Source organism: Leifsonia sp. Root4, assembly GCF_001425085.1.
GTDB lineage: Bacteria > Actinomycetota > Actinomycetes > Actinomycetales > Microbacteriaceae > Microterricola.
The window spans coordinates 169,579-224,888 of the sequence record NZ_LMDN01000005.1; the positions used below are offsets into that span (position 1 = coordinate 169,579).

Annotated in this window: 58 protein-coding genes (2 of these 58 only partly in view); 46 read left to right on the forward strand and 12 right to left on the reverse strand. The window is 68.4% G+C overall.

From position 1 onward, the window contains the following. The 3 genes in view from phnE (ASC66_RS16570) to ASC66_RS16580 are tightly spaced (each overlapping or abutting the next) and all read left to right on the forward strand, a layout consistent with a single transcriptional unit that may run on beyond the window. Positions 1-521: the 3' portion of a phosphonate ABC transporter, permease protein PhnE gene (phnE, locus tag ASC66_RS16570; RefSeq protein WP_055842206.1), read on the forward strand. It extends 304 nt beyond the left edge of the window; the window shows 521 of its 825 coding nt (coding positions 305-825); its start codon lies off the left edge, out of view; it ends in the stop codon at positions 519-521. Further along, a complete protein-coding gene (phnE, locus tag ASC66_RS16575) occupies positions 518-1,330 on the forward strand; it encodes a phosphonate ABC transporter, permease protein PhnE (protein WP_055842210.1) in 813 nt (270 codons plus the stop codon). The genes phnE (ASC66_RS16570) and phnE (ASC66_RS16575) overlap by 4 nt, the downstream gene beginning before the upstream one ends. Next, a complete protein-coding gene (locus ASC66_RS16580; protein ID WP_055842212.1) occupies positions 1,311-2,171 on the forward strand; it encodes a MurR/RpiR family transcriptional regulator in 861 nt (286 codons plus the stop codon). Before phnE (ASC66_RS16575) ends, ASC66_RS16580 begins: the two co-directional genes overlap by 20 nt. A 96-nt stretch (positions 2,172-2,267) precedes the next feature. On the opposite strand, the gene ASC66_RS16585 is transcribed toward ASC66_RS16580, so the two are convergent. Together ASC66_RS16585 and ASC66_RS16590 are read right to left on the reverse strand one after the other, a co-directional pair. Next, positions 2,268-2,915: a hypothetical protein gene (locus ASC66_RS16585; RefSeq protein ID WP_055842216.1), complete on the reverse strand. Its 648-nt coding sequence runs from the start codon at positions 2,913-2,915 to the stop codon at positions 2,268-2,270. Next, entirely contained in the window at positions 2,912-3,415 is a 504-nt protein-coding gene (locus tag ASC66_RS16590; RefSeq protein ID WP_082492446.1) for a MarR family winged helix-turn-helix transcriptional regulator, read from the reverse strand. Before ASC66_RS16590 ends, ASC66_RS16585 begins: the two co-directional genes overlap by 4 nt. 175 nt (positions 3,416-3,590) lie before the next feature. Between ASC66_RS16590 and ASC66_RS16595 the strand changes: the two genes are divergently transcribed. After that, positions 3,591-4,709, forward strand: coding sequence for an aldo/keto reductase (locus tag ASC66_RS16595; RefSeq protein WP_235496982.1), 1,119 nt, complete (start codon positions 3,591-3,593; stop codon positions 4,707-4,709). Positions 4,710-4,713: 4 nt separating this feature from the next. Here the strand turns inward: ASC66_RS16595 and ASC66_RS16600 are convergent, their stop codons facing one another. Beyond that, the gene (locus tag ASC66_RS16600) at positions 4,714-5,319 is read right to left on the reverse strand and encodes a TetR/AcrR family transcriptional regulator (protein WP_055842220.1); all 606 of its coding nucleotides are present in this window, start codon (positions 5,317-5,319) and stop codon (positions 4,714-4,716) included. Between the two features lie 423 nt (positions 5,320-5,742). Between ASC66_RS16600 and ASC66_RS16605 the strand changes: the two genes are divergently transcribed. Both ASC66_RS16605 and ASC66_RS16610 read left to right on the forward strand, forming a co-directional pair. After that, entirely contained in the window at positions 5,743-7,260 is a 1,518-nt protein-coding gene (locus ASC66_RS16605; protein WP_082492447.1) for a M16 family metallopeptidase, read from the forward strand. Positions 7,261-7,310: 50 nt separating this feature from the next. After that, entirely contained in the window at positions 7,311-7,913 is a 603-nt protein-coding gene (locus ASC66_RS16610) for a histidine phosphatase family protein (RefSeq protein WP_055842223.1), read from the forward strand. Between the two features lie 193 nt (positions 7,914-8,106). Here ASC66_RS16610 and ASC66_RS16615 read toward each other — a convergent pair whose 3' ends face one another. Beyond that, complete coding sequence (locus ASC66_RS16615; protein WP_055842226.1) at positions 8,107-8,601, reverse strand: GNAT family N-acetyltransferase; 495 nt, start codon at positions 8,599-8,601, stop codon at positions 8,107-8,109. Positions 8,602-8,681: 80 nt separating this feature from the next. Here ASC66_RS16615 and dapB point away from each other — a divergent pair, with 80 nt between their 5' ends. After that, the gene (dapB, locus tag ASC66_RS16620) at positions 8,682-9,524 is read left to right on the forward strand and encodes a 4-hydroxy-tetrahydrodipicolinate reductase (RefSeq protein WP_055842227.1); all 843 of its coding nucleotides are present in this window, start codon (positions 8,682-8,684) and stop codon (positions 9,522-9,524) included. Further along, on the forward strand, positions 9,521-9,964 hold the full coding sequence (locus ASC66_RS16625; protein ID WP_502691635.1) for a hypothetical protein: 444 nt from the start codon (positions 9,521-9,523) through the stop codon (positions 9,962-9,964). The genes dapB and ASC66_RS16625 overlap by 4 nt, the downstream gene beginning before the upstream one ends. Positions 9,965-10,104: 140 nt before the next feature. Here the strand turns inward: ASC66_RS16625 and ASC66_RS16630 are convergent, their stop codons facing one another. From ASC66_RS16630 to ASC66_RS16645, 4 genes are read right to left on the reverse strand one after another with little or no spacing between them, the layout of a single operon-like run. After that, complete coding sequence (locus ASC66_RS16630; RefSeq protein ID WP_235496983.1) at positions 10,105-11,049, reverse strand: TIGR01777 family oxidoreductase; 945 nt, start codon at positions 11,047-11,049, stop codon at positions 10,105-10,107. Then, on the reverse strand, positions 11,050-11,475 hold the full coding sequence (locus ASC66_RS16635) for an OsmC family protein (RefSeq protein ID WP_055842234.1): 426 nt from the start codon (positions 11,473-11,475) through the stop codon (positions 11,050-11,052). Between the two features lie 23 nt (positions 11,476-11,498). Beyond that, positions 11,499-12,008, reverse strand: coding sequence for a DUF4395 domain-containing protein (locus tag ASC66_RS16640; protein ID WP_082492448.1), 510 nt, complete (start codon positions 12,006-12,008; stop codon positions 11,499-11,501). After that, the gene (locus tag ASC66_RS16645) at positions 11,989-12,462 is read right to left on the reverse strand and encodes a TlpA family protein disulfide reductase (protein WP_055842237.1); all 474 of its coding nucleotides are present in this window, start codon (positions 12,460-12,462) and stop codon (positions 11,989-11,991) included. The genes ASC66_RS16640 and ASC66_RS16645 overlap by 20 nt, the downstream gene beginning before the upstream one ends. Positions 12,463-12,579: 117 nt before the next feature. On the opposite strand from ASC66_RS16645, the gene ASC66_RS16650 reads away from it, so the two are divergent. The 18 genes from ASC66_RS16650 (at position 12,580) to dapF (ending at position 33,382) form a co-directional block, all read left to right on the forward strand. Next, positions 12,580-13,389, forward strand: a complete 810-nt coding sequence (locus tag ASC66_RS16650; protein WP_200944847.1) for a thymidylate synthase — start codon at positions 12,580-12,582, stop codon at positions 13,387-13,389. Then, complete coding sequence (locus tag ASC66_RS16655; protein ID WP_082492449.1) at positions 13,386-13,979, forward strand: dihydrofolate reductase; 594 nt, start codon at positions 13,386-13,388, stop codon at positions 13,977-13,979. The genes ASC66_RS16650 and ASC66_RS16655 overlap by 4 nt, the downstream gene beginning before the upstream one ends. A gap of 48 nt (positions 13,980-14,027) precedes the next feature. Next, positions 14,028-15,005: a 4-hydroxy-tetrahydrodipicolinate synthase gene (gene dapA / locus ASC66_RS16660; RefSeq protein ID WP_055842239.1), complete on the forward strand. Its 978-nt coding sequence runs from the start codon at positions 14,028-14,030 to the stop codon at positions 15,003-15,005. 70 nt (positions 15,006-15,075) lie between these two features. After that, positions 15,076-16,752, forward strand: coding sequence for a ribonuclease J (locus tag ASC66_RS16665; RefSeq protein ID WP_055842242.1), 1,677 nt, complete (start codon positions 15,076-15,078; stop codon positions 16,750-16,752). Positions 16,753-16,918: 166 nt separating this feature from the next. Continuing rightward, on the forward strand, positions 16,919-17,962 hold the full coding sequence (locus ASC66_RS16670; protein ID WP_055842245.1) for an efflux RND transporter periplasmic adaptor subunit: 1,044 nt from the start codon (positions 16,919-16,921) through the stop codon (positions 17,960-17,962). Then, positions 17,947-18,798: an ABC transporter ATP-binding protein gene (locus ASC66_RS16675; protein WP_082492450.1), complete on the forward strand. Its 852-nt coding sequence runs from the start codon at positions 17,947-17,949 to the stop codon at positions 18,796-18,798. Before ASC66_RS16670 ends, ASC66_RS16675 begins: the two co-directional genes overlap by 16 nt. Beyond that, positions 18,795-20,012, forward strand: a complete 1,218-nt coding sequence (locus tag ASC66_RS16680; protein WP_055842248.1) for an ABC transporter permease — start codon at positions 18,795-18,797, stop codon at positions 20,010-20,012. Before ASC66_RS16675 ends, ASC66_RS16680 begins: the two co-directional genes overlap by 4 nt. Before the next feature lie 93 nt (positions 20,013-20,105). Further along, positions 20,106-22,262, forward strand: coding sequence for a bifunctional lysylphosphatidylglycerol flippase/synthetase MprF (locus ASC66_RS16685; protein WP_235496984.1), 2,157 nt, complete (start codon positions 20,106-20,108; stop codon positions 22,260-22,262). Positions 22,263-22,420: 158 nt separating this feature from the next. Then, positions 22,421-25,363 (forward strand): FtsK/SpoIIIE family DNA translocase, encoded by a 2,943-nt coding sequence (locus ASC66_RS16690; RefSeq protein ID WP_055842251.1) that lies wholly within the window; start codon positions 22,421-22,423, stop codon positions 25,361-25,363. Positions 25,364-25,371: 8 nt separating this feature from the next. After that, entirely contained in the window at positions 25,372-25,968 is a 597-nt protein-coding gene (gene pgsA / locus ASC66_RS16695; protein ID WP_200944848.1) for a CDP-diacylglycerol--glycerol-3-phosphate 3-phosphatidyltransferase, read from the forward strand. After that, complete coding sequence (locus tag ASC66_RS16700) at positions 25,961-26,530, forward strand: CinA family protein (protein WP_082492452.1); 570 nt, start codon at positions 25,961-25,963, stop codon at positions 26,528-26,530. The genes pgsA and ASC66_RS16700 overlap by 8 nt, the downstream gene beginning before the upstream one ends. Before the next feature lie 157 nt (positions 26,531-26,687). After that, positions 26,688-26,996, forward strand: a complete 309-nt coding sequence (locus tag ASC66_RS16705; RefSeq protein ID WP_055842458.1) for a helix-turn-helix domain-containing protein — start codon at positions 26,688-26,690, stop codon at positions 26,994-26,996. A gap of 132 nt (positions 26,997-27,128) precedes the next feature. Next, positions 27,129-27,359 carry a DUF3046 domain-containing protein gene (locus ASC66_RS16710; RefSeq protein ID WP_055842254.1) on the forward strand — a complete coding sequence of 77 codons (231 nt, stop codon included), beginning with the start codon at positions 27,129-27,131 and terminating at the stop codon, positions 27,357-27,359. A gap of 326 nt (positions 27,360-27,685) precedes the next feature. Then, a complete protein-coding gene (recA, locus tag ASC66_RS16715) occupies positions 27,686-28,801 on the forward strand; it encodes a recombinase RecA (RefSeq protein ID WP_082492453.1) in 1,116 nt (371 codons plus the stop codon). A 14-nt stretch (positions 28,802-28,815) separates the two neighbouring features. Beyond that, on the forward strand, positions 28,816-29,841 hold the full coding sequence (locus ASC66_RS17930; protein WP_082492454.1) for a regulatory protein RecX: 1,026 nt from the start codon (positions 28,816-28,818) through the stop codon (positions 29,839-29,841). Positions 29,842-29,859: 18 nt separating this feature from the next. After that, entirely contained in the window at positions 29,860-31,494 is a 1,635-nt protein-coding gene (gene miaB, locus ASC66_RS16725; RefSeq protein WP_082492455.1) for a tRNA (N6-isopentenyl adenosine(37)-C2)-methylthiotransferase MiaB, read from the forward strand. After that, entirely contained in the window at positions 31,494-32,468 is a 975-nt protein-coding gene (miaA, locus tag ASC66_RS16730) for a tRNA (adenosine(37)-N6)-dimethylallyltransferase MiaA (RefSeq protein ID WP_200944852.1), read from the forward strand. Before miaB ends, miaA begins: the two co-directional genes overlap by 1 nt. Positions 32,469-32,500: 32 nt before the next feature. Then, positions 32,501-33,382, forward strand: coding sequence for a diaminopimelate epimerase (gene dapF / locus ASC66_RS16735; RefSeq protein WP_055842259.1), 882 nt, complete (start codon positions 32,501-32,503; stop codon positions 33,380-33,382). Positions 33,383-33,424: 42 nt separating this feature from the next. Here the strand turns inward: dapF and ASC66_RS16740 are convergent, their stop codons facing one another. Continuing rightward, positions 33,425-33,721 (reverse strand): DUF503 domain-containing protein, encoded by a 297-nt coding sequence (locus ASC66_RS16740; RefSeq protein WP_055842262.1) that lies wholly within the window; start codon positions 33,719-33,721, stop codon positions 33,425-33,427. A 78-nt stretch (positions 33,722-33,799) separates the two neighbouring features. On the opposite strand from ASC66_RS16740, the gene ASC66_RS16745 reads away from it, so the two are divergent. Continuing rightward, positions 33,800-35,239: a lipase maturation factor family protein gene (locus ASC66_RS16745; protein ID WP_055842266.1), complete on the forward strand. Its 1,440-nt coding sequence runs from the start codon at positions 33,800-33,802 to the stop codon at positions 35,237-35,239. A gap of 21 nt (positions 35,240-35,260) precedes the next feature. On the opposite strand, the gene ASC66_RS16750 is transcribed toward ASC66_RS16745, so the two are convergent. Continuing rightward, positions 35,261-35,872, reverse strand: a complete 612-nt coding sequence (locus ASC66_RS16750; RefSeq protein ID WP_055842268.1) for a class I SAM-dependent methyltransferase — start codon at positions 35,870-35,872, stop codon at positions 35,261-35,263. A 43-nt stretch (positions 35,873-35,915) separates the two neighbouring features. Between ASC66_RS16750 and hflX the strand changes: the two genes are divergently transcribed. The 3 genes from hflX (at position 35,916) to metE (ending at position 41,164) form a co-directional block, all read left to right on the forward strand. Beyond that, on the forward strand, positions 35,916-37,472 hold the full coding sequence (hflX, locus tag ASC66_RS16755) for a GTPase HflX (protein ID WP_055842270.1): 1,557 nt from the start codon (positions 35,916-35,918) through the stop codon (positions 37,470-37,472). A gap of 205 nt (positions 37,473-37,677) precedes the next feature. Beyond that, positions 37,678-38,661: a methylenetetrahydrofolate reductase gene (locus ASC66_RS16760; RefSeq protein ID WP_055842271.1), complete on the forward strand. Its 984-nt coding sequence runs from the start codon at positions 37,678-37,680 to the stop codon at positions 38,659-38,661. A gap of 151 nt (positions 38,662-38,812) precedes the next feature. Further along, the gene (gene metE, locus ASC66_RS16765; RefSeq protein ID WP_055842276.1) at positions 38,813-41,164 is read left to right on the forward strand and encodes a 5-methyltetrahydropteroyltriglutamate--homocysteine S-methyltransferase; all 2,352 of its coding nucleotides are present in this window, start codon (positions 38,813-38,815) and stop codon (positions 41,162-41,164) included. 140 nt (positions 41,165-41,304) lie between these two features. Here the strand turns inward: metE and lexA are convergent, their stop codons facing one another. Continuing rightward, positions 41,305-42,039, reverse strand: coding sequence for a transcriptional repressor LexA (gene lexA / locus ASC66_RS16770; RefSeq protein ID WP_082492456.1), 735 nt, complete (start codon positions 42,037-42,039; stop codon positions 41,305-41,307). A 313-nt stretch (positions 42,040-42,352) separates the two neighbouring features. On the opposite strand from lexA, the gene ASC66_RS16775 reads away from it, so the two are divergent. The 7 genes from ASC66_RS16775 (at position 42,353) to ASC66_RS16805 (ending at position 48,467) form a co-directional block, all read left to right on the forward strand. Further along, positions 42,353-42,730: a hypothetical protein gene (locus tag ASC66_RS16775; RefSeq protein ID WP_055842284.1), complete on the forward strand. Its 378-nt coding sequence runs from the start codon at positions 42,353-42,355 to the stop codon at positions 42,728-42,730. Positions 42,731-42,817: 87 nt separating this feature from the next. Then, complete coding sequence (locus ASC66_RS16780) at positions 42,818-43,930, forward strand: histidinol-phosphate transaminase (protein ID WP_055842286.1); 1,113 nt, start codon at positions 42,818-42,820, stop codon at positions 43,928-43,930. A gap of 58 nt (positions 43,931-43,988) precedes the next feature. After that, positions 43,989-44,600, forward strand: a complete 612-nt coding sequence (gene hisB / locus ASC66_RS16785; protein WP_055842290.1) for an imidazoleglycerol-phosphate dehydratase HisB — start codon at positions 43,989-43,991, stop codon at positions 44,598-44,600. Then, positions 44,597-45,238, forward strand: a complete 642-nt coding sequence (gene hisH, locus ASC66_RS16790) for an imidazole glycerol phosphate synthase subunit HisH (protein ID WP_055842292.1) — start codon at positions 44,597-44,599, stop codon at positions 45,236-45,238. The genes hisB and hisH overlap by 4 nt, the downstream gene beginning before the upstream one ends. 142 nt (positions 45,239-45,380) lie before the next feature. Beyond that, complete coding sequence (gene priA / locus ASC66_RS16795) at positions 45,381-46,127, forward strand: bifunctional 1-(5-phosphoribosyl)-5-((5-phosphoribosylamino)methylideneamino)imidazole-4-carboxamide isomerase/phosphoribosylanthranilate isomerase PriA (RefSeq protein ID WP_055842295.1); 747 nt, start codon at positions 45,381-45,383, stop codon at positions 46,125-46,127. Further along, positions 46,111-46,929, forward strand: a complete 819-nt coding sequence (locus ASC66_RS16800; protein ID WP_055842298.1) for an SseB family protein — start codon at positions 46,111-46,113, stop codon at positions 46,927-46,929. The genes priA and ASC66_RS16800 overlap by 17 nt, the downstream gene beginning before the upstream one ends. Before the next feature lie 113 nt (positions 46,930-47,042). After that, on the forward strand, positions 47,043-48,467 hold the full coding sequence (locus ASC66_RS16805) for a pyridoxal phosphate-dependent decarboxylase family protein (protein ID WP_082492457.1): 1,425 nt from the start codon (positions 47,043-47,045) through the stop codon (positions 48,465-48,467). A gap of 6 nt (positions 48,468-48,473) precedes the next feature. Here the strand turns inward: ASC66_RS16805 and ASC66_RS16810 are convergent, their stop codons facing one another. Then, positions 48,474-48,854, reverse strand: a complete 381-nt coding sequence (locus tag ASC66_RS16810) for a DUF1844 domain-containing protein (protein ID WP_055842300.1) — start codon at positions 48,852-48,854, stop codon at positions 48,474-48,476. A gap of 264 nt (positions 48,855-49,118) precedes the next feature. On the opposite strand from ASC66_RS16810, the gene infC reads away from it, so the two are divergent. The 9 genes from infC to pheS all read left to right on the forward strand — a co-directional run. Continuing rightward, positions 49,119-49,715 carry a translation initiation factor IF-3 gene (gene infC, locus ASC66_RS16815; RefSeq protein ID WP_082492458.1) on the forward strand — a complete coding sequence of 199 codons (597 nt, stop codon included), beginning with the start codon at positions 49,119-49,121 and terminating at the stop codon, positions 49,713-49,715. Further along, entirely contained in the window at positions 49,708-49,902 is a 195-nt protein-coding gene (rpmI, locus tag ASC66_RS16820) for a 50S ribosomal protein L35 (RefSeq protein WP_047406521.1), read from the forward strand. The genes infC and rpmI overlap by 8 nt, the downstream gene beginning before the upstream one ends. Before the next feature lie 44 nt (positions 49,903-49,946). Then, a complete protein-coding gene (rplT, locus tag ASC66_RS16825) occupies positions 49,947-50,339 on the forward strand; it encodes a 50S ribosomal protein L20 (protein ID WP_055842301.1) in 393 nt (130 codons plus the stop codon). A gap of 106 nt (positions 50,340-50,445) precedes the next feature. Further along, positions 50,446-51,258 carry a TrmH family RNA methyltransferase gene (locus ASC66_RS16830; protein ID WP_055842304.1) on the forward strand — a complete coding sequence of 271 codons (813 nt, stop codon included), beginning with the start codon at positions 50,446-50,448 and terminating at the stop codon, positions 51,256-51,258. A 107-nt stretch (positions 51,259-51,365) separates the two neighbouring features. Then, complete coding sequence (locus ASC66_RS16835; protein WP_055842306.1) at positions 51,366-52,166, forward strand: amino acid ABC transporter ATP-binding protein; 801 nt, start codon at positions 51,366-51,368, stop codon at positions 52,164-52,166. Between the two features lie 66 nt (positions 52,167-52,232). Further along, positions 52,233-53,099 (forward strand): glutamate ABC transporter substrate-binding protein, encoded by an 867-nt coding sequence (locus ASC66_RS16840; RefSeq protein ID WP_082492459.1) that lies wholly within the window; start codon positions 52,233-52,235, stop codon positions 53,097-53,099. 91 nt (positions 53,100-53,190) lie between these two features. Further along, complete coding sequence (locus tag ASC66_RS16845) at positions 53,191-53,838, forward strand: amino acid ABC transporter permease (protein WP_055842313.1); 648 nt, start codon at positions 53,191-53,193, stop codon at positions 53,836-53,838. Then, positions 53,835-54,773: an amino acid ABC transporter permease gene (locus tag ASC66_RS16850; RefSeq protein ID WP_055842317.1), complete on the forward strand. Its 939-nt coding sequence runs from the start codon at positions 53,835-53,837 to the stop codon at positions 54,771-54,773. Before ASC66_RS16845 ends, ASC66_RS16850 begins: the two co-directional genes overlap by 4 nt. A gap of 72 nt (positions 54,774-54,845) precedes the next feature. Further along, positions 54,846-55,310, forward strand: partial view of a phenylalanine--tRNA ligase subunit alpha gene (gene pheS, locus ASC66_RS16855; RefSeq protein WP_055842320.1) — the 5' end (the start) only. It continues 591 nt past the right edge of the window; 465 of the gene's 1,056 nt are visible here — the first part of the coding sequence; its start codon is at positions 54,846-54,848; the stop codon falls past the right edge of the window.

The window sequence follows — 55,310 nt, forward strand, 5'->3', positions numbered from 1 at the left end:
TTCCGCTGAGCTTCCTGGCGGCGAGGCTGACGAACCCGAACATGGCCGGCCGCACGGCCGTGCGCTTCATGCTCAACGTGGTTCGCGCTGTTCCCGAGCTGCTCTACGCCGCCATCCTCGTGGCCATGGTCGGGGTCGGGGCACTCCCCGGCATCCTCGCCCTCGTGCTGTTCAACGTCGGCATCGTCGTGAAGATGGTGTCGGAGTCGATCGAGTCCAATGACCCGGGTGCGCTCGAGGCCGGACGCGCGGCGGGTGCGAGTCAGTTCCAGATCAACAGGGCCATCGCACTGCCGGACACCTGGCCGGCCTTCGTGAACCAGACCCTCTACGTGCTCGAGCTCAACGTGCGGGCATCGACAGTGCTCGGCCTCGTCGGGGCCGGCGGCCTCGGCCTGCTCATCGACGCCGTGCGCACCTTCTACCGATACGACCAACTGTCGTTGATCATTCTGGAGATTCTCATCGTCGTCGTCGTCATTGACACCGTCAGCTCCGCCGTGCGGAAGAGGCTGGTATGAGCCTCACCATCCCGCTGAAACCGCGGCAGCCCTGGCTGCACGTCATGTGGGTCTCCGTCACCGCCATCGTCGTGCTCGCATTCTGGTCGATCGACATCAACTGGTCGCGTCTCGTCGACGTGCCTGCAGAGATCATCCGTTACCTCTGGCTGATGTTCTCTGACCCCAACTGGGAGAAGCTGCCTGAGGCACTCTGGCAGACCTGGCGGTCCGTTCAGATGGCCTGGCTCGGCACCGTGCTCGGCATCCTCATCGCGACCCCGCTCAGTTTCCTCGCTGCACGCGGCTACGGCGCACCACCGGTGCGCGGAGTACTGCGCATCGGCTTCGCGCTGATTCGGGCGGTGCCGGAGATCATCATCGCCATCGTCATCCTCTCCGTCACAGGTCTCACGCCACTGACCGGGGCGCTTGCTCTGGCCGTGAACGGCGTGGGAACCCTCGGAAAGTGGGGCTACGAATCCGTGGAGGGGATCGACCAGGGCCCCATCGAGGCCGTTCGTGCCGCCGGCGGTGGAACCATGCACGCATTGCGCTGGGGTGTGTGGCCCCAGTCGGCCCCCGCGTTCTTCTCGTTCTGGCTGTACCGCTTCGAGATCAACGTGCGCTCCAGCGCCGTGCTCGGCCTCATCGGCGTCGGGGGCATCGGGGATATGCTCACCTCGTACACCCAGTATCGCGAGTGGTCCACCGTCGGCATGCTTCTGATCGTCGTCGTGGTCGTGACCATGAGCATCGACGCCGCATCGGCGGCCATCCGGCGCCGCATCACAGAAGGGGCCCCCGTTCGTGACTTGGACCGGCAGTGAGCTCGCCCATCCGACGACCCGCATCGCGACCGTCATCCCGTCGCTGCAACCCAGTGAGCGCCGCGTCGCCGAGCTGATCCTCGCCGAGGCGGAAAGCGTCGTCGAGCTCACCGCGCAGGAGCTAGCCGATCGGGCGGGGGTCGCACGCTCCACCGTTGTGCGCACCGGGCAGAGCCTCGGTTACCGCGGCTACCCGCAGCTGCGGGTGGCGCTCACCCGTGAGCTCGCCCAAGCGGCCGGCCGCGATCACGACTACGGCAGCAGCGCGCTGGGTCGGATCCGTGCCGACATTGACGCGCTGGCCGACTCACTGCCCCAGATCTCGGCGATGCTGAGCGCGGACGCCGTCGATCGCGCGGTCACGCTGATCGTCGACTCCGCTCGGCTCCTCGCGGTCGCCAACGGCCTTTCCGCGCCGCTGGCGACCGACCTCTCGCTGCGGTTGACGGCCATCGGCCGACCGACCGAGTATGTCGGCGACGCCATCGGCCAACAGATCGCGGCGCGGCAGCTGGGGGAGCGGGATGCCTGCATCATTATCAGTGGCAGCGGGGCCAACGAGTCGAGCCTCAAGGCCGCGCGTGCCGTGCGAGCCTCTGGGGCCACCCTCGTCGTTGTCACCTCTTTCGCCTCCTCGCCGCTCGTCTCGCTCGCCGACGTGTCCTTGGTGATCGCGCCGGCACGCGCGACGTTCCGTGGCGAACTCGAGCACACCTCCCGCATCCCGCACGTCGTGCTACTCGAGTCGCTCGTCGAGGTGGCAGCGAGCCGGCTCGGTGACGCGGTGGTGGCGACGCGGGCCAGGGTGCTCGACATCCTCAGCGACAACCTCAGCGACTGAGCGCGGACCGGGTACCGCGCCGACTGAGCGCGGACCGGGTACCGCGCCCCGCACGAGTGTCGGGCTCGCCGAGGGCGTTCCGGGTGCACGCGGCGTTCAGAGATGCCGGCGGGCCTCGGCGAGGAAGGCCCGGGGGTCATCGGCCCAGAAACGCGTTTCGATCACCGTGACGTACCCCGTCGGCATCCGCACGACGAGCGGACGTTCGAAGCGCACGGCGAGATTCGTCTCGTCCTGCATCCACAGCTTCAACACGTCGCCCGCTCCGTCTTCGGCCGGGGCCACCTTCGGGGCCTTCTCCTCGTGTTCGCGCCGAATCTCGACCGAATACACATCGGCCCAGGGAACCACGATGTCGACTTCCGGGCCGCTCCGAACGCTGATGCCGGCTGGGCCGACCGAGTGCGGGCGCGTGATGTAGCCCAGGAGCAGCCCGAGCATCCAGGTCACACCCCAGATGCCGGCGGCGAGCAGCGGGATCCGCAGCCACGGCCACGGATGCACGATGAGGTCGATGATCGGGATCTCGACCGCCGAGAGCACGATGAACACGATCAGCACCGTCTGCACGGGGCCGACGTAGCCGAAGGCTTTCGCGCCGGACGGGACCCGTCGTCGTCCGGTGAGGAAACGCCAGAGGCTCTGCCAGATCCCGATCTCCATCTGCCACGCGCGGCGGGCGAGGTAGAACACTCGGCTGAGCAGAGTTCGGCGCGGCGCCGAGACGGGCTCGGCGCGCGTCACGAGGCCGACCCCGCATCCGGCTCCGGGCCGGAGCCGTCGGCGGCTGGCTCCTTGGACGCCTGTGCGCTCGCCTCATCGATGAGGGTGCTCAGCGCGGCGATGACGGCGGCGAGGTCGTCGCCGAAGCGTTCCGGTTCGCTGACGGCCGCCGTCACGACGGCGTTGATGCGGCGGTGGTCGTCGGCCATCTGCTCCATGGTCTTCTCACCCGCTTCGCTCAGCGTGACGATCGTCGCCCGCCGGTCGGACGGGTGCGCGGAGCGTGTGACGTATCCGCTCGCCTCGAGCGCGTCCACGAGCCCCGAGATGTTGCGCGGGGTCACCTCGAGTGCGTGCGCCAGCGTGGCCTGCGTGCTTGGCCCCAAGCCATGGAGCACCCAGAGCAGATGTGTGCGCGCCGTGGTCAGGCCCGTGCCCTCGAACGCGCTGCTCATATCCCTTCCGAGGAGCACGGTCAGCTCGAGTAGCCGGTCAAAGGTGGTGGGGGCGGAAAGCGTCATATGGTTACCTTACTACTTAATTACCTCACTTCTCTAAACGGTGATTTCTCCGAGCGCTGACATCCCGGACGCCCGCCCTCGGGTCTTGCGCCTACATTTTGGTAACGGTTCGCCTGTCGGTACGCCGGCTGTGAGGATGCTTGTCCTACCCTGAGAACAGGGAAGAGGGGTGAGTATGACTCAATTTGTTCGGGTGGGGGCCCGAAAGCGCGTTGACGAGAGCCAGGAGCCGATTGTCGCTGAGATCCCGGCCGTGGGGCCGGAGTACTCGCCGCACTCCGGGGCCATATCCGGGCTCCCCGACATCCCGGAGCTGGGGGCCCCGGCTCCGGAGGAATCGATGGCACCGTCGCCGTCGAATGCCCGCTCAGCCGAGCGGCACCAGATCGCGGACACCGAGCTCGGTGTCTCCTCCGTCGCGCTCGGCACCAGTGTCTTCGGCTGGACCCTGGGCATCGAGATGGCGACAGAGGTGCTCGGCCGCTACCGCGAACTGGGCGGCAACTTCATCGACACGGCAGACAGCTACGCCTCGGGCAGGAGCGAGCACCTGATCGGCTCCTGGATGAGGGAGGAGCGTTGCCGCGACGAGATGGTGCTTTCGACGAAGATCGGGCGCAACCCGGACTTCCAGGGCCTGGGTGCGGCCGGCATCGAACGCGCCGTCAACGCCTCGCTCCGACGCCTGCGGACCGACCGCATCGACGTGCTCACCTTCCACGTCGACGACCGCGACGTCGAGCTGGAGGAGAGTCTGAGCGCCGTCGACGCCCTGATGCGCGCAGGGAAGGTCCGCTACCTGGCGGCGTCGAACTTCTCCGCAGATCGACTGCTCGAGGCCCGTGTGCTCGCCGCGAACGGCCTGCCGCGATTCAGCCTGCTGCAGACGCACTACAGTCTGCTGCACCGCGCGGAGTATGAGTCCGAGCTCGCCCTGGTCGCCCGCGCCCAGGGTCTCGCCGTGATGCCGTACTTCGCTCTCGCGAATGGTTTCCTGGCGGGAGGCTACCGCTCGCGTGCATCGATCGTGCCGTCGACGCGGGGTTTGCGGATCGGCGCCCACCTCAACAGACGCGGGGCCCGAGTGCTCTCCGTGATGGATCGGATCGCCGGAGACTTCAATGTGCAGCTCGCCACGATTGCCATCGCGTGGCTGCGGGCCAAGAGCAGTGTCTGCGCGCCGGTGGTCGGCGTGAGCAGTGCGGCCCAGCTCGACGCCGTGATGGCGGCATCCGACTTTCGGCTCAGCCGAAGCGACATGATCGAGCTCGACAGGGCGACGGCGGCGAACTGAGCACTCAGGCCTCGGCGCCGCCTGGCCCCGCCTGCTCGATCAGCTGCCTCATCGCGCGGCGCAACGCGGCCTGCGCCGCGACGGGGTCGCCGAGGTTGGCACTGGCGTACGCTCCATCGCGGGCGAGGAAGTAGTCATCGCGCGCCGTGCCGGGGTTCGGGTGCCCGGCGTCGCGGAACAGCGCTTCGACCTCCTCGCCGTACCACCGCCGATGCCGGGCGATCGCCTCGCGAACGGGATGCGCCGGGTCGCTGAACTGGGCGGTCGCGTTGATGAACGGGCAGCCGCGGAACTCGGGCTTCTGCGCTTCGCCCGCGATCGCGTCGACGAGCAGCTCGAGGCGGGTCAGCGGCGCGTCGCTGCTGCGGAGGATCTCGGCGACGATGTCGCGGATGTACTCGTCTCGCCGTCTCAGATACGCGACGATCAGCAGTTCCTTGGACGGGTAGTACTTGTAGAAGGTCGTCTTGGTGACCCGCGCCTCCGCGATGATGCGGTTGATGCCGACCGTGTGCACACCCTCGTCGTAGAAGAGCCGATTCGCCGTGTCGAGGATGCGAACCCGTGCGTGGGTAGTTGGCCGGATGGGCGAATCGTTTCGCTCGACCATTCGGCCAACTCCTCCTCGCGAGGCGAAAACCCGTGGGATCCCGCCTGTGCCACACGGGCTCTAGGGCGCCCGTTCGGTGCAATTCCGGAGAGTAGGGCTCTCGGAGCTCAGATGCTTCCTCCGACGTTCGGGTCGGTGGAAATGTGATCGACGCCCTCACGGCCGTGCAATCCATCGTTCTCGTGCGGTGTTTTGGGGGTGCCGCCGCGCGACAACGACACGACAGTAGCATGGGCAGACAGATCTGTCTGCCCCTATTTTCCGCGGCAGATCCGCGCCTCACACGACCGTCGGCGCGCCCGGCGTCGCGACTCAGTCGCCGGGCGCGCCTGCCCCGAATCCGCTCGGATCCGGCACCAGCTGGCGCCGACTGCCCGGCACTCTCCGGGTCGTCTGTCGGAGCGCTGGCGTAGGGTGGCAGTGATGAATGGTGCAGTAGATCTTCCCCTGGGCATGGCCGAGCTGTCCTTTCAGGCCTCCGGCGATGCGCGCGTGCGGCGCAGCGTGTTGCCGAGCGGCGTGCGCATCCTCAGCGAGCAGATCGTCGGCGCACGCAGCGCGACCATCGGCTTCTGGGTCGCGGTCGGCTCGCGCGACGAGCAGTCGGCGCGGCCTGCCAGCGACGGGATGCCTGCACACCCGGCGACCTTCGGCTCCACCCACTTTCTCGAGCACCTGCTCTTCAAGGGCACGACCACCCGCTCGGCGCTCGATATCGCCGTCTCCTTTGACGCCGTCGGCGGCGAACACAACGCCATGACGGCCAAGGAATACACCTGTTATTACGCCAAGGTGCGCGATCGCGATCTTCCGATGGCTGCCCGCGTGCTCACCGACATGCTCGCCTCCTCCGTGCTGGACCCGGGCGAGTTCGAGACCGAGCGCGGCGTCATCCTCGAAGAGCTCTCCATGTCGCAGGACGACCCGGCCGACGTCGCCAACGAGAGCTTCTTCCGCGCGGTGCTCGGTGAGCACCCGCTCGGCCGCCCGATCGGGGGCACACCGGAACACATCGAGGCCGTCACCCGCGACGCGGTGATGGAGCACTACCGCGCCAACTACCGCCCGAACGATCTCGTCGTCTCCGTGGCCGGCGCCGTCGACCACGACGAGCTCGTCGCGATCGTCACATCCAGCCTGGAGGCGGCCGGCTGGGACCTCAGCGTCGAGGCCGCGCCCGTTGCCAGACGCAGCCTGGCTGCCGTGCCGATCAGCCAGGGCAGCCCGCTGACCATCGTCAACCGGCCGCTTGAGCAGGTGAACATGCTGCTCGGCGTGCCAGGACTCGTCGCGGCCGACGACCGCCGCGTCACGATGAGCGTGCTCAACTCGATCCTCGGCGGCGGCATGTCCTCGCGCCTGTTCCAGGAGGTGCGCGAAAAGCGCGGCCTCGCCTACTCCGTCTACTCCTACGCGGCCTCCTACTCGGATGCCGGCCTGTTCGGGCTCTACGCCGGATGCTCCCCGGCCAAGAGCGGCCAGGTTGCTGAGCTCCTGCTCGGCGAGTTGCACCGTCTCGCAGAGCACGGCGTCAGCGTTGATGAGATGCTGCGCGCCAACGGTCAGCTCTCCGGGGCCTCCGCCCTCGCGCTGGAAGACTCCGACACCCGGATGTCGCGGCTCGGACGCTCCGAGATCACCACGGGGGAGTTCGTCGACCTCGACGAGGCACTGCGCCGACTCGCCCTCGTCGGCGCCGAGGACGTGCAGGCGCTGGCCGCAGACCTCGCCAGCGGCCCGCTCTCCATCGTGGCCGTCGGCGCCATCGACGAGGACGTCTTCTCCTCGATCCTGCCCAGCGGATCGGGCGCTGCACCGTCGACGTCGCCGGCACACGGCGGCATCGCCGCGGTGCTGCCCGGCACACAGGCCGGCACAGCCGGTGATACGGTTGCCGCGGCATCCGCCCCAGAACCCCCGTCATCAGCAACGCAGCGCTGAGCCCTCGCTCGCCTGCTCAGTCTCCAGAGAAACATCAGAAAGGGTCACCGGTGCCCCATTACCTTTATCTCGTGCGCCACGGCGAGCAGCAGGATGCCGAACACGGCCTCCCAGACGGACCGCTCTCGCCGCGCGGCATCCGCCAGGCGCAGCTCGTCGCCGAACGCCTCGGCGGTGTGCCGTTCACCGGCGCATGGCACTCCCCGCTGCAGCGCGCGGCCGAGACCGCCGCGATCATCGCGGAGCGGATGCCGGCCATCACGCCGGAGCCGTCACCGCTGCTCTTCGACTGCATCCCCTCTGGGCCATCGCCGGAGACGCCATCCAGCTACGACCCCTTCTTCGGGTCGGTGACCGCCGCGGAGATCGAGGCCGGTCGCGCCCAGATGGAGGACGCGACGGCGGAGTTCCTGCAGTCGAGCAGCTCTGACCGGCACGACCTCCTCATCACCCACAACTTCGTGATCGGCTGGTTCGTGCGCGAGGTGCTCGGCGCGCCGGATTGGCGCTGGGTGAGTATCAACCAGGCGAACTGCGGGCTCACGGTGTTGCAGCAGAAGCCGGGGCGGCCGTGGACGCTCGTGACACACAACGACCTCGGGCACCTGCCGTTCGAGCTCCGCACGGGCCTGCCGGACCAGCTGCAGATCTAGCGGACCGTCCGCCGGGATATCGACGGGCTCACTCCGCGGGGGAGGTCCCGCTGCTTCCGCGGAGCCCCGTTGGTTGAGCCTGTCGAAACCCGTCCGCCTTCAGCGCGAAGCACGCTGGCTCGAGGGAGCAGCCGAGGGACGAGGCCGCCCCCGAAGCCGGGATTTCGACAAGCTCAATCAGCGGGCTTGGGCGCTACGGGTTCAGCGGCTTGCCGTACCAGTTCGTCGCGTTCGGGTTGGCGTTGTACGCGGCGATGTCGCTGTAGCCGGCCCTCCGGTAGAGCGCCCCGGCCGATTCGAGGCTCGCGTTCGTGTCGAGCACGATCTCCTCGGCGCCGAGCAGCACGGCCCGGCGCTCCAGCTCGGTGAGCAGCAGGCCGCCGTAGCCGCGGCCGCGCACGCTCGGCCGCAGGAACAGGTGCTTGAGCTCGAACCGCACCAGGCCGGCATCCGCGCGTTGGATGCGTCGAATCCCGCCGCAGCCCACGAGCTCGCCGTGGCCGCCCGGCACACTCTCCAGCGCGAGCACGAACTGCCCGGCCGGCGGCACGAACTGCTCAGGCTGCGGAAAGGTCGTCGTGTACTGGCCCTGGTCGGTGGGGAATCCAGCGGCGCGTTCGGCGAAGTACTCGACGAGGAGCTGGTGGGCCGGCGCGCTCTCCACGCTCGTCTCTTCAAACTGCAACATGAGCCAAGCGTACGGCCGCTTCCGGCCGCGCACTGCCCGCGAGCTGCCGGCGTGTATCGCGCGCTTGCTAGTCTGATGAGGTGACTTCACGCGTTGCCATCATTGGCGCCACCGGCAAAATGGGACAGCTCGCCGCCCGCCTCGTGCACGAGACCGATGGCTTCGAGCTCGTCGCGGAACTCGACTCCTCGAGCGCCCTCGAGGAGATGCTCGGCGTCGATGGCGCCCGCACCGACATCGCCATCGACTTCACGCACCCCGGCGTCAGCCCGGGCGTCGTCGACTTCGCGCTCGAGCACGGGCTCAGCGTGCTCGTCGGCACCTCTGGCTGGTCGGCGGATGCCGTGGCAACCCTGAGTCGCCGCGTCGACGCGCTCGGCACCGACGCCGCGGTGCTCATCGTCCCGAACTTCTCGGTCGGCTCCGTGCTCGGCACGGCCCTCAGCACCCTCGCGGCGCGCTTCTTCGACTCGATCGAGATCATCGAGGCCCACCACGCGGGCAAGATCGATTCCCCGTCCGGCACCGCCGTGCGCACCGCCGAGCGCATCGCCGAGGCGCGTGGCCTGCTCGGTCCGGTCGAGGCGCCGCACACCGACCAGCGTGCCCGCGGGCAGAAGGTCGACGGCATCCCGATTCACAGCCTGCGCCTCAACGGACTCCTCGCCAGGCAGGAGGTCATCCTCGGAGGCAACGGTGAAACCCTGACCGTGCGCCACGACACTCTGTCGAGCAGTTCCTACGAGCAGGGGATCGTGCTCGCTCTGCGGGCTCTGCCCGGGCTGAGCGGGGTCACCGTTGGACTCGACGGGCTGCTCAACCTCGGGCTCCCGGATGCCGCGAGCCCCGTCGCGCCGCTCGGCGAGGCAGCCGGCTCTGCCGCAGCAGGCTCTGCCGCTTCGGCCACCGGTTCCGCACTGTGAAGGGGCGGACCGCGGCCATTCTGATGGCCGCGCTGCTCGCGCTGTACATCGTGCTGATCGGCTGGCGGGCCGTGCAGTTCGTGGCGACGGGGGAGCCTATCGCCGTCGGGATCGGCATCGCGCTCATCGTGCTGCCGCTGGTGGGCGCATGGGCGCTCGGCCGCGAGCTGATGTTCGGCGTCCGATCGCAGCGGCTCGTCGCCGTGCTGGATGCCGAGGGCGAGCTGCCAGAGGAGACTCTCCCGACCCGGGCGAGCGGTCGCCCGCTGCGGGACGCCGCCGACGAGGACTTCGCCCGCTTCCAGGCCGAGGTCGAGGCCGCACCGGAGGACTGGCGCGCCTGGTTCCGGCTGGGACTCGCCTACGACGCAGCCGGCGACCGTCGACGCGCCCGCAAGGCCATCATCCGCGCGATCGCGCTGGAACGCTCGGCCCACTGAGCGGATGCGGCATCCGCACGGGACGGTACGTTCCAGCGGTGATTCGGTCGACACACCGTCCACGGTGGCACCGGATCCGGCGTGTCGACCGTTTCTCCGACGGAGCGTACGCATCCGAGGGAGACCAGAGCGTAAAGCGCTCAGCGGTCGAGCATCGCCGCGATCGCGGACTCCACCGTCTCGTGTCGGAAGCTGAAGCCGTCGGCCAGCAGCCTCTCCGGCACGACCTTCTGGCTGGCGAGCAGCAGCTGCTCGCCAGCATCCTGCAGCGCCAGCGACACCAGCCGCTCCGGCACGGCGAAGCGATATGGCCGGTGCAGCGCGGTCGCGAGGCTCTTGGTCACGCGATCGGCGGTCGCCGAGGTCGGCCCGACGACGTTCACGGGGCCGCTCAGCTGCGAGGTCAGCAGGTGCCGGATGGCGGCGGCCTCGTCGTAGAGGCTGACCCACGGCCAGTGCTGGCCACCGCTGCCGAGGGGGCCGCCGAGTCCGAGCTTGGTGATCGTCTCGAGCCGGCTGAGTGCGCCGCCTGCACCGAGGACGAGACCGCTGCGGAAGGTCACGACGCGCGTCTTCTCCGGGGCGAGGTGTGCAGCCTTCTCCCACGCCTCCACGACATCGGCCAGGAAGCCGTGGCCGCGCAGCGACTGCTCGGTCAGGCGTTCGCCGGGCCTGTCACCGTAGATGCCGACGGCCGAGGCGCTGAGGAACACCGGAGGAGGCGATGACGCCATGCGCATGGCATCCGTCAGGGCGTGCGTCGTCTCGATCCGCGACGAGAGGATCTCCTTGCGGTACGCACCCGTCCACGGCAGCCGGGCCAGCGAGGCGCCGGACAGGTTGACGACGGCATCGACGTTGTTCATCAGGGTGAAGTCGAGGATGCGCGCGGTCGGCGCCCAGTTCACCTCGTTCTCCGACTCCGGCCGACGGCGCACGAGACGGAGAACCGTGTGACCGGTCGACTCCAGCTGACGGGTGAGTTCCGTGCCGATCAGTCCGGACGCCCCGGAGATCAGGACCCGCAGCTGCGACTCCTTCTGGCGACGCGTGCGCGGGATGTTCGGGGGAAAGCGGTCGACCACCTAGGCCAGTTCTGCTTCGAGCGTGATCGGGATGCTGGCGAGTGCCTGCGAGATGGGGCAGTTCACCTTCGCGTCTTCTGCGATGCGGTGGAACTCCTCCTCGCTGATCCCTGGCACGACGGCGTTTACGAGCAGGTGGCTGCCGAGAACGCCCTTGCCTGGCTCGAAAGTGACGGCGGCCGTCGTCTGGATGCTGTCCGGCGTGTGGCCGGCCTGCGTCAGCGCGAGCGAGAATGCCATCGAGAAGCAGGCCGCGTGTGCCGCGCCGAGCAGTTCTTCCGGGTTGGTGGTGTGCGGGGCGCCCTCAGAGCGCGCCTTCCAGTTCACCGGGAACTCCGCGGCCTTCGACGAGTCGAGCGAGACGGTGCCCGCGCCCTCGAAAAGTGATCCGTTCCATACCGTTGTTGCTTCGCTGGTCAGCGCCATTGTGAAACCTCCTGGCCCCCAGCCTAACCGCGCAGGCGCAGCAGCAGAACGTAAAGCTGGCATCCGATGCAGTACCCGAACACCGCGTTCAGGAATGCCGCGATGAAAGCCGCCGCCGCCGCGATGCCGACGGCCGCCGGGATCGCGAGCAGGCCGAGTACCACCCCGATCGCCGTCACGACGAAGCCGACGCCCTGGGCGAAGGTCGGCGGGCGCGGATCCTCCCACTCGGTGGGCGCAGCCAGGCGGGGCCGCACGAACGTCCGGAACAGCACGCCGTAGGGGTGGCGCTGGATGCCGGCGAACGCGCCCCACGCGAAGAGGGCAGAGATCGCGGCGAGGCCGATCAGGGCGGCGGGGTCGGCACCGGCGAGCGAGAGCGCGACGACGGTGAGCAGCAGCACCGCGCTGATGGCGGCGCCGAAGCGCGGACCGCGCGGGTCGATGCCGGCCGGGGCCTCCTTGCCGGCCGCAGCCCCTGTTGCTGCCGTGCTGGCGGCCTGTGTCTGCGGTTCAACCGATGGCTGTGACATGGGGGTCCCTTTCGAGGAGCGGCGCGAGTTGCTCGGTGATGGTGCGGCGGTCGGGGGCTCCGCCGATGCGCGCACGCACGACGCCGGCCGCGTCGAGCAGGAGCACCGTCGGCGTCTGCATGACCCGGAAGCGGCGGGCGAGTTCCGGCCGAGCGCCGAGATCGATCTCGATGGCGCTGACGCCGTCCGCGGCATCCGCAATGCCGACGAGCAGTGTGCGCGTCTGCGGGCAGCGGGCACAGAACTCGGTGGAGAACTGCAGCAGGGTCGCGCGCTCACCGAGAGGTGGGGCGACGGAGCCGGGGCCCGCGAGCTCGGCCGCCCGCACGATGGCCGGCGGGGCACCTGGCGCGGTGGTCTGCGCCCGCCCGGTGCGCGCCTTCCAGAGCAGCCCGAGAGCCGTGCTCGCGGCGAGCAGCGTGAGGGCGCCGATGAGGGCGTACGGCCAATCCATGCGGTGAATCTACGCCGCGGTCACCCCGCGCGGGCCAGTATGACGGTGCATGACGCGAACGGCGGCCGTGCGGCATGCTCAGCCGAAACGGGGTCGGCCCGGGATACGATCATGGGGATGAGCGCGACGATCCCCACTCCCTATGAAGACCTGCTGCGCGAGGTGCTGGCCACCGGAACGCAGAAGACCGACCGCACCGGAACCGGAACGCGCAGCGTCTTCGGCCGCCAGCTGCGCTTCGACCTCGCAGAGGGGTTCCCGCTGATCACGACCAAGCGCGTGCACTTCAAGTCGATCGCCTACGAGCTGCTGTGGTTCCTGCGCGGCGAGAGCAACGTCGGCTGGCTGCGCGAGAACGGCGTGACCATCTGGGACGAGTGGGCGGATGCCGCCGGCGAACTCGGCCCCGTGTACGGCGTGCAGTGGCGCTCCTGGCCGACCCCGAGTGGCGAGCAGATCGACCAGATCAGCGAGGTGATCGAGGCGATCAAGACCAGCCCGGACTCCCGCCGCCTCATCGTCAGCGCCTGGAACCCGGCCGACATCCCCGACATGGCGCTCGCGCCCTGCCATGCCCTGTTCCAGTTCTACGTGGCCGACGGCAAGCTCAGCTGCCAGCTGTACCAGCGCAGCGCCGACATGTTCCTCGGCGTGCCGTTCAACATCGCCAGCTACGCGCTGCTCACCCACATGATCGCCGCGCAGACCGGCCTTGAGGTCGGCGACTTCGTCTGGACCGGCGGCGACTGCCACATCTACGACAACCACGTCGCGCAGGTGACCGAGCAGCTCACCCGCGAGCCCTACGCCTACCCGACGCTCGAGATCACGGCCGAGCGCCCCAGCGTGTTCGACTACGAGTTCGGCGACTTCGAGGTCGTCGGCTACGAGCACCACCCCGCCATCCGCGGCGCCGTCGCCGTATGAGCGGGGGAGCGGATGCCGCGGGCGGCAGCCCCATCAGCGGCGGCCCGATCGGCGGCGGCCCCATCAGCGTCGGCCTGATCTGGGCCGAGGCCCGCGGCGGCGTGATCGGTTTGGACGGCGTCATGCCGTGGCACGTGCCGGAAGACTTGGCGCACTTCAAGGCGATGACACTCGGCGGCTCCGTGGTGATGGGCCGCAAGACCTGGGACTCGATTCCCGAGCGCTTCCGCCCCTTCGCCGGCCGCGAGAACATCGTCGTCACCCGTCAGGCCGACTGGTCGGCCGACGGTGCACACGTCGCGCACTCCGTCGCCGACGCCATCGCGCTGGCCGCCAGCCTGACGCCGGGGGAGCGGGTCTGGGTGACCGGCGGTGCCGAGATCTATCGGGCGGCCCTCGGCGACGCGGCATCCGATGCCTTCATCGTCGACCGGATCGAGGTGACCGAGATCGACGCGGACGTCTCCGGCGACACCCACGCACCAGAGATCGGGGCGGGCTGGCACGTCGAGACGGCGGACCCGGCATCCGATTGGCACGTCTCCCGCGCCGGCCTGCCCTACCGCTTCCTGCGCTACGCACGCGCCTGAGCCGCTCGCGGATGCCGCAGTGCCGCTCGAACCGGTAGCCTAAGATTTGTGTCTGCTTCAGCGAATCCCTTCGGCCAGGTCCTCGTCGCGCTCGTGACCCCATTCACCGCAGACGGTGAAGTCGACTGGCCGGCCGTTGAGAAGCACATCGACGACGTCATCTCGGCCGGTGCCGACGGCATCGTCGTGACGGGTACGACCGGCGAGACCTCCACGCTGACCGACCCGGAGAAGTTGCGCCTCGTCGAGGTCGGCAAGGACGTCGCGTCCGGCCGTGCCAGCATCATCACCGGCGGAGGTTCCAACGAGACCGCGCACGCGATCGAGCTGTACAAGGCGAGCGAGAAGGCCGGCGCCGACGGCATCATGATCGTCACGCCGTACTACAACAAGCCGACCCAGGCGGGAATCCTCACCCACTTCCGCATGGTCGCCGACGCAACCGACCTGCCCGTCATCCTCTATGACATCCCGGGGCGCACCGGCGTGCAGATCAAGTACGAGACGATCATGCGTCTCGCCAAGCACCCGAACATCCTCGCCGTGAAGGACGCCAAGGGCGACTTCAGCGAGGTCAGCCGGGTGCTCAACCAGACCGATCTGATGTACTTCTCCGGCGACGATGCCAACGTGCTCCCACACCTGGCCATCGGCGCAACCGGTCTGATCGGCGTCACGGCGAACATCGCCCCGACGCCGTACCGCCAGATGATCGACGCCGTCAACGCCGGCGATCTGGCCACGGCCACCGCCGCGCACCAGAAGCTCGAACCGCTCGTGCGCGCGGTCATGACCCACGTTCCCGGAACCGTCGCAGCGAAGTACATCCTGCACGGCCTCGGTCGCATCGGCAGCCCGCGCGTTCGGCTGCCCCTCGTCGGACCCGAAGAGTGGGAGGCGGCGCAGATCGAAGACGAAATCGATCTCGTGCGCGACATCCCCGGTGTCGACTTCAGTAACTTCCGCCCCGACCGCAACGCCGCCGCAGGTGGCGCGTTGCCGAAGGTGGCCGGCACCACACGCTAGGAAATCGCGCGACCAGCTCGCGCGCACAACAACGCGGCCACCCGTGGCCCGAAATACGCAAGGAGGGCATATGCCCAACGACGTCTACGCACCCGCACCGCTCCAGCCGGGAACGCTGCGCATCACCCCGATCGGCGGTCTCGGCGAGATCGGCCGCAACATGACCACCTTCGAGATCGACGGCAAGATCCTGATCGTCGACTGCGGCGTGCTCTTCCCGGAGGAGCACCAGCCGGGAGTCGACCTGATCCTGCCCGACTTCAGCCCGATCAAGGACCGCCTGGACGATGTGGTCGGCGTCGTGCTCACGCACGGCCACGAAGACCACATCGGCGCGGTTCCCTACCTGCTCCGTCTGCGCGCCGACATCCCCCTGATCGGCTCCACGCTGACGCTGGCCCTGATCGAGGCGAAGCTCAAAGAGCACCGCATCAAGCCGTACACCCTCAACGTCGCAGAAGGCCAGATGGAGGCCCTCGGCCCGTTCGACCTCGAGTTCGTCGCGGTCAACCACTCGATCCCCGATGCGCTGGCCGTCGTCATCCACTCGGTGGCAGGAACCGTGCTCGCCACGGGTGACTTCAAGATGGACCAGCTGCCGCTCGACGGGCGCCTCACCGACCTCCGCGAGTTCGCCCGCCTCGGCAAGAGCGGCGTCGACGTGTTCCTCGTCGATTCCACCAACGCCGACGTGCCCGGATTCACCACGCCGGAGCGCTCCATCGGACCGGTGCTCGACCAGGTGATCTCCAAGGCCACCAAGAAGGTCGTCGTCGCCAGCTTCTCGAGCCACGTGCACCGTGTGCAGCAGGTTCTGGATGCCGCACACGCCAACGGCCGTCGCGTCGCCCTGCTCGGCCGCTCGATGGTGCGCAACATGACCATCGCCGCCGACCTCGGCTTCCTCAAGGTGCCGGCCGGCGTGCTCGTCGACTACAAGAAGGCCGGCGACATCCCCGACGACAAGATCGTCTTCATGTCGACCGGTTCGCAGGGCGAGCCGATGGCCGTGCTCAGCCGCATGGCGAACCGCGACCACCAGATCTCGGTCGGTGAGGGCGACACCATCATCCTCGCCTCCAGCCTGATCCCCGGCAACGAGAACGCGGTGTACCGCATCATCGACGGCCTCACCAAGATCGGCGCCAACGTCGTGCACAAGGGCAACGCCAAGGTGCACGTCTCCGGCCACGCCGCCGCCGGCGAGCTGCTCTACTGCTACAACATCCTGAAGCCGAAGAACGTGCTCCCCGTGCACGGCGAGTTCCGTCACCTGCACGCCAACGCACAGCTGGCGATCCAGACCGGCATTCCGGCGGAGAACGTCTTCGAGGGCGAGGACGGCTCCGTCTACGACCTCAAGGACGGCGTGATGACGCAGGTCGGCCAGCTCGACATCGGCTTCGTCTACGTCGACGGCTCCACCGTCGGCGAGATCACCGACGCCGACCTCAAGGACCGTCGCATCCTCGGCGAGGAGGGCTTCATCTCTGTCATCGTCGTCGTCGACGCGGCCACGGGCAAGATCATCACCGGCCCGGAGATCCACGCCAAGGGCTTCGCAGAGGACGACGCCATCTTCGACGCCGTCAAGCCGAAGATCGCCGCCGCGCTGGCCGATTCCGCACAGAACGGCGTGCGCGACACGCACGCCCTCGCCCAGGTGGTGCGCCGCACGGTCGGTCGCTGGGTGAACGTCTCCTACCGCCGCCGCCCGATGATCGTTCCGCTCGTCATCGAGGCATAACAGCGATCCGCAGGACCGAGAGCTCCGGATGCCGCACTGCGCGGCATCCGGAGCTCTTCTCATTCCCCATCAGGCATGACCCTGAATCATCCCTGAGGAGGGCGTATCGGCCTCGGGCGGGCCGATAGCGTTGGGGCTTACGTAATCGCCGAAACAAGGGGGCCCTGTGGGCGTTGTACGCAAGTGGATCTTTCCGATCCTCCGAATCCTGCTGTTGGCCGCACTCGCCGCTGCGCTCGTGAAGATCGCTTTCTTCCCCGACAACGCCGAGGCGAGCAACCCGGCGCAGCCGAGCGGGCAGATCACACAGCCGGAGGTCGCCGTCGCTCTCGGCAGCATCACCAATGAGGTGACTCTGAAGGGCGCCGTCGCCGCGGACCCGGCCGTGGCCGTGACCGCGACGGGCATGGGGAAGGTCGACGAGGTCTTCGTCTCTGTCGGTCAGTGGGTCGATTCCGGCACCAAGCTCTACGACATCAAGGTCGAAACCGTGCCAGAGCCCGTCGAGAGCGTCGGGCCGGACGGCATGCCCATGATCACGCAGCCGAAGCCGTCGATCAGTTACGCCAAGGTGTTCGCGCCGATCAGCGGCACGCTCACCGCGCTCACGGTGCTGGAGGGGCAGCAGCTCGCCATCGGCGACACCACGGGGCAGATCGCGCCGCCGAGCTTCTCGGTGACGGGCGCGCTCAGCCCGGAGCAGCAGTACCGGCTCGTCAGTAAGCCGACCGAGGCCATGATCGCCATCACGGGCGGACCGGCGCCGTTCCAGTGCACGGGACTGACGATCACGACGCCGCTGCCCGGCACCGGCGACGCGGGTGCGGGCGCAGCCGGCGGAGCGGGCACAGGCGCGGCCGGTGGTGCGGGAACGACCGTGCGCTGCGCGGTGCCGGCCGACATCACGGTCTTCGCCGGGCTCGCCGCAGACATCACCATCGCGGCGGGCAGCGCGGAGAACGTGCTCACCATCCCAACGACCGCGGTCAAGGGCTCCGCCGAGAACGGCACCGTCTTCGCCCCCCTGCCCGACGGTGGCGCGGAGGAGCGCCCGGTCGTGCTCGGCCTGAACGACGGCACCGTCGTCGAGATCGTCAGCGGCCTGGCCGAGGGCGACACGATCCTCGAGTTCGTTCCCGGTGCCCCACCCGCGCTCGAGGACGGCTGCATGCCGATGCCGGGCGGCGGCATGGCATGCGAGGGCAAGTGACCGTGCTGCTCACACTCGACGGCGTGACCAAGACGGTCCCATTGCCGGATGCCGCACCGCTCACGATCCTGCACGGCATCGACCTGGAGGTTGCTGCGGGTGACAGGCTCTCGATCGTCGGCCGCTCCGGCTCGGGCAAATCGACCCTGCTGAACCTGATGGGGCTGCTGGACGGCCCGTCCACCGGAACGATCAGCTTCGACGGTCGGCCGGTGGAGAAGTTCTCCTCGGCCGAACGCGACAGGGTGCGCGGCCGCGAGATCGGCTTCATCTTCCAACAGTTCAACCTGCTGCCGGGTCGAACGGCCAGGGAGAACGTGATGACTCCGCTGCTCTACTCCACAGGCAAGCAGTTCTGGAACCGCTCGGCGCTGGCCGCCGAGATGCTCGAACGGGTCGGCCTCGGCCACCGCATCGACTCCATGCCGGAGAAGCTCTCCGGCGGCGAGCAGCAGCGTGTCGCGATCGCGCGCTCGTTGGTGCGCGGCCCGCGGGTCATCCTGGCCGATGAGCCGACCGGGGCGCTCGACGTGGAGACCGGCGCCAGCGTGATGGAACTCCTCGATGAGGTGGCGCTCTCGACGGGGGCCGCACTCGTCACGATCACCCACGACCCGGCGATCGCCGATCTGGCGACGCGCCACCTGCTGCTGGATCACGGGGTGCTCAGCGTGGTGCGCGACGACGGCGCGCCGGGCGATCTCGTCGCGGTCCGCAGACAACTGCCGAGAGCGGCATCCGCGCTCGTCGCCGTGCACAGCGAGCGCAGCCTGGCGTCGGAGCTCGGCTTCGGCGCCGATTCCGGCTCCGAATCCGCCGAGGGGATCAGCGCGTGAGCCGCCTGTTCACCGAGCTCGTCGGTGCGCTCAGCGAGGCATGGCAGGAGTTGCGGATCCACCGCACCCGCGTGCTGCTCTCCCTGATCGGCGTGGCCGTGGCCGTCTGCGCCATCACGACGGTCGTCGGCGTCGCCGGCATCGCCGGGCAGGCGATGACCGAGAGCAACGAGCGCTACGGCGGACGCTCGGCCACGCTCAAACTCTCGACCTATTCGGATGACGGCAGCGCGCCCGACCCCGAGCAGATGAGCACGATCTGGCGCGAGAGCCTCGAGCGCTATGACGTGGCCCACGCCGGCCGTATCGGCTACGGTCAGGCGACGGTGCAGTTCGTCGACGGGGCCGTGAACCTCTCGGTGCAGGCCGTCGACCAGCCGTACGCCGTGATGCACCGCCTGCAGATGGATCACGGCAGCTGGTTCGTCGAGGGCGACGACACGCGGCTGGCCCCGGCGATCGTCGTGAATGAGGCGTTCTGGCAGCGCCTCGGCGCCCCCGATCTCGCGCAGAACCCCACGGTGAAGCTGCTGGGGGAGTCGCCGACCACGGCGGTCATCGTCGGCGTCCACCGCTCGCAAAGCTGGGACACCGAACCAACGATGTATATGCTCAACGACGCATATACCGCGATCGCGCCGACGGCCCAGCCGATGCAGCAGCCGGAGTACGAGTTATGGGTGCCGCCGGAACTGAGCGAACAGATGCGGGTGGAGATCCAGGCCGATGTGCAGGCGAGGCTCGGCGACGGCTTCACCGCCGAGGTCTACCGTTCGGACCCCGGCGCGTACGACGCCGATCCGATGCTCTCGATGAAGTTGATGGTCGGTGGCGTCGCCGCGCTCGTGCTGCTGCTCGGCGCGCTCGGTCTCGTGAACATCGCGATGGTCACCGTCAAGCAGCGGATCCGCGAGATCGGCATCCGCCGCAGCTTCGGGGCCACGGCGGGGAGAGTGTTCTTCGCCGTGATGATGGAGAGCGTCGTGGCGACCATCGCGGCCGGCGCCGTCGGGGTGATGCTGGCGATCCTGATCGTCAAGTCTCCGATGGTCGAGGAGTTCATCGGTCAGGGCATGATCACAGACTTCCCGCCGTTCCCGGCCGAGGCCGCACTTCTCGGCATGGTCTGTGCGACCGTCGTCGGCGCCCTGGCCGGGCTGATGCCCGCCCTCGTCGCCGTCCGGGTCAAGGTCATCGACGCCATCCGCTACTGAGCGCCGCCAGCCGAGGGGCTGGCGGCGCCGCCCTAGACTGAGTGGGCGGTGGACGGCGCCGCTGTGGGGTGCGCCGCTCGGGAGGGAATGCTCGTGACCGAATCTGATGCGGGGCAGACGGCTGCGGCATCCGATGCCCCGACGACAGCGGTCGCCCCGGCATCCGGCACCGCCCGCGGCGGCAGGCTGTCACGCCTGTTCCCGGCCGATCTCCTGCGCCGTTCGGCACTGACGCTCTCCGTCTTCGCCACGCTGCTGATCGTCGGTGTGTTCAGCCAGGCGCTCTGGATGCCGGCGTCTGCAGCGAGCTGGTACGACACCGTCGCCTACGGTCTGCCGGCGTTCGAGGCCGGGCGCTGGTGGACACCGCTCACCGGGACCTTCCTCGCCGCGGAACCCAGCCACTACCTCCCCATCGCGGTGCTCATCCTCGGCGGGCTCGGCTGGGCCGAGCGGGTGCTCGGCGCCCGGCGTGCCGCCGTGGTCTTCGCCGGCGGCCAGCTCTTCGCGATCCTCGCCACGGCGCTCACCCTTGCACTGCTCCGGCCGAGCGGCTGGGCGTGGGCGGTTGACCTCGCGTCGCAGCTGGATGTCGGCCCGTCCGGCGGAGCCTTCGCCTGCGCTGCGGCGGCGACGGCGGCGTTGCGCGCCCCGTGGCGGCTGCGGGCGCGCCTCGCCCTCGGCTCCTGGGTCGGCATCGCCGCCCTCTACTTCGGAACGCTCCCCGACGTCGAGCACCTCTTCGGCGTCGCGATCGCCCTCGTGGTCGTTCCGCTGCTCCCGCGCTATCGCAAGCCGCTCGGCCGACCCAGCGAACGAGAGTGGCGTCTGCTCGCCTTCTCCGGGCTGGTGGTGATCGCCGTGGTGCAGGTGATCGTGAACCTGGCGACATTCACCGGGCCGCTCGGCACCTCTGTCGCGTCGACCGCGCTCTGGGGCGATGTCCTCCTCGACGTCGTGATCATCCTGCTGATCGGCAACGGCGTGCGTCGCGGGGTGCGGCTTGCCTGGTGGATCGCCGTGGTGCTCGCGCTGCTCAATCAGCTGCAGCTGATCCTCATCATTCTGGTGGTGGTGCTCGGCGCCGGCACCGTCGACGGCGGCGGATTCGCCGCGGCATCCGCGGTGCTCTGGCTGGCCCAGCTCGCCGTGCTGCTCATCGGGCGCGGGGCGTTCCGGGTTCCGCTCCGCCGCCGTCGGCGTCGGCCGGGCGGCGCCGTCGAGAGCGATGCGGCGGAGGCACGCCGCCTGCTGCACGCGCTGGGCGGAGGCGTGATCTCGTGGATGAGCACGTGGAGCGGCAACGAGTACTTCTTCTCCCGACCGGCCCCGGATGCCGCCGCCGACGCCGTCGTCGCCTACCAGCGCCACGCCGGTGTCGCCATCGCGCTCGGCGACCCCATCGCGTCCCCGGAACGCCTCGCGACCGTGATGCACGAATTCGCCGCGGACTCCCAGCACTCCGGCCTGACGCCGTGCGCCTTCTCCGTCTCCGCCGCCGCGCTCGACGCGCTGCCGGATGGCTGGCGCAGCCTGCAGGTGGCCGAGGACACGCTGATCGACCTGCCGGCGATGGAATTGCGCGGGAAGCGTTGGCAGAACGTGCGCGCTGCGCTCAACAGGGCCGAGCGCGAGGGGATCAGCTTCCGGCTCTGCCGCCTCGCCGACGAACCCTGGGCTGTGCTCGCCCAGGTGCGGGCCATCTCGGAGCAGTGGGTCGGTGACAAGGGGCTGCCGGAGATGAAGTTCACCCTCGGCGGCGTCGACGAGGCGCTCGACCCGGAGGTGGTGGTCGGCATCGCGGTCGACGCCGACGGCAGCATTCACGGCGTCACGTCGTGGTTGCCCGTCTACGGGGCCGGCGGGGCCGTGACCGGATGGACGCTCGACCTGATGCGCCGGCGCGACGGCGGCTTCGGGCCCGTGATGGAGTTCCTGATCGCCTCATCGGCCCTCGCGTTCAAGGAGCAGGGGGCGCTCGTCGCCTCCCTCTCCGGTGCGCCGCTGGTCAACAGTGCCGCGGGGGAGCAGGGCCCGATCGAGCGGGTGCTCGACGTGATAGCGACGACGCTGGAGCCGCTCTACGGCTTCCACTCGCTGCACCAGTTCAAGGCCAAGTTCAACCCGCGCCCGTCACCGCTGTACCTGCTCTACCGTGACGAGGCCGACCTGCCCCGGATCGGAATCGCGCTCACCAAGGCGTACCTCCCCGATGCCTCGCTGCGCGATCTGGTGCGCTCCGCCGTCTGAGCGCCCCACAGTTCCACTGAGAGCGGTCAGATGGCCGCTTTCGTCGCCGAAAGGCGGCCATATGACCGCTCTCACCGGACGTCGTCGCCGGCTGCCCATATCGGACACTCGCCCCCGCTTGCACGCCAATGTCGGCGGCCCGAAGTACCGTGGAATCTATGGCAACAAGCACTAAGCCGACCGGGCGCGGCGGCAACACTTCCGGGCGCGCCTCGGGTTCAGGAGCTGCCTCCAAGACCGGGGCGACCCCGACCAAGCGCGCGCCCCGGCAGACGGCGGCGCAGAAGACCCTCAAGTTCGAGGCGGTCGAGGAGAAGCCCGCGCTCATCGTGCGGATGTGGATGGGCCTCGCCCACCTGACCGGTGGTGCGTTCCGTGCGCTCGGCCCGGAGAAGCTCGCCAAGGAGGAGCGCCGCGACGGGCTGCCATTCTTCCTCGTGCTGCTGGCCATCGCCGGTGCCGGAGTCGAGTGGTTCCTGATCAACAACGATGTCGCCCAGAACCTCGACGCCTGGACCTTCGGCGGGCTGTTCGGCCGCGTGGCGTTCGCCCTGCCCGTGATCATGCTGCTCTTCGCCGGCTGGCTGTTCCGGCATCCGGCCAGCGTGCACGACAACACCCGCATCGGCATCGGCCTCGGCATCCTGCTCGTCTGCGTCTCCGGCCTCTCGCACATCTTCGGCGGCCAGCCTGCCCCCGTCGAGGGCATGCCCGTGCTCGCCCAGGCCGGCGGCATCCTCGGCTGGATGATCGCAGCGCCGCTGATCCTGCTCATCACACCGGTCGGTGCCACGATCGTCATCTCATTGCTCCTTCTGCTCTCGCTCTTCATCATCACCAAGACCCCGCCGAACAAGCTGCCGCAGCGGCTGCGCGAGCTCTACGCCTGGCTGTTCGGTGAGCAGCTTCCGGATGCCGACGCGCGTGCGGCCGCCAAGCAGGAGAAGCTCGAGAGCAAGCAGGTCGAACTCGACGGCATCGACGCTCTCGCCAAGCTCGCCGAGGACGACGACGAGGAGCCGAGCGGCAACGGCGCCCTGCCGTGGTGGCGTCGCAACAACTCGCAGCGCGAGGAGGACCCAGACTTCGGCGGGGCCATCGTCGACGATCTCACGGCCGTGTTCGGCACCGAGCCGTCATCTGGCGGATTCGACAGTGCGCTCGAAGGTGTTCCCGCCCCGGCCGCGCCGCCGGCGCAGGGCATCAGCTTCGGCACGCCTCCCGCCGTCCCGGACGCCGCCGGATACAACACCGAGGTGCTCGGCGATCTCGCCCAAGCCGAGGCCGCGCTCAAGCGCTACACCGGCGACATCCAGCTGCAGCGGGGCTCGACGGGCCTGCAGGGAGACGATCAGGGCGAGGACGCCTCGCTCGCCGCGACCGGCGTGCTCCCCGGCACTGCGCTACCCGGCTTCGGCCTCGAGGGCGACGACTTCGACGCCGACGCCCTCGGCGACGCCGTGCCGGCCGGCCCTGCCGCGCCGTACAACCTGCCGTCCGCGTCGACGCTCGTCGCCGGGGCGCCGGCCAAGACCCGCTCCGCGGCCAACGACGAGGTGGTGCGGGCGATCACCGACGTGCTGACCCAGTTCTCGGTCGACGCCAAGGTCACCGGCTTCTCCCGTGGACCGACCGTCACCCAGTACGAGGTCGAACTCGGCCCCGGCGTCAAGGTCGAGCGGGTCACCGCACTCTCCAAGAACCTCAGCTACGCCGTCGCGTCCAACGAGGTCCGCATCCTCTCGCCGATCCCGGGCAAGAGCGCGATCGGCATCGAGATCCCGAACACCGACCGAGAGATCGTCACCCTCGGCGATGTGCTGCGCTCCGGTGCCTCCACGAACAGCACCCACCCGATGACGATCGGCGTCGGCAAGGACGTCGGCGGCGGCTACGTCGTGGCCAACCTCGCCAAGATGCCCCACCTGCTCGTGGCCGGTTCCACCGGCTCCGGTAAGTCGAGCTTCGTGAACTCCATGATCACGAGCCTCCTGATGCGTGCCAAGCCGAGCGATGTGCGCATGGTGCTGATCGACCCGAAGCGCGTCGAGCTGGCCCCGTACGCGGGCGTCCCGCACCTGATCACGCCCATCATCACGAACCCGAAGAAGGCCGCAGAGGCGCTCTCCTGGGTCGTCAAAGAGATGGACATGCGCTACGACGATCTGGCGAGCTTCGGCTTCCGCCACATCGACGACTTCAACAAGGCCGTCGTCGGCAACGAGATCATCCTGCCGGCCGGCAGCGAACGGCAGCTCAAGCCCTACCCGTATCTGCTCGTCGTCGTCGATGAGCTCGCCGACCTGATGATGGTCGCGCCGCGCGACGTCGAGGACTCGATCGTGCGCATCACCCAGCTCGCCCGCGCATCCGGCATCCACCTCGTGCTGGCGACCCAGCGGCCGTCGGTCGACGTCGTCACCGGTCTGATCAAGGCCAATGTGCCGAGCCGCATGGCCTTCGCCGTCACGAGCGTCACCGACTCCCGCGTCATCCTGGACCAGCCGGGCGCCGACAAGCTCATCGGTCAGGGCGATGCCTTGTTCCTCCCGATGGGCGCATCCAAGGCGCTCCGCGTCCAGGGTGCATGGGTGAGCGAGAGCGAGATCGAACGCGTCGTCAAGCACGTCACCCAACAGGCGCGCCCCGAGTACCGGCAGGATGTCGCGGCCTCGGTCGAGCGCAAGGAGATCGACTCCGACATCGGCGACGACCTCGAGCTGCTGCTGGCCGCGGCAGAGCTCGTCGTGTCCACCCAGTTCGGCTCCACCTCCATGCTGCAGCGCAAGCTCCGGGTCGGCTTCGCGAAGGCCGGCCGACTGATGGACCTGCTGGAGAGCCGCGAGATCGTCGGCCCGTCCGAGGGCTCGAAGGCGCGCGACGTGCTCGTCACGGCCGAACAGCTCGGGGGAGTGCTGGCTCGGCTGCGCGGCGAGGAGCCGCGCGAGCAGGCGGCGCCGGCATCCGCCCCGGCGACGGCCCCGACGCCGGTCGAGCACGACCCCTACGGCGGTGACCCCGTCGCGAAGATGTCTGAGGGGTACCCTGAGGTCGAGGGCGACACCGACGAGGACGCCTGGAATCTGACCGGTAGGGACTAGCCGCACTCATGACACCCAGCGACATGGCACCCGCCACCCGGCCGAGCAACTGGAACGCCCCGAACATCATCACGGTCATCCGGATCCTGCTCGCCCCGATCTTCTTCTGGATGCTGCTCGCCGACGACGGTGCCGACGGCGCCCTGCGCTGGTGGGCGGCCGTGCTGTTCATCGTGGCGATCGGCACCGACGGCATCGACGGCGCGATCGCGCGCCGCAAGAACCTCGTCACCGATCTCGGCAAACTGCTCGACCCCATCGCCGACAAGCTGCTCACCAGCGGTGCGCTCGTCTGCCTGTCGATCCTCGGCGAACTGCCGTGGTGGGTGACCGCGATCATCGTCATCCGCGAGGTCGGCATCACCGTCTGGCGCTTCGTCGAACTCGGCCGCGGCAACGTCGTGCCGGCATCGAAGGGCGGCAAGCTCAAGACGCTCGTGCAGTCCGTGGCCATCTCCCTGGCGCTGCTGCCGTTCTGGACCGTCTTCGGCGACTGGGTGCACTGGGTCAACGGGATCGCCATGACGGCGGCCGTCGTGATCACGGTCTACACGGGGGTGCAGTACCTCGTCGACGCCGCACGCCTGAAGAAGAGCCGTGTCTGAGCCATCCGACTCGGCACCGCTCGAGTCGCCGGTCACCCGCCCGCTCGTCGTCGCGGATGCCGCGGCGCTCGTCGTCGCCGAGCTGACCCGACGCGGGTCGACCCTGGCCGTCGCCGAATCGCTGACCGGCGGGCTGCTCGCAGCTGAACTGGTGAACGTACCCGGCGCCTCCGCCGTGTTCCGCGGCGCCGTGGTGGCCTACGACACCGCGATCAAGAGCAGCGTGCTCGGGGTCGACTCGACACTGCTCGCCGAACGCGGTGCCGTTGACGCCGCTGTCGCCCAGCAGATGGCCGACCGGGTGCGCTCGGTGCTCGCCGTCGACGGCCAGGACGCCGACTATGGCCTCGCCACGACCGGCGTCGCCGGCCCCGATCCGCAAGACGGCCAGCCGCCCGGCACCGTCTTCGTCGCCCTGGCCGCAGGCGCAGGGCTCACCGTGAGCCGGCTGCATCTGCCCGGTGACCGCGCCGCCATCAGGGCGACGACGGTACAGGCGGCGCTCAGCCTGCTCGCACACGAGCTCGGCATCTCAGAAGTTCCGTCCGCCCCGACGGAATAGATGTGGTGAACACGCGGTTACACACCACGAATTCACAAGTAAAGCCCAGTGTGCACCGATAGTGTTTATGCAACGGGGGTTCGGCTAGACTGACCTCCTTGACACGGCCGGTGGACCGTGGCAGACACAGCTCACAGAAGCTATGAAGGAGGTTCCGATGATTCTTGTTCGTCAAGAAATCGGCGATGTGCTCAGGGACTTCCGACTTCAGAAGGGTCGCACTCTTCGTCAGGTTGCCAGCAAGGCGAGCGTCGCCTTGGGCTACCTGAGTGAGGTTGAGCGCGGTCAGAAAGAAGCCTCAAGCGAGATCCTCGCTTCGGTTGCGGATGCCCTCGACACTCCGATTTCGGTCATCATGCGCGAGGTCGGCGATCGTCTCGCCGTCCTTGAAGGCATTGATCCGATTCCCGACACGGTTCCCGACGAGTTTGTCGCGAACTTCGACGCAGACATGATGGTGCGCTGAGCCGATTTCCTCTGAGCCGATTTCCTTGGGCTCTGGCGGATGCCGGCAGCGGTGTGCTGCCGCATCTGCACGCACTCAACAATGCCGGCCGGTCTTTTGACCGGCCGGCATTGTTTCGCTTAGCGTTGCAGCATGCGTCGAAGTGAGTTCAACCTGGCCATGGCCACCGAGTTCGGTGACGCCTACGCTGCCGTGGTGCTGAACGACCTCGTGCTGCCCGCCCTCGGCAACCGCACAGGGGAGCAGGCGCTGCGGGCGGGAGTTCCGCCGCGCGAGGTCTGGCTGGCGATCTGCGAGGCCACCGACGTTCCGAGCGAACGGCGCTACGGCGTCGGCCTGCCGAGGCCGGCTTCCGCCCGCTGACGCAGCCCGCGCGCCCGCGCGCGTTCGATTCCCTGGGGCGACACGCCGCGTTCATGTCGAATATCTGTTCGGTTCGTACTAGGCTCCTGCACAGCAGGACCTGAGCTGACCGTTTTCCACCGATCCACCCGCACACGAACCCGTGTCGGTGGCTCGGCGTACAGTCGAAAACATCAGCTGAAGAACTGCTGACTGCCTTGTCAGTTCGTGCCCGGTTCACAGGGTTGAAGGGTGCTCGACGCACGAGAAATCGCGTCGAGCAGACCGGATCCGCCGCCACGAACACGACAGCCTATAGGCGTACCGAACCAGTCAAGGAGAATGAAATGCCATCACCCGCAGACCGCGAGAAGTCACTCGAGACCGCTCTCGCTCAGATCGACCGCCAGTTCGGCAAGGGCTCGGTCATGCGCCTCGGCAGCGACGAGCGCGCCCCCGTCGAGACCATTCCCACCGGTTCGATCGCACTGGACGTCGCGCTCGGCATTGGCGGACTGCCGCGCGGCCGCATCGTCGAGATCTACGGCCCGGAATCCTCGGGTAAGACCACGCTCACCCTGCACGCCATCGCCAACGCCCAGCGCGCTGGCGGCATCGCCGCCTTCATCGACGCCGAGCACGCACTCGACCCCGAGTACGCGAAGAAGCTCGGTGTCGACATCGACGCCCTGCTCGTCTCTCAGCCGGACACCGGTGAGCAGGCGCTCGAGATCGCCGACATGCTGGTGCGCTCCGGCTCCATCGACCTGATCGTCATCGACTCCGTCGCCGCCCTCGTGCCGCGTGCCGAGATCGAGGGCGAGATGGGTGACTCCCACGTCGGCCTCCAGGCCCGCCTCATGTCGCAGGCGCTGCGCAAGCTGACCGGTGGCCTCAGCCAGACCAACACCACGATGATCTTCATCAACCAGCTGCGCGAGAAGATCGGTGTCTTCTTCGGAAGCCCCGAGACGACCGCCGGCGGTAAGGCGCTCAAGTTCTACGCCTCGGTTCGCCTCGACATCCGTCGTATCGAGACCCTGAAAGACGGCACGGATGCCGTCGGTAACCGCACCCGCGTCAAGGTCGTCAAGAACAAGATGGCTCCGCCGTTCAAGCAGGCCGAGTTCGACATCCTCTACGGAATCGGCATCTCCCGCGAGGGCAGCCTCATCGACTTCGGTGTCGACCACGGCATCGTCAAGAAGTCCGGAGCCTGGTACACCTACGAGGGCGACCAGCTCGGCCAGGGCAAGGAGAACTCCCGCAACTTCCTGCTGCGCAACCCCGACATCGCGCTCGAGATCGAGAACCGGATCCTCGCCAAGCTCGGCGTCGGCGCCGTCGGTGCCGCCGCAGCGGCGGAGGCGGCCAAGAAGGCCGCAGCCGATGCCGCTGCCGGCATTGTGCCCGTCGAGGAGGAGCCGCTCGTCGCGAAGCTGAAGGCCCGCAAGGGCGCCTAGGCGGCCCACTCATCATGGAAATCGGATGGTGGGGCGGCGGCGCTCCCGGTGACAACGAGCACGGTGACAACGAGCAGCGTGACGACGAGAATCACGGCGGTGACGCCGAGGCGGATCTGGGCGCTGGCGCCGAGACGCCGGCCGAGCAGCCCCCTGCTCGGCCGGTCGCCGGGCCCGTCAAGCCGGTCGAGTCGGTCACAGCCGTCACATCGGCACAACCGGTCAAGCCCGCCAAACCGCTTGCCACGCTGCCGAGCGCGCCGCCCGCCAATCCGCCGGCGTCTGCCGGAGTAGCTGCCGAGACGTCGGCAGAGCGTGACAGCTCGCTGGCCACGGTCAGCTACCTGCCGTGGGCGGCGCCGGGCATTGACGTCGCCGCGTCATCCGGGATCGAGTCGACCGCGTTCCGGCGTCCATTCCTGGCGCCGGAACGCGGTTTCGACAGTGCGGGCTTCGACGGCGACGGCGAGCCCGTCGTCATCGCAGAACCCGGCGATTGGACCGCCGAGTACAGCGACGAGGACGACGAGGAGGAGGCCGAGGCGGAGTTCGACCCGGCCGCTCTGGAGAATGCGCTCATCAAGAAGCTCGCCAGACGCGACCTCTCCATCGCCGAGGCGGAACAGTTCCTGGAACAGAACGGCTTGCCGGCGGAGCAGCTCGAGGAGTGGATCGAACGCAATGAGCGGCTCGGCTATCTCGATGACGTGCGTCTCGCCGAGAACCTCGTCGACCAACTTCGGCGACGCAAGGGCCTGGGCTCGTCGTCGATCAGGCAAGAGCTCAGCCGGCGCAAGATCAACCCCATCGTCATCAGCGAGGCGCTCGGCGAATCGGATCGGGACGACGAGCGAGCGCGGGCGCTGGAGCTGGCCGTGAAACGAGCCGGGCAGTTGAGCTCCTATGACGAGGCGACCGCCGAGCGGCGCCTGACCGGATTCCTGATGCGCAAGGGCTACCCGTCCGGTGTCGTCCGCGATGTCGTCAAGACCGCACTGGCCGGCCGCAAGCGACCATCAGGCGGCGTGCGCTTTCGCTGATCTAAACTAGAGCCCATCATGAGCACCGTCAGCGAAGCCCCCACCGTCATAGCGCCGTCCACGGCATCGCACAATGCGGACGGTCGTGCCCGAAGCTACGAGGTGCGCACCTTCGGCTGCCAGATGAACGTGCACGACTCCGAGCGCTTGAGCGGTTCGTTGGAGGCGGCCGGCTACGTCAAGGCCGACGGCGTCGAGCCCGACGTTGTGGTGATCAACACCTGCGCCGTGCGGGAGAACGCCGACAACAAGCTCTACGGCAACCTCGGCTACCTGGCATCCATCAAGCGCAAGCACGAGGGCATGCAGATCGCCGTCGGTGGCTGTCTGGCCCAGAAAGACAAGAACGTCATCCTCGAGAAGGCTCCGTGGGTGGATGTCGTCTTCGGCACGCACAACATGGGCTCGCTGCCGAGCCTGCTCGAGCGGGCGCGCCACAACGACGAGGCGCAGATCGAGATCCTCGAGTCGCTCGAGACCTTCCCGTCCACGCTGCCGACCAAGCGTGATTCGAGCTACAGCGGCTGGGTGTCGATCTCGGTCGGCTGCAACAACACCTGCACCTTCTGCATCGTGCCCGCCCTGCGCGGCAAGGAGAAGGACCGCCGCCCGGGTGAGGTGCTCGCCGAAATCCAGTCCCTCGTCGATGACGGCGCCATCGAGGTCACGCTGCTCGGCCAGAACGTCAACTCCTACGGCGTCGAGTTCGGCGACCGGCTGGCCTTCGGAAAGCTGCTGCGTGCAGCCGGCGCGATCGAGGGGCTCGAGCGCATCCGCTTCACCAGCCCGCATCCGGCCGCGTTCACCGATGACGTGATCGAGGCCATGGCCGAGACGCCCTCGGTGATGCCGCAGCTGCACATGCCCCTGCAGTCCGGATCCGACCGCGTATTGAAGGCGATGCGCCGCTCCTATCGCTCGGCGAAGTTCCTCGGCATCCTCGAGCGCGTGCGCGAGCGCATCCCGAACGCCGCCATCAGCACCGACATCATCGTCGGCTTCCCCGGCGAGACCGAGGAGGACTTCCAGGAGACGCTGCGCGTCGTCGAGGAGGCCCGTTTCGCGACGGCTTTCACCTTCCAGTACTCGATCCGCCCCGGCACTCCGGCCGCGACCATGCCGGATCAGGTGCCGAAGGCCGTCGTGCAGGAACGCTACGAGCGTCTCGTCGCACTCCAGGACCGGATCGCATGGGAAGAGAACGAGAAGGTCATCGGCCGCACCGTCGAGGTTCTGGTCACCAACCACGCGGGCAAGAAGGATGCCGACACCGAGCGTCTCTCCGGGCGTGCTGAGGACAGCCGGCTCGTCCACTTCGAGGTCCCGGCCGGCTCTGCAACTCCGCGCCCCGGCGATGTCGTCACCGTGACCGTGAGCCAGGCCGCGCCCTTCTTCCTCATCGCCGACTCGGCCGATGACGCTCCGCTCACCATCCGGCGCACCCGTGCGGGCGACGCATGGGACCGCCAGGAGGCGGAATCCTGCGGCGTCCCCGCACCGACGGGCACAGCGGGCGCGCAGAGCGGCGCCCCGGGGCCCGTGTCGCTCGGCTTCCCGACGCTCCGCGTCGGATCGGCCCTGAACGTCGGCCAGAGCCTGGGCGCGGGCGCGAGCACCGTGCCGATCTACAACGTCGACGACGATCTGCGCTAGTGAGCGGTGAACAGCCGGCGCACCCGGACGGGCACGCGCTGATTGCCGTCGTCGGCGCAACCGGAACGGGCAAGTCGGCGCTCTCGCTCGACATCGCCGAACGGCTCGCCGCCGACGGCGTCGCAGCGGAGATCGTGAACGCCGATGCCATGCAGCTCTACCGCGGCATGGATATCGGAACGGCGAAGCTGCCGCTCGCCGAACGCCGCGGGATCCCGCACCACATGTTCGATGTGCTGAGCGTGCGCGATGAGGCGACCGTCGCCGGCTACCAAGACCAGGCCAGGGCGATCGTTGACGACATCCGTGCTCGTGGCGCCGTGCCGATCATTGTCGGCGGGTCCGGGCTCTACGTCTCGGCGCTGGTCTACGACTTCCGCTTCCCGGGCACAGATCCGGCGGTCCGCGCCTCGCTCGAAGAAGAACTCCTCGCGCTCGGCACCGGCACGCTCTACCGACGTCTCGCGGCCTTCGACGAGGCCACCGCGCTCCGCATCGGCTCCAGCAACGGCCGGCGCATCGTGCGGGCACTCGAGGTGATCGCCGTCACGGGGGAGCCGAACGCCGCCGCGCTGCCCGATGAGCCGGTGCCGTGGCATCCGCTCGCCATCGTCGGGCTCGCCGCCGAGCGCGACACACTCACGGCCCGTCTCGACCGCAGGGTCGAGCAGATGTGGGCGGACGGCCTGCTCGACGAGGTGCGCGCACTGCTGCCGCTCGGACTCGAGCAGGGAGTCACGGCCAGCCGCGCGATCGGCTACACCCAGGCGATCGACGAGATCCACGGGCGCAGCAGCGGGGCAGATGCCATCGAGGCCACCCAGCAGCTCACCCGCCGCTACGCGCGCCGCCAGGTGAGCTGGTTCAAGCGGTACCCGCACGCGCACTGGCTCGCCGCCGCAACGGAGGACGATGGGGCGGATGCCGCCGCGGCCCGCGCCGACGCCGCACTCCGCGCCTGGCGCGCGGTCTGAGCGGTTTGCTCCTCGCCGTTTAGACTGGGCGCATGGCGTTCGATCTGCACTTCACCAAAGGCCAGGGCACCGGCAACGACTTCGTGCTCTTCGCCGATCCCGACGGGCTGAACCCGTTGAGCCCGGCCCAGATCGCCGCCGTGTGCGATCGCCGCTTCGGCATCGGCGGTGACGGGCTGATCCGCGCCGTGCGCTCCAGCCGGCTCCCGGAGGGCGCCGCCGCCCTCGCCGAGGATGCCGACGCCGAATGGTTCATGGACTACTGGAACGCCGACGGCACCCCGTCGGAGATGTGCGGCAACGGCATCCGCGTCTTCACCCGGTTCCTGCTCGACCAGGGCCTCGCCGAGCTCGCCGACGGCGACACGCTTCCCATCGGAACACGGGCGGGCGTGCGCGACGTGCAGGGCAGTCGCAACGGCTTCCAGGTCGATCTCGGTCGGTGGCGCCTCGATGGCGGGGAACCGCTCGTGCGCGCGAAGAACCTCCCGGTGGCCAGGCCCGGCCTCGGCATCAACGTCGGCAACCCCCACGTCGTCGTGGCGCTGGCCGATGAGGCCGAGCTCGAGGCCGCGGACCTCAGCTACATCCCGCAGCTCGAACCCACCCCGGCCGACGGTGCCAACGTCGAGTTCGTGGTGCCGGCCGATCCGCTGGTCCACGACGGGGTCGGTCGCTTCCGCATGAGGGTGCACGAGCGCGGCTCAGGCGAGACTCAGTCCTGCGGCACCGGGGCAGCGGCCGCCGCCCTCGCGGTGCGGCACTGGGCCGGCGCGGGTGCGCCGAACCAGTGGCGGGTCGAGCTGCCGGGCGGCGTGCTCGGCGTGCGCATGTTCCCGACGGAAGACGGTGAGCACGTGGCGCTCTCCGGCCCGGCTGAGCTCGTCTTCGACGGCGTCCTCAACCTGGGCTAGGTCACGCAGCCGACAACCCACGCGCCCACGGCCGGCGATGGCTCAGTCGTCGCCGGTGGTGCGGTCCGAGCGGTGCGCCGAGAGCAGCTCGATCTCGGGCCGATACGCCACGAACCGCTCCACCGCGTCGAGCACCTCGACGATGTGCCTCCGGTCGGCGGCGACCAGCGAGACACCGATCCCCGCGCGCCGGTGTAGCTCGAGGTGGTCGACCTCGGCAACGCTCACCTGAAATCGGCGTCGGAGCTCCGCGAGCAACGGCCGCACGAGTGAGCGCTTCTCTTTGAGGGAATGCACGTCGCCGAGCAGGATGTCCAGCTCCAGCCATCCGATCCACATGGGCGCCACTCTAGCCCCGCCGATGCCACATCGCGCGGGGTAGCCGTTCGCGGGTGATGCGCCTAGCGTGGATGCGAGATGGACTGGTTCGGCGCCGGGGATTTTGAGGTGGCACGGCTCGTGTTGCAGCGCGGAGTCGCCGCCGCCTATCTCATCGCCTTCGTGTCGACGATCAACCAGTTCCCGGCGCTCCTCGGCGAACACGGTCTGCTCCCGGCCCCTCGGCTCCTCGCCCGCACCCGCTTCCGCGAGCTCCCCAGCCTGTTCCACTGGCGCTACTCCGACCGGATGCTGCTGGCGCTCGCCTGGTGTGGCGCCGCGGTGTCGGTGACGCTCGTGCTCGGCCTGCCTCAGCTCGGCCCGCCCTGGCTGCCCATGCTGGCGTTCCTGCTGCTCTGGGCCGGCTATCTGTCGATCGTGAACGTCGGGCAGAGCTTCTATGGCTTCGGCTGGGAGAGCCTGCTGCTGGAGGCCGGCTTCGTCGTCGCGTTCCTCGGCTCCACCGAGGTGGCGCCGCCGCTCCTGATCATCATCTACCTGCGCTGGCTGCTGTTCCGTCTCGAACTCGGCGCCGGGCTGATCAAGATCCGCGGCGGGCGCGAGTGGCGTGACTTCACGGCGCTCGACTACCACCACGAGACGCAGCCGATGCCGAACCCGTTGAGCCGGCTGGCGCACCATCTGCCGCGGTGGTTCCACCGCTGCGAGGTGTTCGGCAACCACGTCGCCGAGTTGCTCGTGCCGTTCTTCCTCTTCGCGCCGCAGCCCGTGGCATCCGTCGCCGCCGGCGTCCTGATCGGCACCCAGCTCTGGCTGATCGTCACCGGCAACTTCGCCTGGCTGAACTGGCTGACCATCGTGCTCGCCTTCTCGGCGATCGATGACGGCACCATCCGTGCGATGCTCCCGGTGCTGCCCAGCGGGCCGGCGCCCGCGGATGCACCCGCCTGGTTCGTCGCGCTCGTGCTCGCGGCGTCCGCGCTGCTCGCCGTGCTCAGCTGGTGGCCGGCCCGCAATCTGTTCTCGCGCCAACAGCTGATGAACGCGAGCTTCAACCGTTACCACCTCGTGAACGCCTACGGCATGTTCGGCACGGTCACGAAGCGACGCCTGGAGGTGATCGTCGAGGGCTGCGACGACGTCGAGCCCGGGGACGGCGCGGTGTGGCTGGCCTACGAATTCCGGGGCAAACCGGGAGACCCGATGCGGATGCCGCGGCAGTTCGCCCCGTACCACCTCCGTCTGGACTGGCTGATGTGGTTCCTCGCACTCGGATCGCGGGACACCCGCTGGTTCGAGGTCTTCCTCGTGCGTCTGCTCGAGGGGGACAGGCGGACGCTTCGGATGTTGCGCGTGAACCCGTTCACGCAGGAGCCGCCGCGCTGGGTGCGCGCTCGGGTCTTCCTCTACCGCTTCAGCACCAGGGCCGAGCGTCGCGCCAGCGGAGCACGGTGGGTGCGCTCGGAGGTCGGCGAGCTCGTCGAGCCGGTGTCATTACGGCAGCTCGGGCTCCGCTGAGGCCCGTCGTCGAGCGCGGGCCTAGGCGCCGCGGGAGACCTTCAGCACTCGGAAACCCTTGCTGATCGCTTCGCGTGCGACGACCAGGCGATCGGCGAACTCGGATTCCATCCACCGCTGCAGGGAGTCGGAGCCGAGGTTGCGCTGCACGACGAGGTAGGAGTCGGCGCCGGGCGCGAGGCGGGGGAGCCACTTCTGCAGCATCGAGTGCAGTTCGGCCTTGCCGACCCGGATCGGGGGGTTCGACCAGATCGTGGCGAACTCGATGCCGTCCGGCAGCTCCTCCGGCCGAACGGCCTTGACGTTCTCGAGGCCGAGCTCGGCCGCGTTGCGGCGCACCAGCTCGAGTGCGCGATCGTTCACGTCGACGGCCCAGACCGTCGCGCCGGGGGATTCCAGTGCGAGTGTGAGGGCGATCGGCCCCCAGCCGCAGCCGAGGTCGAGCAGATCGCCGGTCTCTGGCGGTGTCGGCGCGTAGCGCAACAACACCTCGGTGCCCTGATCGATGTGGTCGGGGCTGAAGATTCCGTTGGAGGTGGTGACCTCGCGATCCTGCCCGCCGAGTCGCACGGTGATGCGCCGCAATCTGAGCTCACTCCCCGGATCTGCGCTGAAGTAATGCTCTGAAGCCATGGGATCGAATCTATCGCAGATTACAACCGGTAAACTGAAGGCAATGACTGACGCCTTGAACGCTGCCAACGACACTGCCGCCACCGCCGACGGCCCGAGCGACGACGTCGTCGCACGGGTGCTCGCGAGCGCCGAATCACGCTCATCCGCCTACTCACTCTTCTCCTCCGGCGCGCAGGCGCTGCAAACAGAGGTCGGCGCCGACAGCATCGGCGACGGCGAGCAGCTCGACCGTGAAGACCGCAAGGCGCTGCGCCGCGTCCCGGGTCTCTCCACCGAGCTCGAAGACGTCACCGAGGTCGAGTACCGCCAGCTTCGGCTCGAGAATGTCGTGCTCATCGGCATCTACGCCCAGGGCTCGCAGGATGACGCCGAGAACTCCATGCGCGAGATGGCGGCGCTGGCCGAGACCGCTGGTGCAACGGTGCTCGACGGTCTGCTGCAGCGCCGTGCCCACCCCGACCCCAGCACCTTCCTCGGTCGTGGCAAGGCGGCGGAGCTCGCCGCGATCGTGCAGGCGCTCGGCGCCGACACGGTGATCGCCGACACGGAGCTCGCCCCCAGCCAGCGGCGCGCGCTGGAGGACGTCGTCAAGGTGAAGGTCATCGACCGAACCGCCGTCATCCTCGACATCTTCAGCCAGCACGCCAAGAGCCGCGAGGGCAAGGCGCAGGTCGAACTCGCCCAGCTCGAGTACCTCCTGCCGCGCCTGCGCGGTTGGGGTGAGTCAATGTCGCGCCAGGCCGGTGGCCAGGTCGGTGGAGCGGGCGCCGGCATGGGTAGCCGTGGACCCGGTGAGACCAAGATCGAACTCGACCGCCGCCGCATCCACACCCGCATGTCCAAACTGCGCAAGCAGATCGCGGCCATGAAGCCGGCCCGCGAGGCCAAGCGGGCCAACCGCCGCCGCAACTCGGTTCCGTCCGTTGCCATCGCCGGCTACACGAACGCCGGCAAGTCCAGCATCCTCAACCGCATCACCCACGCCGGTGTGCTGGTCGAGAACTCGCTCTTCGCCACCCTCGACGCCACCGTGCGCAAGAACACCACAGCGGACGGCCGCATCTACACGCTGGCCGACACCGTCGGGTTCGTGCGCAACCTGCCCCACCAGCTCGTCGAGGCGTTCCGCTCCACCCTCGAGGAGATCGCGGACTCCGACGTGATCGTGCACGTGGTCGACGGTTCCCACCCCGACCCGGCCAGCCAGATCGCCACCGTGCGCGACGTCGTCGGCGAGGTCGGTGCCCGCGGCATCACCGAGCTGGTCGTGTTCAACAAGGCCGATCTGATCGACGACGACACCCGTCTCGTGCTGCGCGGACTCGAACCCCGCGCGATCTTCGCCTCCGCCCGCACGGGTGAGGGCATCGACGAGATCCTCGCGGCGATCAGCGAAATGTTGCCGGACCCGAGCCTGGAGATCGAGCTCATCGTGCCATACGACCGCGGTGATCTGATCTCGCTTCTGCACGAGAAGGGGCGCGTGATCTCGACGGAATACGTCGAAGACGGCACACTCGTGCACGCGCGGATCTCGCAGGACCTCGAGGCCCAGTTCGCCGAGTTCCGCGTGCCGGCGGGAGCCATCGGCGCCTAGCCCGTCACATTCAGACATAGATCCCACACGCCACGCACCCGGATGTAATCTCGAGGAAATCGTTGTTGCCGGTAGTTCAGGCAACGGGAGCGAAAGCCGAGCCCGGCACCCGCCCGCATCCACACCCGTCCAGTACGGGGTGCGCGGCCTGCCGGTGCGTCACCCCCTCTACTGACGGCATCCGTCAGAGCAAGGGGATCGCACCATGAGCGCCGCCTACCACCACGCAACGCCGGTCATCGGCGGGCACCGTGGCGCCCTGACGCCGGTGTCGTTCGAGCTCTTCCCGCCGCGCACGGATGCCGCAGCACTCGCCCTCGGCCGCACCATCGATCGCCTGGCCGAGGCTGATCCCGCCTTCCTCTCCGTCACCTACGGAGCGGGCGGCTCATCGCGCGAACGCTCGCTCACCGTTCTGCGCTACATCCTCGAGCACACGACCGTCGATGCGATGGCCCACCTCACCTGTGTCGGCTCCTCGTACCAAGAGGCCAACAGCCTCGTTCGACAGTTCCTGGATGCCGGAATCACCAGTTTCCTCGCTCTGCGCGGGGACCCACCGACCGGCGTCACCGGCCCGGCCGAGCTCGGCGACCTCGGCAGCGCATCCGAACTCGTGCAGCTGATCCACCGCGTGCAGGAGGAACGGGAGCCCTTCTCCCAGGAGCGCGTTCCCGGCGCCCCGCTGGGCACCCGCATCGCACGCCGCCGCCGCCCCGAACGGGTCGCGGTCGCGGCCTTCCCGAACGGCCACCCGCGCGCCCGGGGAACGAGCGCCGACATCGACAGCCTGCTCGCGAAGCAGGTGGCCGGGGCCACGCTCGCCATCACCCAGCTCTTCTTCCACGCCGATGACTACCTCGGATTCGTCGACAAGGCGCGCGCGGCCGGCGTCACGATCGACATCGTTCCCGGGCTGATGCCGGCGACATCGCCCGCACGCCTCGCTCGCATCGCCGAACTCACCGGTGAGGAGGTGCCGGCCGAACTCGCCATCGCCCTCGAGGTGGAACCCGACGAACAGGGCCAGCACGAAATCGGGGTCGGGTACATCGCCCGCGTCGCCGCCGAGGTGCTCGCCGGGGGAGCACCAGGGCTGCATCTCTACACCTTCAACCAGCACCGGGCCGTGCTCGGCGTGCTGGAACAGCTCGGCCGAATGCCCGTCGGGGCCGGCACCGGCCGCTAGCCGGCGACCGCCGAGCCCCGCCACTCAGCGCCGGCCGCTGAACACCGACCATTCTCACCGGGTGATGCACCCTTCCGCGCTACCTCCATGCCATTTTCGACCCAGCAGTGACCCTCTCAACACGAAGCAACACCCAACAGAAGGACGACGAATGACCACCGCACCGTTCACCACCGCACCGTTCCCGGCCGGCACCATCCTGGGCTACCCCCGCATCGGGCGCCGCCGCGAACTGAAGAAGGCCGTCGAGGCATTCTGGGCCGGCACGACGACCGCAGAGGAGCTCGAGCAGACGACGGCCGGGCTGCGCGCCGCCACCCGGGCCCGCTTGCTCGAGCTGGGCCTCGGCCGTGACGACTCGTCGATCCCGGAGAGCTTCTCCTACTACGACCAGGTGCTGGATGCCGCGGTGGCCGTCGGCGCCGTGCCGAGCCGCTTCGCGAAGCTGGTGCAGGACGACGGCAGCATTGACCTCGCCGGCTACTTCACGCTGGCCCGTGGCGTCGGCGACAACCTGCCGCTCGAGATGACGAAGTGGTTCGACTCCAACTACCACTACCTCGTGCCCGAGATCGGGCCGGAGACGAACTTCCACCTGGCCAGCGACCGTATCGTGCGCGAGTTCGAGGAGGCGAAGGCCGCCGGATTCCTGACCCGCCCGGTGCTCGTCGGCCCGGTCACGTTCCTGCTCCTCGCCAAGCCGAGCGACGAGGCGCCGACCGACTTCACGCCGCTCAGCCGGCTCGGAGACCTCCTCCCCGTCTACGCGGAGCTCCTCACCCGTCTGCGAGCGGCGGGAGCCGAATGGGTGCAGCTGGATGAGCCCGGCCTCGTCAACGAGTCCATCACCGTCCCCCGCACGGACCAGCTGGCCGCACTCGCCGAGGCCTACCGCGTGCTCGGCGTTCTCGGCGAGCGACCGGCGCTCTTCGTCGCCGCGCCGTACGGCGCACTCGGTGACGCGCTGCCCGTGCTGGCGGCATCCGCCGTCGAGGCGATCGGGCTGGACCTGGTGCGCGGCGCCCTGCCCTCCGGGCTCGACGCCGACACCACGGCAGCACTCGCGACGAAGACGCTCGTCGCCGGCGTCGTCGACGGCCACAACATCTGGCGGGGCGACCTCGCCGCCGCCCTGACCACCGCGGAATCCGCCTCGGCGCTCTCACCGAACGTCGCCATCTCCAGCTCCACCTCGCTGCTGCACGTCCCGCACGATGTGACGGAGGAGACCGCGCTCGGTCAGCTCGCCGACTGGCTCGCCTTCGCCGACCAGAAGGTCGGCCAGATCGCCGTCCTCGCCGCCGGCCTCCGCGAGGGGCGCGCCACGATCCAGCCTGAACTGGATGCCGCCGCCGCCGCGCTGGCCGCGCGACTGGCCGCCCCCGGCGTGCGGGAGCCCGCCGTGCGCAGCCGCACCGCCGCGCTCAGCGAGAGCGACTTCAGCCGCGGTGACTACGCCGAGCGCGTCGCCGCCCAGGACGCCGCCCTGCAGCTGCCGCTGCTGCCGACGACGACGATCGGCTCTTTCCCGCAGACCGGCGAGATCCGCCGCGCCCGCGCCCGGCTGAACTCGGGCGCTCTCAGCGCAGCCGAGTACGAGCAGCTGATGAAGGAGGAGATCGGGCGCGTGGTCGATCTGCAGGAGGAGATCGGCCTCGACGTGCTCGTGCACGGCGAGCCGGAGCGCAACGACATGGTGCAGTACTTCGCCGAGAACCTCGACGGCTTCGCGGTGACCGAGCACGGCTGGGTGCAGTCATACGGCAGCCGGTGCACGCGCCCCTCGCTGCTCTGGGGCGACGTCTCGCGTCCCGCACCGATCACGGTGGACTGGTCGGTGTACACGCAGAGCCTCACCGCCAGGCCGGTCAAGGGCATGCTCACCGGCCCCGTGACGATCCTGGCGTGGTCCTTCGTGCGTGACGACCAGCCGCTCGCCGAGACCGCCCGTCAGGTGGCCCTCGCCCTCCGCGATGAGATCGCCGATCTGGAGTCGGCCGGGATCGGCATCGTGCAGGTCGACGAGCCCGCGCTGCGTGAACTGCTGCCGCTCAAGCGCGCCGATCACGCCGACTACCTGGACTGGTCGGTCGGATCCTTCCGTCTCGCGACGGCCGGTGTGCGCGCAGAGACGCAGATCCACACGCACCTCTGCTACTCCGAATTCGGCGTCGTGATCGATGCGATCAGCCGCCTCGACGCCGACGTCACGAGCATCGAGGCAGCGCGAAGCCGCATGGAGATCGTCGACGACATTGAGCGCAGCGGTTTCGACCACGGCATCGGGCCGGGCGTCTACGACATCCACTCGCCCCGGGTGCCGGCCGTCGCCGAGCTCACGGAGCTGCTCGAGCGCGCCCTCGCGGCCGTTCCGGGCCGCCAGCTGTGGGTGAACCCCGATTGCGGGCTCAAGACCCGAGGCTACGCGGAGACGGTCGAGTCGCTGCAGAACATGCTCGAGGCGACCCGGGCCGTACGGGCGAACGCCGAGGTCTCGGTCTAGCGGAACCTCTCCGCCCTCGGTCCACGCCGGCTGAGGAGTGAGGAACAACGACGAAGCCCTGAGCCTTCCGCGGTCACGCGGGGGCTCAGGGCTTCGTCGTTCCCCACTCAGCCGTCGTGAGGAGGCGTTGTTTCGCTTGGCTAGACGCTGCGCAGCACAGCGACGACCTTGCCGAGGATCTCGGCGTAGTCACCGAGGATCGGCTCGAAGTTGCTGTTGCGGGGGAGCAGCCAGGTGTGGCCGTCGCGCTGGCGGAACACCTTGACCGTTGCCTCGTTGTCGAGCATTGCCGCGACGATCTCGCCGTTCTCCGCCGTCTTCTGCGCGCGCACGACGACCCAGTCGCCGTCGCAGATCGCCGCGTCGATCATCGACTCGCCGACGACCTTGAGGATGAAGAGCTCGCCCTTACCGACGATCTGGCGCGGCAGCGGGAAGATCTCATCGATCTGCTGCTCGGCGGTGATCGGGATTCCGGCGGCGATCCGGCCGACGAGTGGCACCATCGCCGCATCGCCGACGCTTGCCGAGCCGGAGTAGTCGTCGCCGTCGGTGTACGAGGCGCCGTCGTTCTGCTGCGGCACCTCGATCAGCACCTCGAGCGCACGAGGCCGGTTCGGGTCGCGCCGCAGGTACCCGCTGAGCTCGAGCTGCTTGAGCTGGTAGGTGACGCTGGAGAGTGAGGCCAGGCCGACCGCGTCGCCGATCTCGCGCATGCTCGGCGGGTAGCCCCGCTGGCTGACCGAGCGCTGGATCACGTCGAGGATCGCCATCTGCTTGGCGCTCAGGCTCTTGCGTCGGCGGGTTCCCGTCTTTGTGGCGCCCTTCGCTTCAGGGGGTGTGTCGCGCTCTCTCGTCACCGTGCTGCCCTTCATTCCTTGGATGTCACTGACTGGGCGTCGCCGCCGGATGCTGCTGTCTGATGGTCGCCGTTGAGCCGTCATCTGTCTGTCGGATCCTGCTCCACAAACCGTGTCGGTGGTGCCTGATTGTCTGTCTCCAGACACTCACGACTTTATCGCTCGGAGAGTGCCACAACAAACGAATGTTCGAGTGTGTCGCGCATTTCTTCCGATTTTCTCGAAGAAATACTTGCATATTCGAATCCATCGAATGTATGTTCGGAACACAGCTTCGCATCCGGCCCTCCCGGCCGAGGGTCGGATGCGAATCCCACAGGAGGTCGACATGAGTGCAGTACAGGCAATTCAGCTGAACACGCGGGCAATAGGCACCGTCTCCACGCCGCTCGTCGTTCGCAGCCACCTTCGACTGACGCGCCGTGGACGGGTCGTTTTCACGACGCTCGCCGCCCTGCCGATCATCATCGGAGCGCTGGTGTTCGCGGTCAACGGCGGCGGTGCCGTCGCCGGCGGCGCCGGCCAGACGGGCAGCACCTTCGACTACATCGCCGTTCCCGCTGGAGCCTCGCTCTGGACCCTCGCCGAGGACATCGCCCCGGCGGAAGACCCGCGCGATGTCATCGACGCGATCATCGATCTCAACCAGCTGAGCTCCGCCGAGGTGCAGGCCGGCCAGCGCCTCGCGATTCCCGCGGGCTACTGAGCTCAACCCCGGCGGGGATCGGCGCCCCGCTTGCCGCTCCACCCAGCCGAATCGGCGCCGCTCCGGCGCTGCCCATAGACTCGTACGGTGACGAATCTCAGTGATCTTCCCCTGCGTGACGACCTCGTCGGCCAGCTCCCGTACGGCGCCCCTCAGGCCGTCGTCCCCGTGGCCCTGAACGTCAACGAGAACACCCACGGCATCCCGGAAGACGTCGCCCACGACATCGTCGCCCGCGTCGCGGCCGCCGTGCTCTCGGTGAACCGCTATCCCGACCGCGAGTTCACCGAACTGCGGGAGAGCTTCGCGCGCTACCTCGGCCACGGCCTTGACGCCTCGAACATCTGGGCGGCGAACGGCTCCAACGAGGTGCTGCAGCACATTCTCCAGGCCTTCGGCGGCCCGGGCCGCTCGCTGCTCGGCTTCACGCCGACCTACTCGATGTACCCGCTGCTCGCCGCCGGAACCGGCACCGAGTGGATCGGCGTTCCTCGAGCTGCTGATTACACGATCAGCCCGGATGACGCCGCCGCCGCCATGCGCGAGCACCAGCCAGACATCGTGTTCCTCTGCTCGCCCAACAACCCGACCGGCACACCGCTCTCGCTCGACGTGATCGAGGCCGTCTACGCCGCGAGCCAGTACGAGAACGGCGCGGCCATCATCGTCGTCGACGAGGCCTACGCCGAATTCTCGCCAGAGGGCACACCGAGCGCGCTCACCCTGCTGCCCGGTCGCCCGCGCCTGCTCGTCTCGCGCACGATGAGCAAGGCCTTCGCCTTCGCCGGCGCGCGGGTCGGCTACCTGGCAGCGGACGCCGCCGTCACCGACGCGCTCCGGCTGGTGCGCCTGCCGTACCACCTCTCCGCGTTCACCCAGGCTGCCGCCAATGCCGCCCTCGCCCACTCCGAGGAGATGCTCGGCATGGTCGGCGAGATCCGCGAGCAGCGGGACCGCCTGGTGCGCGAGCTCCGCGCCCTGGGCTACGCGCCGTACGAGAGCGCGAGCAACTTCGTGCTCTTCGGGGGAGTCGAGGACCCGCACGCCGTCTTCGAGGCCCTGCTGGCCCGTGGCATCCTGATCCGCGAGGTGAGCCTGCCGGGGCAGCTGCGCGTCACCGCTGGAACCGAGACCGAGACGACCGCCTTCCTGGAGGCGCTGGCGGCGGTCGGACCAAATGGCCTGGGCCCCCGCGCCTAAGAGGGGCCTCGAACGGGGTGCAGCGCAATAGTCCTCCGTGGGCGAATAGACTCGCAGCATGAGCCTTTCTGCGCCCCGTACTGCGTCGATTCAGCGCGAGACCAGCGAGTCGAGCATCGAACTGTCGATCAACCTCGACGGAACCGGTGTCTCCGACATCCAGACTTCTGTGCCGTTCTATGACCACCTGCTCACGGCCTTCGCCAAGCACTCGCTGACCGACATCACGGTGCGCGCGAAGGGTGACACCGAGATCGACGTGCACCACACCGTCGAGGACATCGGTATTGCGCTCGGCGTCGCCATTCGGCAGGCGCTCGGCGACAAGAGCGGCATCTCCCGCTACGGTGACGCCCTCGTCCCGCTGGACGAGGCGCTCGTGCAGGCCGTCGTCGACATCTCCGGTCGTCCCTACCTCGTGCACTCCGGCGAGCCGGCCGGTTTCGAGTACCACCTGATCGGCGGGCACTTCACGGGCTCGATGGTGCGTCACGTCTTCGAGGCCATCACCTTCAACGCGGCACTGACCGTGCACATCACGGTGCTCGGAGGGCGTGACGCCCACCACATCGCCGAGGCCGAGTTCAAGGCATTCGCCCGGGCGTTCCGCCAGGCCAAGGCCTTCGACCCGCTCGTTGTCGGCATCCCCTCGACCAAGGGCGCACTGTGAGCGCACCCAGCGTCGTCGTTCTGGACTACGGCACCGGCAACGTGCACTCGGCCGTCAAGGCCCTGGAACTGGCCGGAGCCGAGGTCACGCTGACCGCGGACAAGAAGCTCGCGCAGGAGGCCGACGGCCTGCTCGTGCCGGGTGTCGGTGCGTTCAGCGCCGTCATGAGCGCGCTGCGCGCCGTGCGCGGTGACGAGATCATCGACCGTCGCCTCGGCGGCGGCCGCCCGGTGATGGGCATCTGCGTGGGCATGCAGGTTCTGTTCGAGCACGGTGTCGAGCGCGGTGTCGACACCGAGGGTCTCGGCGAATGGCCGGGCTCCGTCACCGAGCTGCCATCCCAGGTGCTGCCGCACATGGGCTGGAACACCATCGAGACGGGCGAGAAGTCCGTATTGTTCGATGGCATCGAAGACGAGCGCTTCTACTTCGTGCACTCCTACGCCGCCCAGCAGTGGACGCTCGATGTGATTCCGCCGTTCCCGCAGCCGAGCCTCAGCTGGGCGGAGCACGGCGGGCGCTTCCTGGCCGCCGTCGAGAACGGGCCGCTCTCCGCCACCCAGTTCCACCCGGAGAAGTCGGGGGATGCCGGCATCCGCCTGCTGCGGAACTGGCTCACGTCGCTGCGCAGCGCTTAGCAGCACCGGCGCGGTCGACGCCGCCGGCCAGCCGGCAGATCGGCCAGTGTTCACCCTCGGCGCACCGACACGGCGCAGAGAGCGTAATATCTACTGTTTGTGTCGGTTGCCCAGAGGTGGCGACCACGAGTCGAGGACAATCATGAGTGAGTTCAACAAGACCCCGCGTCTTGTGCTTCTGCCCGCAGTTGACATCGCCGCCGGCAAGGCCGTGCGCCTGACCCAGGGCGAGGCCGGCACGGAGACCAACTACGGGGACCCCGTGGACGCCGCCGCCGACTGGGCGGCCCAGGGCGCCGAGTGGATCCACCTCGTCGACCTCGACGCCGCCTTCGGCCGTGGGCACAACCACGGCATCATCAAGAAGGTGCTGCGCCAGGTCAAGGGCGTCAACATCGAGCTCTCCGGCGGCATCCGCGACGACGAGTCGCTGGAATCCGCGCTGGACATGGGCGCCAAGCGCATCAACCTCGGCACGGCCGCACTGGAGAACCCCGAGTGGGCCGCCAGCGTGATCGCGCAGTACGGTGAGGCCATCGCCGTCGGCCTCGACGTGCGCGGCACGACCCTGGCCGCCCGCGGCTGGACCAAGGACGGCGGCGACCTCTGGGCAGTGCTCGAGCGCCTCGAGAACGCCGGCTGCGCCCGCTACGTGCTCACCGACGTGACCAAGGACGGCACCCTGCAGGGCCCGAACATCGAACTGCTCAAGCAGGTCATGGCCCGCACCCACCGCCCCGTCGTCGCGTCCGGCGGCATCTCCAGCCTCGACGACATCGCGGCGCTGCGGGAGCTCGTGCCCGGCGGCCTCGAAGGCGCCATCGTCGGCAAGGCCCTCTATGCCGGTGCATTCACGCTGGCCGAGGCGCTGGATGTCGCACGCAACTGAGCCAGAGTCTGCGCAGCCCGCTTCGAGCAGAGGCCCGAGTCTGCCCGCACACCTGGCAGACTCGGCCGGCCAGCCCTGGGCCGGCCGCAGCTTCGATGAGAACAACCACGCGAGCGACGACGGCTCTGCGCCGCCCGCGCTGAGCGAGGCCCTCGCGCGCTTCCGCGCCGGCGAGCTCGGCCAGGCCGGCGTCGTCGACGCCCTGCGTGACGCCAGACTGCTCATCCCGCTCGTCGCCCACCTCGGCGAGGCGGGGGAGAACGAGCACGGCCACACGATCGACAAGAGCCAGGAGCTCTCGATCGTGACGGTGGCCGGGCCGGACGGCCGCAATGTGCTGCCCGTCTTCAGCTCCGTCGCCGCGATGTCCACCTGGAACCCACAGGCGCGGCCGGTTCCGGCAGACGGTGTGCGCGTCGCATTGGCCGCCGCCAGTGAAGAGACCGACCTCGTCGTCCTGGACCCGCTCTCCGAGACCGAGTTCGCCGTGCGCAGACCGGCGCTCTGGGCGATCGCGCAGGCGCAGGAGTGGCAGCCGAGCTTCGAATCCGCCGCCGTCCGCGAGGCCTTCGAGGCCTCCGTCCGCACCGAACTCTCGGTGCTCTCTGTCGCCCTCGAGGCCGGAGACCCCGCTGCGCGGCTCGCCGGACCCGAGCTGATCGTGCGCCTCGAGCTCATCGACGGCCTCACCCGCGAACTGCTGAACGCCACGCTCGCCCGGCTCGCACAGCGCTGGGCGGCCAGCGAGGTCATCGCCACCCAGGTCGACTCACTCACGGTGAAGCTCGTCCGCTCGGCCTGATCCGGTTGTCGGCCCTGGCGTCGGCTCGGGGCGTTGACGGCGCGCGGCCGCAGGGGGAGAATCGGGGCGTGTGCGCCGGACGCCGACGTCTGGCGCGGAATCCAGGTGTTCAGATGGACCTCCACGAGTCGGCCGCGGCATCCGGTGGCCGAGACAGTTCCCGAGACAACGTCTCCCGCGAGTACGGGGCAGCGCTCGATGCGGCCTCTGCGCGCGCCAGAGACTGGCTGGGCGGCGTATTCGAACGGCCGATCCCGGCAGCGCGCAGCATCGACGAGGTGAAGTCGGCGCTCGGCAGAGTGTTGCCGGAGCACGGCAGCGACCCGGCCGAGGTGATCGAGCGGCTGGCCGATGGCGTCGAACCCGGCTTGATGGCCAGCCAGTCGTCTCGCTTCTACGGCTGGGTCATGGGCGGCACCTTCCCCGTCGCCCTCGCCGCGGATTGGCTGGTGAGTTCCTGGGATCAGAATGCCGGCATGCGCGACGCAACGCCGGGCGTCGTCGGCGCGGAGGAGATCGCGGGCGACTGGCTGCTCGAGCTGCTCGGACTGCCGGCGACGGCCGATGTCGGTTTCGTGACCGGCGCCACGGCTGCGAACTTCGTCGGGCTCTCCGCCGCGCGCCAGCATGTGCTGGCCGCACTGGACTGGGATGTGAACCGAGCAGGACTCGTCGGCGCCCCGCCGATCACCGTCCTCGTCGGGAGTGAGCGACACGGCACGATCGACCTCGCCGCGCGCTACCTCGGCCTCGGGGAGCCCGCTTCCGTCGTCTCCGATCGCGAGGGCCGGATCATCGTCGACGCACTCGCCGAGGCGTTCGAGCAGATCACCGGCCCGACGATCGTCTGCCTGCAGGCCGGCAACATCCACTCCGGAGCCTTCGATGACTTCGACCGTGCCGTGCGCATCGCCCACGACGCGGGAGCCTGGGTGCACGTCGACGGCGCATTCGGGCTCTGGGCGGCCGCGTCGCCCCGGCTGCGCCACCTCACCGCCGGCTACGAGGGGGCAGACTCGTGGGCGAGCGACGCACACAAGACCCTCAATGTGCCCTACGACTGCGGCATCGCGATCGTCGCGAACCCGGATGCCATGCATACCGCGTTCGGCATGCGCGCCAGCTACCTGCAGAATCCCGACGAGGCCGAGCCGCACGACAAGGTGCCGGAACTCTCGCGCCGCGCCCACGGCGTTCCGCTCTGGGCGACCCTGCGCTGGCTCGGGCGCGACGGCGTCGCCGCGCTGGTCGACGGCCTGGCGTCGAGTGCAACCGCCATCGCGGCCGGGCTCGCCGAACTGCCCGGCGTCACGATTCTCAATGACGTCGTCTACACCCAGGTCAGCATGGCCATGGCCGACGACGAGCAGACGCTCGAACTCGGTCGGCGTCTGCAGCAGAGCGGCGAGGTGCTCGCCTCGCCGTCCCGCTGGCACGACAGGGCGGTGCTGCGCTTCTCGGTCAGCAACTGGGCCACGGACGCCGCGGAGGCCGCACGCACGGTCGATGCCGTGCGGCGGGCGATTCCCGGACTCTGATCCCGACTAGTTGACGGGGCCCGTGTACTTCTCGCCGGGTCCCTGCCCGATGGCATCCGGAATCACGGAGGCCTCACGGAAGGCCAGCTGCAGCGAACGCAGGCCGTCGCGCAGGCTGCGTGCGTGCATGTCGCTGATCTCCGGCGCTGCCGCCGTGATGAGGCCGGCGAGGGCGTTGATCAGCTTGCGCGCCTCGTCGAGGTCCTGCTGCGATTCGGGGTCGTCGGCCAGCCCGCACTTGACCGCAGCGGCACTCATCAGGTGCACCGCGGTGGTCGTGATGACCTCGACCGCTGGCACGTCGGCAATGTCACGAGTGGCCTCGGCGGCCTCTGCTCTGGCGGCGTTCTCGTCGAATGCCGGGTTTTCATCGAAGTTATTGCTCAAGGCATTCCTCTGCTAGGCTCTTACGGGCTACGGAGCACACGCTCCGTTGACGAAAGTGGATATTCTCCCACCCGCGCTTGACCGCTTCACTAGGTTACCGGGTTGTTAGCACTCCGTTTCTTCGCATCACGGTTTCGACCGGGGCGCGGGGGAGCAGCCAGGGTGCAGCAGGAAAACTCGCACAACGCGGGTGATCTCTGCGTGGATCTCTACTCTCGTCCGTCACATGGCACACGCCGGTGACAATGGCTGAATTTTGAGTAGATGGAGACTCGCATCACCGATCCCCGTACAAACGACCGCATCCGAGTGCCTGAGGTTCGCCTCGTCGGCCCCGGTGGCGAGCAGGTCGGCGTCGTCAAAATCGAGGTAGCACTGCGCATGGCGCAGGAGGCTGACCTCGATCTCGTTGAGGTTGCCCCGAACTCCAAGCCTCCCGTGGCCAAGATCATGGATTTCGGCAAGTTCAAGTACGAGGCTGCGCAGAAGGCGAAGGAAGCCAGGCGCAACCAGGCGAACACGATCCTCAAAGAGGTTCGGTTCCGACTCAAGATCGACAAGCACGACTACGAAACCAAGATGAAGCGCGCAATCGGCTTCCTCCAGGGCGGTGACAAGGTGAAAGCCATGATCCTGTTCCGTGGTCGTGAGCAGTCTCGCCCCGACCAGGGCGTGCGCTTGCTCCAGAAATTTGCCGAAGATGTGGCGGAATACGGTTCTGTGGAATCGACTCCGACCATCGACGGTCGAAACATGGTCATGGTCATTGGCCCTCTGAAGAACAAGTCAGAGGTCAAGGGCGAGGCCAACGCTAATCGGGCCGCGAGCAAAGCGGCGAAGCAGGAGGAAAACAATGCCTAAGCAGAAGACCCACTCCGGGTCCAAGAAGCGCTTTAAGGTCACCGGAAGCGGCAAGATCATGAAGCAGCAGGCCGGAATGCGTCACAACCTCGAGGTCAAGGCCTCGAAGCGCAAGGCTCGCCTGAACCAGGACCAGGTGCTGGCTCCGGCCGACGCCAAGGTCATCAAGAAGCTTCTCGGTCGCTGATCTTCGCGATCAACCGCCGTCACACCCGTTAGGAAGAAACAAAAATGGCAAGAGTAAAGAGGGCCGTCAACGCCCACAAGAAGCGTCGGGTCATCCTCGAGCGCGCCAAGGGCTACCGCGGCCAGCGTTCGCGCCTCTACCGCAAGGCCAAGGAGCAGGTCACGCACTCGCTGGTCTACAGCTTCCGCGACCGTCGTGCCCGCAAGGGTGACTTCCGCCGCCTGTGGATCCAGCGCATCAACGCCGCGTCGCGTGCGAACGGCATGACCTACAACCGCCTGATCCAGGGCCTCGGCCTTGCCGGCGTCCAGGTCGACCGTCGCATCCTCGCCGAGCTGGCCGTCAACGAGCCCGCCACCTTCGCTGCCCTCGTGCAGACCGCGAAGAAGGCGCTGCCCGCCGACGTCAACGCCCCCAAGGCGAAGGTCGCTGCGTAAGCACCGAGTTTTCTCGTTGAAAGGCCCGACACCCCCGTGGTGTCGGGCCTTTCGCATGCCGGGCGCACCGACCGGCGGATGCCGTGCCGATCGGTAGACTTGGCACATGCTTGAAAACCCTCGTTCCCCGCGTGTTCGCTCCGTCGCCAAGTTGGCCAAGAAGGCGGCCCGCGTCGAGAGCGGGATGTTCCTGCTCGAAGGCCCGCAGGCCGTTGCCGAGGCGCTGAACTTCCGCCCGGAACTGGTGCAGGAACTCTTCGGAACCCCGACGGCGCTCGACCGCTACCCCGAGATCGCCGAGGCGGCAGAGGAAGCGGACGTTCCGTTCGAGTTCGTCACGGAGCAGGTGCTCAACGCGATGGCCGACACCGTGACCCCGCAGGGCTTCATCGCCGTCTGCCGGGTGTTCCCGACCGCGCTCAAGGACATCTTCGCCGGCGAGCCGAAGCTCATCGCCATCCTCGAGGAGGTGCGCGACCCCGGCAACGCCGGAACGATCATCCGTGCGGCGGATGCCGCCGGCGCCGACGCCGTGATCCTGACCGGTCGCTCCGTCGATCTCTACAACCCCAAGGTCGTGCGCTCGACCACCGGCTCGCTGTTCCACCTGCCGATCGCGATCGACGTCGAGCTCGAAGACGTGCGCCTGCGCGTCCGCGAGGCCGGCATGCAGCTCATCGCCGCCGACGTCAAGGGTGAGGACATGCTCGAGGCGCGGTCGTCCGGCCTGCTGGCGGCGCCGACGGCCTGGCTGTTCGGCAATGAGGCGCGCGGCCTCAGCGAAGAGAAGCTGGCGCTGGCCGAGCGTTCCGTGATGGTGCCGCTGTACGGGCAGGCCGAGTCGATGAACCTGGCGACGGCGGCATCCGTGTGCCTGTACGAGTCTGCCTTCGCGCAGCGAAGCACCACGCTGCAGTAGCAACACGCCGCAGCGGCAGCATGCTGTGGTGGCAAGTGCAGTAACGGTTGTATAACCACGCCTGCAAAGGGAACACATTCGCCCCATTAGTCCCTATGTTTGGGGGTATGGATTCGAATCCGAAGAAAGCTCGTCTCGAGCCCGCCACGTCGAACATCGCCGTTCGCCGTGGTGAGCCGCTCGTCGTCATCGACACCGTCAACAAGCACTACGGCGAACTGCATGTTCTGAAGAACATCAACACCGTCGTGACGCGCGGCGAGGTCGTCGTTGTGATCGGTCCGAGCGGATCAGGCAAGTCCACGCTCTGCCGGGCCATCAACCGCCTCGAGACGATCGACTCCGGCACCATCTCGATCGATGGCCAACGGCTGCCGGAAGAGGGCGCCGACCTGGCCAGGCTTCGGGCCGACGTCGGCATGGTGTTCCAGTCGTTCAACCTGTTCTCGCACAAGACGGTGCTGGAGAACGTGACGATGGCACCGATCAAGGTGAAGAAGATCCCCAAGGCGCAGGCGGTGAAGACCGCCATGGAGCTCCTCGAACGCGTCGGCGTCGCCAACCAGGCGAACAAGATGCCGTCCCAGCTCTCCGGTGGCCAGCAGCAGCGCGTCGCCATCGCCCGCTCGCTCGCGATGAGCCCGAAGCTGATCCTGATGGACGAGCCGACCAGCGCACTGGACCCGGAGATGATCAACGAGGTCCTCGACGTGATGATTGGTCTGGCCAAGGACGGCATGACCATGATCGTCGTCACCCACGAGATGGGCTTCGCGCGCAAGGCCGCCGACCGGGTGCTCTTCATGGCCGACGGCGAGATCGTCGAGGAGGCCAAGCCCGAGGACTTCTTCTCCAATCCGCAATCGCACCGCGCCCAAGACTTCCTCTCCAAGATCCTCGAGCACTGAGTTCTCGCCACGAGCGACAACACCCCGTTCAGGACCATCGATCGCCCACCAAGAATGAGGTTGACCATGAAAAAGAAACTCTCCATCATCGCGCTGGCGGCAGCCAGCGTGCTCGCACTTGCGGCCTGTGCCAGCGGTGACACCGACGCGGGCGACGGCGAGAGCGTCGCACCGGCGCCCGAGTTCGCCGCCGGAAGCACGATGGCCGAGCTGGCGGAAGCCGGCACGATCACCGTCGGAACGAAGTTCGACCAGCCGCTGTTCGGCCTGGTGAACCTCGACGGCGACCCGGAAGGCTTCGACGTCGAGATCGCCAAGATCATCGCCGGCGGTCTCGGCATCGCTCCGGAGAACATCGAGTGGAAGGAAGCCGTCTCGGCCAACCGCGAACCGTTCATCCAGAACGGCGAGGTCGACATCGTCGTGGCCACATACACGATCAACGACAAGCGCAAGGAAGTCATCTCCTTCGCCGGCCCCTACTACATGGCCGGACAGTCGATCCTCGTGTTGGCAGACAACGACACGATCACGAGCGAGGAAGACCTCGTCGGTGAGAAGGTCTGCTCGGTCACCGGGTCCACGCCGGCAGCGAAGCTCGCCGAGATCGGCGCGGTTCCTGTGCTCACCGACACCTACACGAACTGCCTGGAGCCGCTGCGCTCCGGTGACGTCGTCGCCGTCAGCACCGACAACGTCATCCTCGCCGGCCTGGCCGCGCAGAATGAGGGCGAGTTCAAGGTCGTCGGCAAGCCGTTCACCGAGGAGCCGTACGGCATCGGCCTGCAGAAGGACGACACCGAATTCTGCACGTTCATCAACGACACCCTCGAGGCCGCCTACGAAGACGGCAGCTACGAGGAGGCGTGGAACTCCACAGCGGGAACAGTGCTTCCCTACGTCGATCCGCCTGCAGTCGAGCCGTGCGCCTGATCTCCGTAGCCGCCCGCTCCTAGCGTGACGCGGTGTGGGCCGGGCAACCGCCCGGCCCACACCATCACCGCACTGCCGAAAGGACCCCCGCATGGATGCGGTGATCGAGAATCTGCCCCGCTATCTCAGCGGGTTCCTACTGACACTGCAGTTGCTCGTCGTGTCGGGCGTCGCCGCGTTCATCATCGGCACGCTGGTGGCCGCGATGCGCATCTCGCCCGTCGCCTCGCTGCGGGGTTTCGCCACCGTGTACACGGAGCTCGTGCGCAACACCCCGCTGACGCTCATCCTGTTCTTCTGCGCGTTCATCCTGCCCTACTTCGGCGTCGACCTGAGCTACATCGTCTTCGCGACGATCGGGCTCAGTGTGTACACCTCGCCATTCGTGGCCGAGGCGCTCCGCTCCGGCATCAACGGTGTGCCCATCGGGCAGGCCGAGGCGGCACGCAGCCTCGGCCTCGGCTTCGGTCAGAGCGTGAGCCTCGTCATCCTGCCGCAGGCATTCCGGATGACGATTCCGCCACTGATCAACGTGCTCATCGCCCTCACCAAGAACACCTCCGTCGCCGGCGGCTTCTTTGTGGCCGAGCTGTTCACGATCGGCAAGGAGCTGGCCAATGCCAACGGGGACGCGGTCATCGCGATCCTGCTGGGCGTCGCGACCTTCTACCTGATCATCACCATCCCGCTCGGCTTGTTGGCCGGGCGCATTGAGAAGCGAGTGGCGGTGCGGCGATGAGCGGCTCGAGTGTTCTCTTTGACGCACAGGGCCCCAAGGGCCGGCGTCTCTCCCTGATCCTCTCCATTGTCGGGCTCCTCGTGCTCGCGGCCGGTGCCGCCTGGGTCTATTCCGTGCTCGCAACGCCCCGCGTGGCGACGAGCGGCGTCGAGCTGCCGAGCATGCTCGATCCGAGCCGCTGGGACATCTTTCTCGACCCGCGGGTGTGGAACCAGATCGTCTTCGTCGGTGTCGTCGGCACCCTGAAGGCGGCGGCGGTTGCCGCCGTCGGCGCCGTCCTCCTCGGTATCATCTTCTCGCTGCTGCGCAGCGCGGAGACGGCGTGGATCCGCATCCCCACCACCATCGTGCTGGAATTCCTGCGTGGAATGCCCGTGCTGCTGATGATGCTGTTCATCCTGTTGGCCGGCTCCACCGGTGCGTACTGGGCCGTTGTCATCGCGCTCATCCTCTACAACGGGGCCCTCATCGGTGAGGCGTTGCGGGCGGGCCTGACCTCGTTGCCGCGCGGTCAACGCGAGGCCGGTCTCAGCCTGGGCATGCGACCGCTGCAATCGCGACTGCTGGTGGAGTTCCCGCAGGCATTCCGACAGATGCTGCCGATCATCGTCGCGCAACTCGTCGTGCTGCTCAAGGACACCTCGCTCGGCTACATCGTCGGCTACCTCGAGCTCATCCGCGTCACGATGAACCAGATCGCCAGCGCCGTCGGCAACCGCTACCTGTTCTCGCTGTTCTTCGTCACGCTGGTGCTCTACCTGATCATGAACCTCTCGCTGTCCTGGTTTGCCCGCTGGCTCTCACGGCGCACCGCGAGCGGCGGGGGCAAGGTCGCCAAGGGCACGAAGCTGCCCAAGGTCGACCCCAACTCAGAGGTGATGAGCCTGCAGGGATCGGTCGAAGCGCACATGGACGACTCCGGCCCGGCCCGCTGAGACCCGCAGCCGCGCACCCGCGGTTGCGGGCGCGGCACGACGGCGGCGCGGGGCTGAGTAAACTTGTGCCTTGTGTCTGAGTCCACTGAGCTCCCAGAAGCCGTAATCACCGAATCCGCCGTCGCCGCGGCCGTCGACGCCGCACTCGCGGCGATCGAATCCGCCGGCGACTCCGCCGCACTGAAGACCGTGCGCACGGAACACACCGGCGAGGCATCGCCGCTGGCCCAGCTGAATGCCACGCTGCGCGATGTGCCCAAAGACCAGAAGGCTGCCCTCGGCAAGCTCGTCGGTCAGGCCCGCGCCCGTGTCGCACAGGCATTCGCCGCGCGCGAAGAGGGCATCGTCGCCGCCGAGGCTGCCGCGCAGCTCGAGGCAGAGGCCCTCGACGTCACCGCGCTGGCCAGCCGTTACCGCGCCGGCGCGCGGCATCCGCTCACCCTGCTGCAGGACCGCGTCTGCGACGTGTTCACCGGCATGGGTTGGGAGATCGCCGAGGGGCCAGAGGTCGAGAGCGAGTGGTTCAACTTCGACGCA

Excerpts from the sequence above, each read along its gene's own strand:
- phnE (WP_055842210.1), top strand. The coding sequence starts at position 518 with ATGAGCCTCACCATCCCGCTGAAACCGCGGCAGCCCTGGCTGCACGTC.
- ASC66_RS16590 (WP_082492446.1), bottom strand. The coding sequence starts at position 3,415 with ATGACGCTTTCCGCCCCCACCACCTTTGACCGGCTACTCGAGCTGACC.
- ASC66_RS16595 (WP_235496982.1), top strand. The coding sequence starts at position 3,591 with ATGACTCAATTTGTTCGGGTGGGGGCCCGAAAGCGCGTTGACGAGAGC.
- ASC66_RS16600 (WP_055842220.1), bottom strand. The coding sequence starts at position 5,319 with ATGGTCGAGCGAAACGATTCGCCCATCCGGCCAACTACCCACGCACGG.
- ASC66_RS16605 (WP_082492447.1), top strand. The coding sequence starts at position 5,743 with ATGAATGGTGCAGTAGATCTTCCCCTGGGCATGGCCGAGCTGTCCTTT.
- ASC66_RS16615 (WP_055842226.1), bottom strand. The coding sequence starts at position 8,601 with ATGTTGCAGTTTGAAGAGACGAGCGTGGAGAGCGCGCCGGCCCACCAG.
- ASC66_RS16635 (WP_055842234.1), bottom strand. The coding sequence starts at position 11,475 with ATGGCGCTGACCAGCGAAGCAACAACGGTATGGAACGGATCACTTTTC.
- ASC66_RS16640 (WP_082492448.1), bottom strand. The coding sequence starts at position 12,008 with ATGTCACAGCCATCGGTTGAACCGCAGACACAGGCCGCCAGCACGGCA.
- ASC66_RS16645 (WP_055842237.1), bottom strand. The coding sequence starts at position 12,462 with ATGGATTGGCCGTACGCCCTCATCGGCGCCCTCACGCTGCTCGCCGCG.
- ASC66_RS16650 (WP_200944847.1), top strand. The coding sequence starts at position 12,580 with ATGAGCGCGACGATCCCCACTCCCTATGAAGACCTGCTGCGCGAGGTG.
- ASC66_RS16655 (WP_082492449.1), top strand. The coding sequence starts at position 13,386 with ATGAGCGGGGGAGCGGATGCCGCGGGCGGCAGCCCCATCAGCGGCGGC.
- ASC66_RS16665 (WP_055842242.1), top strand. The coding sequence starts at position 15,076 with ATGCCCAACGACGTCTACGCACCCGCACCGCTCCAGCCGGGAACGCTG.
- ASC66_RS16675 (WP_082492450.1), top strand. The coding sequence starts at position 17,947 with ATGCGAGGGCAAGTGACCGTGCTGCTCACACTCGACGGCGTGACCAAG.
- ASC66_RS16690 (WP_055842251.1), top strand. The coding sequence starts at position 22,421 with ATGGCAACAAGCACTAAGCCGACCGGGCGCGGCGGCAACACTTCCGGG.
- pgsA (WP_200944848.1), top strand. The coding sequence starts at position 25,372 with ATGACACCCAGCGACATGGCACCCGCCACCCGGCCGAGCAACTGGAAC.
- ASC66_RS16705 (WP_055842458.1), top strand. The coding sequence starts at position 26,688 with ATGATTCTTGTTCGTCAAGAAATCGGCGATGTGCTCAGGGACTTCCGA.
- ASC66_RS16710 (WP_055842254.1), top strand. The coding sequence starts at position 27,129 with ATGCGTCGAAGTGAGTTCAACCTGGCCATGGCCACCGAGTTCGGTGAC.
- recA (WP_082492453.1), top strand. The coding sequence starts at position 27,686 with ATGCCATCACCCGCAGACCGCGAGAAGTCACTCGAGACCGCTCTCGCT.
- ASC66_RS17930 (WP_082492454.1), top strand. The coding sequence starts at position 28,816 with ATGGAAATCGGATGGTGGGGCGGCGGCGCTCCCGGTGACAACGAGCAC.
- miaB (WP_082492455.1), top strand. The coding sequence starts at position 29,860 with ATGAGCACCGTCAGCGAAGCCCCCACCGTCATAGCGCCGTCCACGGCA.
- dapF (WP_055842259.1), top strand. The coding sequence starts at position 32,501 with ATGGCGTTCGATCTGCACTTCACCAAAGGCCAGGGCACCGGCAACGAC.
- ASC66_RS16740 (WP_055842262.1), bottom strand. The coding sequence starts at position 33,721 with ATGTGGATCGGATGGCTGGAGCTGGACATCCTGCTCGGCGACGTGCAT.
- ASC66_RS16745 (WP_055842266.1), top strand. The coding sequence starts at position 33,800 with ATGGACTGGTTCGGCGCCGGGGATTTTGAGGTGGCACGGCTCGTGTTG.
- ASC66_RS16750 (WP_055842268.1), bottom strand. The coding sequence starts at position 35,872 with ATGGCTTCAGAGCATTACTTCAGCGCAGATCCGGGGAGTGAGCTCAGA.
- hflX (WP_055842270.1), top strand. The coding sequence starts at position 35,916 with ATGACTGACGCCTTGAACGCTGCCAACGACACTGCCGCCACCGCCGAC.
- ASC66_RS16760 (WP_055842271.1), top strand. The coding sequence starts at position 37,678 with ATGAGCGCCGCCTACCACCACGCAACGCCGGTCATCGGCGGGCACCGT.
- metE (WP_055842276.1), top strand. The coding sequence starts at position 38,813 with ATGACCACCGCACCGTTCACCACCGCACCGTTCCCGGCCGGCACCATC.
- lexA (WP_082492456.1), bottom strand. The coding sequence starts at position 42,039 with ATGAAGGGCAGCACGGTGACGAGAGAGCGCGACACACCCCCTGAAGCG.
- ASC66_RS16775 (WP_055842284.1), top strand. The coding sequence starts at position 42,353 with ATGAGTGCAGTACAGGCAATTCAGCTGAACACGCGGGCAATAGGCACC.
- hisB (WP_055842290.1), top strand. The coding sequence starts at position 43,989 with ATGAGCCTTTCTGCGCCCCGTACTGCGTCGATTCAGCGCGAGACCAGC.
- priA (WP_055842295.1), top strand. The coding sequence starts at position 45,381 with ATGAGTGAGTTCAACAAGACCCCGCGTCTTGTGCTTCTGCCCGCAGTT.
- ASC66_RS16800 (WP_055842298.1), top strand. The coding sequence starts at position 46,111 with ATGTCGCACGCAACTGAGCCAGAGTCTGCGCAGCCCGCTTCGAGCAGA.
- ASC66_RS16805 (WP_082492457.1), top strand. The coding sequence starts at position 47,043 with ATGGACCTCCACGAGTCGGCCGCGGCATCCGGTGGCCGAGACAGTTCC.
- infC (WP_082492458.1), top strand. The coding sequence starts at position 49,119 with ATGGAGACTCGCATCACCGATCCCCGTACAAACGACCGCATCCGAGTG.
- rpmI (WP_047406521.1), top strand. The coding sequence starts at position 49,708 with ATGCCTAAGCAGAAGACCCACTCCGGGTCCAAGAAGCGCTTTAAGGTC.
- rplT (WP_055842301.1), top strand. The coding sequence starts at position 49,947 with ATGGCAAGAGTAAAGAGGGCCGTCAACGCCCACAAGAAGCGTCGGGTC.
- ASC66_RS16830 (WP_055842304.1), top strand. The coding sequence starts at position 50,446 with ATGCTTGAAAACCCTCGTTCCCCGCGTGTTCGCTCCGTCGCCAAGTTG.
- ASC66_RS16835 (WP_055842306.1), top strand. The coding sequence starts at position 51,366 with ATGGATTCGAATCCGAAGAAAGCTCGTCTCGAGCCCGCCACGTCGAAC.
- ASC66_RS16840 (WP_082492459.1), top strand. The coding sequence starts at position 52,233 with ATGAAAAAGAAACTCTCCATCATCGCGCTGGCGGCAGCCAGCGTGCTC.
- ASC66_RS16845 (WP_055842313.1), top strand. The coding sequence starts at position 53,191 with ATGGATGCGGTGATCGAGAATCTGCCCCGCTATCTCAGCGGGTTCCTA.
- ASC66_RS16850 (WP_055842317.1), top strand. The coding sequence starts at position 53,835 with ATGAGCGGCTCGAGTGTTCTCTTTGACGCACAGGGCCCCAAGGGCCGG.